The sequence below is a fragment of the Vibrio sp. WZ-1 genome, assembly GCF_052037695.1.
GTDB lineage: Bacteria > Pseudomonadota > Gammaproteobacteria > Enterobacterales > Vibrionaceae > Vibrio.
On sequence record NZ_JBQEQR010000076.1, the window covers coordinates 230687 to 288357 of the forward strand.

Genomic DNA, 57671 nt, shown 5'->3' on the forward strand with positions numbered 1-57671 from the left:
AAATGGCGCTCGAACTTTGGTATTTTTTAATGCCGTTTCAACATTACTGAGACTGGCTCTCGCATCAACTAGCGCGGCTTGTGCAGTGGCAAATGCAACCTCACCTTGTAAACCTCGGTTCTTCAAAGATTCTGCCGCTTTGAACTCTTTTTCTTTCACGCGCAACATGGCTCTAGCACGTTTTAGTTGAATATCAAGGTCGCGCTCGTCAATGTTGGCAATCACCTGCCCCTGTTTGACACGTTGTCCTTTTTGTACGTTCAAACTGACAATTTTCCCGGCCACCTCCGCCCCTAGACGAGCTTGGCGGTTGGGAGCAGTTCGACCGTAGAGTTCAATTGTTTTGCTAGTCGGTTGCGCTTTAAAAGAGTTAAACATCACCTTAGCAACAGGTGTGTTATCAGATTGGGAAGATTGAGAAGAGGCTGATTCGTCTTGTGCCCTGAGTTGCCCCATAGCAAGCCACGCAGCAAGCACGATGATAAGCGTTAAAGAAACTAGCCATGGACGTTCGACAAGGCGTCGTCCGAGAGAAACTCCAGACATATAAAGTCCTTTTTATTTTATTCACTCAACTGCCTTTTAAGCGAAGAGCGTGTTTACGTGACTTCCTGCTACGTAAAATTCAGGCAGCCAATTGGCTGCCTGTTGTCGTGTTAATTAAACACTGAATGATGCACCACAACCACAAGTTGTCGTTGCATTCGGGTTATTGACGAAGAAGCGCGCTCCTTCTAAACCTTCCGTGTAATCAACCACGCCACCGATTAAGTATTGCAGGCTCATTGGGTCTACAACCAGTGTTACGCCACTATTTTCGATTGTTGTGTCGCCTTCATTTACGCTTTCATCAAATGTAAAGCCGTATTGGAATCCACTACAGCCACCACCCGTAATGTATACGCGCAACTTCAGTGCTGGGTTTTCTTCTTCTGCAATCAACGCCTTAACGCGTGATGCTGCAGCATCAGAAAAAGACAATGGTACGTTTACTTCGCTCACGAAGACCTCTCTCACTCGTGTAATGCGTCAAGCCTGAAGCAAGACGTCAAATTTATGCTAATTAGAGCGATTATCCAATACCTGACCAACTCGTTCAAGTATTCACCGACGATTCTTTAGATCAGATGCTGATATGTAAGATTACACCGCAAGACTACACATAAATTACCCAAAACGTTTCTAACTTGAGATTAGCTAGGTACAATGCGCTCCACTTGGTCCGAGCAATCAAAAGAGGATAACCCCATGACCAAATCATCAGAGCTATATCAAAAGGCTCAGCAAACCATTCCTGGCGGTGTAAACTCACCAGTTCGTGCATTCAACGGCGTTGGCGGTTCTCCGCTATTTATCGAACGAGCAGACGGTGCACTGATTTTTGATGCCGATGGTAAAGCGTACATTGATTACGTTGGCTCTTGGGGTCCAATGATTCTAGGTCACAACCATGCTGTTATCCGTGAAGCTGTTATCGATGCTGCGCAACGTGGTCTAAGTTTCGGTGCGCCAACTGAGATGGAAATAGCAATGGCTGAGCTTGTGTCTGAGTTAGTGCCATCAATGGAACAAATCCGCATGGTAAGCTCTGGTACAGAAGCGACCATGAGTGCTATCCGTCTTGCTCGTGGCTTTACTGGTCGTGACAAGATCATGAAGTTCGAAGGCTGCTACCACGGTCACGCAGACAGCTTACTAGTGAAAGCTGGTTCTGGCGCACTGACTCTAGGTCAACCAAGCTCTCCTGGCGTTCCTGCTGACTTTGCTAAGCACACGCTAACTGCTACATTCAACGATCTAGATTCAGTACGTGAGTTGTTTGCGGCAAACAAAGGTGAGATCGCATGTATCATCGTTGAGCCAGTAGCAGGCAACATGAACTGTATCCCACCAGTAGACGGCTTCCACGAAGGTCTACGTGAAATCTGTGACCAAGAAGGTGCACTACTGATTTTTGATGAAGTAATGACTGGCTTCCGCGTAGCTTTAGGCGGCGCACAAGCACACTACAACATCAAACCAGACCTAACCACACTAGGTAAAGTGATCGGCGGCGGTATGCCAGTAGGTGCTTTCGGTGGTCGTAAAGAGGTCATGCAATACGTTGCACCAACAGGTCCTGTTTACCAAGCCGGTACACTCTCTGGTAACCCAGTAGCGATGGCAGCGGGTTTTGCATGTTTGAACCTTCTAAAAGAAGAAGGTAACGAGAAGCGTCTTGCTGCGAAAACAAAACAACTTGCTGAAGGTTTTAAAGCGCTAGCAGAAAAACACGGTATCCCAATGGTAGTAAACCAAGTGGGCGGCATGTTTGGTTTCTTCTTTACAGATCAAGAAACCGTAACTTGCTACGAAGACGTGACTAAGTGTGACGTTGAGCGCTTCAAACGTTTCTTCCACCTAATGCTAAAACACGGTGTGTACCTTGCACCATCAGCATTCGAAGCAAGCTTTACTTCTCTAGCTCATGGTTCAAAAGAAATCGACGCAACGCTAGAAGCAGCTGACCGCTGTTTTGCAATTCTGGCAGAAGAGGCTAAATAAGCCTTCTTTTACTGGAACACTCATAGCAAAAAAGGACCTTCTCGGTCCTTTTTTAGTATCTGTTTATGCTTGCCAATTAAAGATCACAAGGATGGCGAGTACCCCAAGAACAATCCCAAACCAAGGAATGCGTTTAGTCTTCTTGTCACTCTGGCATTTCTTATCACTGTTACAACAACCCATTTTTCCATCTCTTGATTGATAACCATCTGATTTGTGGTCATTATAACAAGGTCAATTGCTCCTTCCCAATTCAGCTATGTCATAAGCTTGAAAGAATCGTCGGTGCAAAGTAATAAATGTTTTGCGCTGTGGTATAAGGCGTAAACGTAAATCATCCGTAAATTGGATTAATCACATGCCAAATAATGTAAAAATCACGTCGAGTCATCGAGTGCTAGTTGTTGCGCTACTCGCCGCTGCTTTTGCCTGCTATTTATTGGTCGAGCCTTATATCAACTCGATCGTCATGGCGTTTATCATTTCATTGCTTATGTTCCCAATACATGAGTGGTTCGAACGAAAACTGCCAGACCACAAAAACTTGGTTTCACTGCTCTCTTGTGTGGTTCTCACCTTTATTATTGTGATTCCATTACTGTTTGTATTTGCTGCTATCGTGCAGCAAGGGTCGGTATTTTCGCAAAACACCTACAAGTGGGTAACCAATGGTGGTATCCAAGATATCTTCCAACACCCTTGGGTTGTCAAAGGGTTAGCACTGGTTAATGAGTACTTACCTTTTGACAAAATTGAACCACAAGCCATCGCAGAAAAGATTGGGCAATTCGCCACATCATTCGGTTCAAACCTTGTCGCTATCAGTGCAAAAATCCTAGGGGACGCAACCAACTTCCTGATGGACTTCTTCCTGATGCTGTTTGTGTTGTTCTTCCTACTGCGTGACCACGATAAAATCATTTCGGCAATGCGCCATATTCTGCCGCTTTCGCGCAGCCAAGAAGACAAGATTCTGACCGAGATTGAACAAGTATCGAAGTCAGCTGTAATGGGCTCATTCTTAACGGCAATTGCGCAAGGTTTTGCTGGCGGTATCGGTATGTGGCTCGCAGGATTCCCAGGATTGTTCTGGGGTACCATGATGGGTTTTGCTTCATTTATTCCAGTCGTCGGCACGGCATTAATTTGGATTCCAGCTGCTGCTTACTTGTTCCTAACTGGCGACACAACTTGGGCTATATTCCTAACGGTGTGGAGTGTGCTCGTGGTTGGCTCGATAGATAACCTACTACGCCCACTATTAATGCAAGGCAGTGCCGGCATGAACACCCTGATGATCTTCTTCTCCCTACTAGGTGGTTTGCATCTATTCGGTTTAATTGGTCTTATCTACGGTCCACTGATCTTTGCCGTAACCATGGTGCTGTTCAATATCTACGAAGAAGAATTCAAAGACTTCCTCAACCAGCAAGACAACAGCTAGTCGCAGCTTAATCACTTCAAGCTTGGGGCAGATTGTGCGAAAATCTGCCCCTAATTATTTCTGATGAACTAAATTTATGTCTGCTTATATCGCTCCTAGCCAAATCGCTCAGCGCCAACTCGAGTATTTCAATGGAAAACACGTTTTAGTCGCGGGTGAAGTTGAAGACTTGTTCCCTCTCGAGTTAGTCAGTCACTGTGAGTCTGTGGAAGTATTTACTTCTAACTACAGCTACTACCGTCAAATCCGTACATCGGACAAAGTGAAGAGTCACTTTGGTTCAGAGTTTGATGTTGAGACACAAGCAGACATGGTGCTTTTATACTGGCCTAAAGCTAAGGCAGAAGCAGAATACCTTTTGGCAATGTTGATGGCTAAGTTAGGTCTCAACACAGAAATCGTTGTAGTCGGTGAAAACCGCTCTGGCATCAAGAGCATCGAGAAGATGTTCAAAGACTATGGTCCCGTGAAAAAGTACGACACCGCTCGTCGCTGTTCATTCTACTGGGGTACTTGCCTTAACCAGCCAAAACCGTTCAATCAACTGGATTGGTTTAAAACCTATACAGTAACACTAGGTGAGCAATCACTTACCGTTAAGAGCCTTCCTGGCGTATTTAGCCATGGCGAGTTTGATTTAGGCAGCCGTTTACTGCTTGAGACTCTGCCTAAATTGTCTGGCAAAGTACTCGACTTCGGTTGCGGTGCAGGTGTGCTGGGCGCATTTATGGCTAAAGCCAACCCAGAGATCGCGATTGAGATGTGTGATATTAACGCTTATGCGATTACCTCTAGCCAAGCAACACTCGAAGCGAATGGGTTATCAGGTCGTGTTTTTGCCTCAGATATCTACTCAGACACGGCTCAAGACTACCGTTTTATTGTCAGCAATCCACCATTCCACAGTGGCTTAGACACCAACTACAACGCAGCAGAAACTCTGTTAGGTCAAGCACCAAAGTATATGACGGCCAACGGTAAAATGGTCATTGTGGCGAACAGTTTCTTGCAGTATCCGCCAATTATTGAGAAAGCATTCAATAATTGCGAGACGCTAAATAAGACCAACAAGTTCTCTATTTATTACGCGAAAAAATAACGTTCTTGATAACGCACAGTAGGATTACTGTGCGTTATTCGCACTTTAATAGCCTCTCCCACGAAAATTTGCGTTGTTCAGCACGGTTTACAACCAACTTTCTTGTCAAAGAAAAAAAACTCGTTAATTTTGTTAATTCTAACGAATTAACTTCTTATCCGTTTTTAACGAGAACCAAGGTAAGTCTTATCTTCAACAACTTACCGATTTATGAGTTGTAACCATCCCATGTTTAAGTTTTACAAAAAGCAGAAATTTAAGCGACTGCAGAATACTCTCATGACCGCATTTCTGGTCTTAAGTATTACGCCTCTAACGATTACTGCGATCTTCTTCCTACAATCTCACAGTAAAGATCTACAAGAGCAGAGTACATCTCATCTTCTTTCTGTTCGTGATACTAAGCAGCAACAGATCTTAGATTATTTTGCTGCTCAAGAAACCGAAGTCATGGGCTTTGTTCGTTCTGAGCTTGCGTACGCAAGTGGTGGACGCTTCTATGGTCTTGTGAATGCATTTAATCGCTTGGGTCAAGACGAAGAAGAGTCTCGTGAAAATGCACAGCAACGCTATATAAAAGGCAGCGGTGACCAGATAAAAACGTCAATTTTGCCGGAGTCTTCGAACTACGTCGGTAGCGAGCGTTACCGCCTGCTGCACAAACGCTATCACTGGGCATATCTTGAGCTGTTGAAACGCTCTGATTTCAACGACATTCTGCTGGTCGATATTGACGGCAATGTGACGTACTCCATCAACAAAGACGACAACTACGGCACTAACCTGCTGACAGGAAGATACAAAGACGCCGCTTTGGGTAGAACATTTAAACGCCTATCTGAGGATGTGAATGCTCGCCGTAAAGTGAATGAAGACTACACGCCAGTTGTGGTCTCTGACTTTGAAGTAGAAAGTGGGAAGCAGATTGCTTGGCTTGGTGCTCCAATTATCCAACAAGGCTACTTGCACAGCTATGCAATGTTCCGCTTACCAAGCAACGGAATAACCAAATTAATAGCAGAGATCAACCGTGACACACCTATCGAAACTCTTTTGGTTGGCTCCGATCATAAGCCAAGGACAATCAACACCAAAAGTAACGAAATTAGCAATAGCTTAATCGTGGTTGATAAGGCGCTACAAGGTGAAACGAGCGTGGAGACCTACACTAATGGTATAGGTGAAGATATCATGGCTGCGTTCGCACCAATTAGCAATCGGGGAATTACTTGGGCTCTCGTTGTTCAATTACCAGAAAAGCTAGCCTTTACTCGCGTACATCAGTTAGAAAAGCTATTCGTAATTGCCATGCTGATCGCCATTATTTTGGTGATTATCGCATCGCACTATTTATCTAACTTTATCACCTCCCCTCTACTTAAACTTACCTGGGCAGCAGAGAAAGTATCCGCCGGGGATCTTGATGAAACGACGTTTAATACTGAGCGAAAAGACGAAATTGGTCGCCTTGCAATCAGCTTCGAACGAATGCAGCGTTCTATTCGCGAAAAAATCCAGACGATTAAACAACAAAATGCGGAACTGGAAAGCAACATTAAACTCATTCAAAAGCAAAATGAGGATTTACAGCTCGCTGATAAGCTCAAAGATGAATTTCTAGCCACCACATCTCACGAGTTAAGAACACCATTACATGGGATGGTTGGCATTGCCGAAACATTAATTTCTGGAGCAAACGGAGTCATTCCTGCAAGCCAGAAATACCAGCTCGATATTATTATCAAGAGTGGCCAACGACTTGCTAGCCTAGTTGACGACTTACTTGACTACCATAAGATGCGCTACGGCAGTATGGATATTCAAAAGTCTGCCGTTAATTTACCAAGTGCAACGCAACTCGTTCTTGAGCTATCTAGCCACTTGCTAGGTAACAAAACAATTCGGATTATCAATCAAGTTCCTAGCGATCTTGTTCCAGTATCGGCCGACCCTCAGCGCTTAGAACAAGTTCTCTATAACCTTATTGGTAATGCGATTAAGTACACATCTGAAGGCAAGATTGTTATCTCAGCCGGTGTGATAGACGATCAGATTCGAGTTCAAGTAGTGGATACCGGACAAGGGATTCCAGCTGAGCAATTAGAGCACATCTTTGAACCTCTGATTCAAGCTGGTCAAGACTCCACCCGATACCGCCAGGGGGCTGGGCTTGGTCTATCAATCAGTCGTCAACTGATTGAACTTATGGGTGGCTCTCTTTATGTGAGTAGTCAACCGATGGTCGGTACCACATTTAGTTTCACACTACCGATGGCGAGTGAAGATGAAATCTCTCTGAGTCAAAACCTTTCAGTTCGTGGCCACTTCCAAGTTCCAGAAAATGGAGTGGAGGTTAACGAGGAACCATCATTACCGGAAAACCCGGACGGGCCACTACTGTATGTTGCTGATGATGAACCAGTAAACCTACGAGTGCTTGAAAGCTTCTTGCGACTTGAAGGCTATCGGGTAAGAACGGTAACGGACGGACCAGAAACCCTAGAGCTTGTCGAAAAAGAAAAACCGGAGCTTCTGCTACTTGATATCATGATGCCAGGCATGAGTGGATATCAAGTATGTAGCGAGTTACGCAAACACTACGATCATGCAGAGCTTCCGGTCATTATGCTCACAGCCCTTAGTCAAACTGAAGATCGTGTTCGAGGATTTGAAGCCGGCGCGAATGACTATTTATCCAAGCCATTTAATAAGCATGAGTTAGCAGCAAGGATTCAAGCACATTTAACCGCGAGTAAGGCAGAGCAACGTCGAATCGAGAATAAGCAGCTTGAAAATGAACTAAAGCAACGCGCTCAAGTAGAAGCTAGCTTGCTAGAAACTCAAGGGCGACTTTTAGAGCAGCTAGAGTCCGCTCCTGAAGCGATCATATGCTTACGGGAAGACCAACGTATTCGATTTGCCAACGAGGCTGCATGCAAGCTGTTTAAGCGCAGTCTAGAACAGTTGCGACGCTCTTCTGCAGACGAGCTTATCGCTCCGAAATATTTAACCGTTAAACAGCCTCATTACTGCGGAAAAATTGATATTTATGTTGAAGATGTTCGCCAAAATATTGAAGCGGATATCCTCAAGCTTCCTGAAGGTTCAGGCCTTGACGTCATGTACATCTTTAACGTTGGTGGGGGGGCAAGCGCGACTCGCATTTACAACCTTGAGACAGCAGTTGAAGTGTTGTCTAGCTACGCATTCGATGGCGATAAAGACCAACTGCAGAAGTTGAAAGAGCTTGGTGGTGAGTTTACACGCTTAGCAGATAAAGCTTTAGGCAATAAGAAAGATAAGCAGGATCTGATGCGAGAAATACTGGTTGATACCATGATTCACGCCCTAGATTACTGGGAGTCTGCTACTGGTGAGAGTAAATTTGCTTTTGCTGAACAAAGCGGTCTTTGGCGAGTGTACTTGGACAGAAGTACTCTCCAAACACGAACCTTAGATAAATACCTACGTATTGAGACGCTACCGAAGACACCGCGTTGGCGAACCGTATTAAGCTCTATAGAGTTTATTCTTGAACATTGTAAAGAACAAAGCCCTGATCGCAGCCATATTGAGGCACAGCGCGATAAACTGCAGAGGTTACTTACTAGCTAGCCAATTTGTTAAATAGCCCCACCAGCCCGGTGGGGCTTTTTTTTACTCTATAAACGTGGCCACTCTATTTGCTCACTTATCTCTACCCAAGTAACTTTGAGTTGCTTTCCTTAATTCAAATAGGTAACAAAGCTCCTACCCCTCAAGCCAGAAGCTACTCAGATATATAAACGCGATTTAAGTTCATCTTAGCTTGCCCAAGCAGATTGGAACTAAGTTAACAAAAGCGTCTTTTAAAGAGCTGACTAGACAGATATTTAGTGTGCAGGATTGCAGCTTGTGGTCACCTTCAAATCAAGTAAAACGCACCTCAAAATCACTTCATTTACCATATAAAAAAAGCCCCCTTACCTTCGTTATTTCCTGAGTAAATCAGCCCTATTTTTCTATTAACGAGCTTATTTCGCCAACAATTGATACAGATTGAGAAGTCAATCACAACAGAACGGCAGATTAAATTTCACCTAATTAATTAACGTTATTTTGCGTTGTGAGCCAGATCGCCAATGTAATAAAAAGACAAAACAGCCTGCATAAACAACACACTCAGAGTTAGTAGACACTAACAAGGTAAAGTTACCAGCATATAAACTGCGAGGCATATCAATGTTCAAAAAACACCCTCAACGAGCAAAATTAAATCAGAAATGACGTTTATAACGGAGATTTAATGCGTTTTAACGTTTTTGACGGGAATCGAGTTTGATTATTTAGTAGATAAGGTGTTTTCTTAGTCCTGCCTAAGGCCTACAGGCCACTCTAGAACTCAGTTGTAATGACAGAGGTAGGCCTTAGAGAGTGTTTATCAATTGATGACATTCAATTCCATTAGTGAAATGAAAGCAAATAGTAAGGAACAGCTATGCTTGCCAATATTAAAAAAACAGCACTAGCAACAGCAATTATTGCCACTGCTACTACAGGTTTCGCATCAGTAGCAACAGCAGCTGAACGTAGTGAGCTGACTATCCACCCTAAAGAGTTTACAACTTTTGTTCGTAACTTTAACCCGTTCTTGGGTGCAACTAACCTGCACACAACAACAGACTTCATCTACGAGCCATTGGTAGTTTTCAACGAAATGCATGGTAACACTCCTGTATTCCGCCTAGCTGAAAACTTCAAAATGGCCGATGACCTAATGAGCGTAACTTTCGATATTCGTAAAGGCGTGAAGTGGTCTGACGGTAAAGCATTTACTGCTGATGATGTTGTTTACTCATTCAACCTAGTAAAAGAGAAACCAGAGCTAGACCAATCTGGTATCAACTCTTGGGTTACTGGTGTTGAAAAAGTTAACGACTACCAAGTGAAGTTCCGTCTAAGTGAAGCGAACTCAAACGTTCCTTACGAAATTGCAAAAGTACCTGTCGTACCGAAGCACGTTTGGAGCAAAGTGAAAGATCCATCAACATTCACTAACGAAAACCCTGTAGGTTCTGGTCCATTTACAGAAATCGATACTTTCACTCCTCAGCTATACATCCAGTGTGAAAACCCGAATTACTGGGACGCAGCTAACCTAGATGTAGACTGTCTACGTGTTCCTCAAATTGCGAACAACGACCAGTTCCTAGGTAAGATTGTTAACGGCGAAATGGACTGGACGTCTTCATTCGTTCCTGATATCGACCGTACTTACGCTGCAGCAAGCCCTAGCCACCACTACTGGTACCCGCCTTCAGGCACTCAAGCGTTTGTTGTGAACTTCAAGAACCCAGACGCAGCTAAAAATGAAGCGCTAACAAACGTTGATTTCCGTCGTGCATTCTCTATGGCACTTGACCGTCAAACTATTATCGATATCGCATTCTACGGCGGCGGTACAGTGAATGACTTCGCATCTGGTCTAGGCTACGCATTCGAAGCATGGTCTGACGAAGCAACACACAACAAGTACAAAGGCTACAACACGTACAATGTTGAAGGTGCTAAGAAGCTTCTATCAAAAGCTGGCTTTAAAGACGTAAACAAAGACGGTTTCGTTGATACTCCATCAGGCAAATCTTTTGAACTTCTAATTCAATCTCCAAACGGTTGGACAGACTTCAACAACACAGTACAGCTAGCAGTTGAACAACTAGCTGAAGTAGGCATCAAAGCTCGTGCTCGTACACCAGATTTCTCTGTGTACAACCAAGCGATGCTAGAAGGTACTTACGACGTGGCGTACACCAACTACTTCCACGGCGCAGATCCACACTTGTACTGGGATAGCGGCTACAACTCTAAACTGCAATCTGGTGACGGTATGCCTCGCTTCGCGATGCACTTCTACAAGAACGAGAAACTAGATGGTCTACTTAACAGCTTCTACAAAACAGCTGATAAGCAGAAGCAGCTAGAGATTGCTCACGGTATTCAGCAAATCATCGCTCAAGACCAAGTAACTATCCCTGTGATGTCTGGTGCTTACATGTACCAATACAACACAACTCGCTTCACTGGTTGGTGGAACGAAGAAAATCCTAAGGGCCGTCCAAACATTTGGGCTGGTATCCCAGAGCGTCTACTTCACGTACTGGACCTAAAACCGGTTAAATAAGTAGAAGTTCATTCCTCGCGGCACACCTTCCGTGTGCCGCCTATAAAAAATCCCCTCGTGACCAAAGCAACATATGGCGCTCGTCGTCAGGGGATTTTTCGCTCTAAATTTCGCTAGGAGCGACCTGAAACCAGAAACAGGGAAAAAATCTGGGTGAGTAAGGTGTGAGTTATGGGTTATTTTTTAAGACGTTTGTCGTTCTATCTTGTCGCGCTCTTGGTTGCAGCGACGTTAAACTTCATTATTCCGCGAGCAATGCCTGGTGACCCAGTTACCATGATGTTCGCTAACGCTTCAGTACAGGTTACGCCAGAAAGAATCGCAGCAATGAAAGAGTTGCTAGGTTTCGTTGATGGTCCTATTTACATTCAATACCTGTCATACATCAAAAACATTCTAAGCTGGGAGCTAGGTACTTCTATTCAGTTTTACCCGCTTTCAGTTAACAGCCTACTAGGTAGTGCATTCGGCTGGTCACTATTTCTTGCTGGTACTGCAGTAGTACTTTCGTTCTCGATTGCTTCTGTACTAGGTATCTTCGCGGCATGGAAGCGTGGCAGCAAATATGATGCTTTCGTTACGCCAGGCACACTGATTGTTCAAGCGATTCCACAAATGGTTATCGCAATGCTAGCGCTATTTACATTCTCAATCGGTCTGAAATGGTTCCCATCAGGTTACGCTTACACTCCAGGTACTATTCCAGATTGGACTAGCTGGGAGTTCCTAAAAGACGTTGGTTACCACGCAATCCTGCCATTATTCTGTGCAACGATTGTTCAGATTGGTGGCTTCCTGGTAAACATGCGTAACAACATGATCAACCTTCTTGCTGAAGATTACATCACAATGGCAAAAGGTAAGGGTCTGAGCGAAAACCGCGTAGTATTCAATTACGCTGCACGTAACGCTCTTCTACCAAGTGTGACAGCACTTTCCATGTCACTAGGTATGGCGATTGGTGGTCAGCTAATTATCGAGATGATCTTCAACTACCCGGGTCTAGGTACCGTTCTTCTAAACGCAATTCACGCACGTGACTACCAAGTACTTCAAGGTCAGCTAATCATCATGACCATGTTCATGCTGTGCTTCAACTTAATGGCTGACATGCTGTACATGATTCTAGATCCTCGCCTACGTAAGGGAGGCAAATAATCATGAAAGATCTATTCAAACTAATTCTGGGCAACCCGTTCGCACGTATTGGCCTAGGTATCGTAACTGTGTTCCTGTTCGTGGCAATTGCCGCACCATTAATTACCAAGCATGCTCCTGACAAACGTACAGGTAATCCACATGAGTACCCGGGCTTTGTTGTGAAGCAGGCGCAGAATAACCCTGATGGTTGGGTCGCGAAAAACCTTGCTGATGACCGTCGCACACTGATCATGTCTAAGAAGGCTGATCATGTTATGGGTACAACCCGTATGGGTCGTGATGTTTGGTCTCAAGTGGCTTACGGTGCTCGAGTATCGCTAGGTGTTGGCTTTGGCGCTGGCATTATTGTGTGTTTCTTAGCAACGGTAATCGGTATCTCAGCTGGCTACTTTGGTGGTCGTGTCGATGACATTTTGAGTGCAGCAATGAACATCATGCTGGTAATTCCTCAGTACCCACTATTGTTCGTACTTGCTGCTTTCATTGGGGAGGCAGGCCCGCTCACCATTGCCTTGATCATCGCTGGTACCTCCTGGGCTTGGGGCGCCCGTGTCGTTCGCTCTCAGACGATGGCACTGCGCGAGAAAGAGTTTGTGAAAGCCGCTGAAGTACTGGGTGAATCGTCGTTCCGTATTATCTTCGTTGAGATTTTGCCAAACCTTATCCCTATCGTGGGCGCAAGCTTCATCGGTTCGGTAATGCTAGCAATCAACACAGAAGCGGTAATCTCGTTCCTAGGTCTAGGCGACGCAAATACCATCAGCTGGGGCATCATGCTGTACAACGTACAGACTTCGTCTGCAATGCTTATCGGCGCATGGTGGGAAGTACTAGCTCCTTGTATTGCACTGACTCTACTGGTTACAGGTCTTGCTCTACTGAACTTCGCAGTAGATGAAATTGCTAACCCTCAGCTTCGTTCTCACAAAGGTATGAAGCGTTGGAAGAAATTGGCATCACAAGACAAGAAAGAACGTGAGCCAGAATTGGCACCACAAAATGCACTATGGAGCGGAGATAAATAATCATGACTGCACCACTAATTTCTATCCGTAACCTATGCGTAGACTACATTACAGACGCGGGCGATGTCCGCGCCTGTAACAACGTCAGCTTTGATATTGCACCAGGCGAAGTATTCGGCCTAGCCGGTGAATCAGGCTGTGGTAAATCAACCGTTGCATTCTCGCTAATGCGCCTTCATAAGCCGCCAGCGTTTATCACAGGTGGTGAGGTTATCTTCAACGGTGAAGATATCCTCAAATACAGCGATGACCGCATGCAAGCCTTCCGCTGGAGCGAGATGTCGATGGTATTTCAAAGCGCAATGAACGCTTTGAATCCAGTTCTTACTATGGAAGAGCAGTTCTGTGACGTAATCATGCGTCATACCAATATGACTCGTGCTCAAGCGAAAGTTCGCGCTGAAGGTTTATTGGAAATCGTAGATATCCACCCTAGCCGTCTAAACGATTACCCGCACCAGTTCTCTGGTGGTATGCGTCAGCGTCTGGTTATTGCTATTGCTTTGGCTCTGAATCCAAAAATGATCATCATGGATGAACCAACGACGGCACTAGACGTAGTGGTTCAGCGTGAGATTCTGCAGAAGATCTATGCACTTAAAGAAGAGTTTGGCTTCTCCATTTTGTTCATCACCCATGACTTGTCATTGATGGTCGAGTTCTCTGACCGCATCGGCATCATGTACTCGGGTGAACTGATTGAAGTCGCGCCTTCTAAGCAAATTCTGGAAAGTCCTTACCACCCTTACACTAAAGGTTTGGGTAGCTCTTTCCCTCCATTAACTGGTCCTAAAACCAAATTGACTGGTATTCCAGGCAACCCTTTGAACTTACTAGAAGTTCCTCAAGGCTGCCGCTTCCAAGCTCGTTGCGAACGCGTCCACGAAGCTTGTACTCGAGTACCAACTCAGCTGCGTCAAATTGAACCTGGTCGTTTCTCAAACTGCCACTTATACGGCGACCCGATTGCTCAAGCCAAGGTTTAATAACAAAAAATAACGCTAGCTAAGAACAAAATTACACTGGAGAGAATTATGAGCAAACAACTCGGCGAACTGCTGATTGAAGGTAAAAATGTCGTTAAGGACTTCCCTTTAAACAGTAACTCAATCAAGCAGTCTAAGATGCGTGCTATCAACGACGTATCATTCAAAATGTACAAAAGCCGCGGTTTGTCAGTAGTAGGTGAATCTGGTTCAGGTAAATCTACTACCGCAAAAATGATTGCGAAAATGTACGCACCTACGGATGGCATCATCGAGTACAAAGGTCGCGATATTCAAGATATCACGTCTAAGCACGACTTAATGACCTACCGTGAAGGCGTACAAATGGTATGGCAAGACCCGTTTGGCTCGCTAAACCCAACACACAACATCTTCCACCATATTGCTCGCCCACTGCTGATCCACAAAAAGATCGCACCGGGCAACAAGAAAGAGTTGGAAGAGCGCGTGTATGATTTGTTGGAACAAGTTGGTCTGATCCCACCAAAAGAGACGGCACAAAAGTTCCCTCATCAGCTATCTGGTGGTCAGCGTCAACGTGTTAACTTGGCACGTAACATCGCAGTGGGTGCAGAAGTGGTTCTAGCAGATGAACCTACCTCAATGCTAGACGTATCGATTCGTGCAGGTGTACTTAACCTGATGGAAGAAATGAAGTTTGAGAAGCAAATGTCTCTGCTTTACATCACTCACGATATCGCAACAGCACGTTACATCGCAGAAGATCTCGCAGTTATGTATGTAGGCCACATGGTTGAATGGGGCGATACCGAGGAAATCATCCACGATCCTCAACACCCATATACACAATTGTTGGTTTCTGCAGTGCCAGATCCATCGAAGTCAATTCACGAAAAGTTGAAAGGCAACAAAGGTGAGATCCCTCTTTGGACACCAGAGTCTGTAGGTTGTCCATTTGCAGGACGCTGTGTTCATGCAACAGAAAAATGCCGTGAGCGACTGCCTGGTGTGACGCAACTGTCCGATAACCACTTTGTTCGTTGTTACTTATTCGAAGATTAATCATAACGAGGGTCAGGTATCAACCTGACCCCTTTTTCCATTTTATTTTATTGTTTCCCGGAGAAATCGAATGCTGCTACTGACTAACCACATTGGTTACGAGCGCCTGGGCCCTAAGAAAGCGATCATCCAGACGAGCCGACCACGTCTGTCTTCTTACACAGCTTTACTCGTATGCGCAGATAGCCACCAGACGGTCGCAACTCTGACAGTAGAGAAGCAAGGCAAAGTAGCAAACTGGCATCAAGGTCATTTCTACCTTATCGACTTTTCCTCATTTAATACTCCAGGTCACTATTACCTTCGTTTCGATCATTTACGCTCGTCTCACTTTGAGATCGGTGAACATATTCTTCTCGATTGCACGCTGTCTGATGTGATCCACTACTTTAAATCTCAACGTTGTGGTGGCATTTTCGATCAACAAGATCGTCAAGCACCACTGCTTAATTCAAATGAAACCGCTGATGTTCACGGCGGTTGGTATGATGCATCGGGTGACGTCAGCAAATATCTGAGCCATTTGTCATACGCGAACTATCTGAACCCACAACAAACACCAATGGTGGTGTGGAATATATTGAAAGGTTTGTCTCTGCTTGAAGGCAACGACAAACTGGCTAAATTCACTGCTACTCGCCTTCTCGAAGAAGCACTATTCGGCGCTGATTTCCTTGTTCGTATGCAAAACGAAAAAGGCTTCTTCTACATGACGGTGTTCGACAAGTGGAGTAAAGACACAGCGCAACGCGAGATCTGTGCCTACGAGACCCAGCTCGGTCATAAATTTGATGATTACCAAGCGGGCTACCGACAAGGTGCTGGTGTCTGTATTGCTGCACTAGCGGCAGCAGCACGTTTAGATGTTCACGGTGAATTCGACCAACAAAAATACCGTAATGCTGCAGAAAACGGTTACTGGCACCTAAAAGAACACAACACCCAATACTTGAATGATGGTGAAGAAAATATCATCGATGAATACTGCGCGCTGCTTGCTGCTGTGGAGCTATTCAAGACGACGAAAGAAACGCGATACTTAGAAGAAAGCCGCTTGTGGGCGAACCGTCTTTTAGCTCGTCAAATGAGTGATGAGCACATTCAACACTTCTGGTCAGCCAATCAAGATGGTAGCCGCCCTTATTTCCATGCGGCAGAAGCCGGGCTTCCTGTTATCGCGCTATGTGAGTACTTAGCGATCGAAGACGACTCTGAACGCGCATCTGCGGTAAAACAAACCATTACTCAAGCTTGTGAGTTTGAAGTTTCTATCACCAACAAAGTGAAGAACCCATTTGGCTACCCTCGCCAATACGTAAAAGGCGTAGATGAAGCAAAACGTGACGCATTCTTTGTGGCACACAACAATGAGTCGGGTTACTGGTGGCAAGGTGAAAATGCACGCTTAGGCTCACTGGCAACCATGGCTTTTATAGCGCAACCTTTTATCGATTCTGCAGTACTAAAGCAGCAACTTTCGAAGCTTGCACAAGACTCTATTAACTGGATTGTTGGCTTAAACCCTTACGACATGTGCATGTTGGACGGTCATGGTCGTAACAACCCAGATTACCTTCCTCAATATGGTTTCTTCAACGCAAAAGGTGGCGTGTGCAACGGCATCACAGGCGGTTTCGAAGATGAGGAAGACATTGCATTTAATCCACCAGCACAGAAAGACGACATGCTTCAAAACTGGCGCTGGGGAGAACAATGGATCCCTCATGGTGCTTGGTACCTACTCGCCGTAATGAGTCAGGCTCAGCACATCTCGACTTTAGCGAACTTTCAAGAATTCAAGGAACAATAAGCATGGGGATGTATTTTGTAGGTATTGATGGCGGCGGCACTTCATGTCGCGCCCGTATCAAAGACGCGCAAGGCAACTTTATCGGCGAAGCAAAAAGCGGCAGCGCAAACATCATGCTAGGCGCAGAAATCGCAATGGCATCAGTTCTTGAATCTATTGTTTCAGCAGCCCAGCAAGGCGGATTAACCCAACAAGACTTTTCTTCAATGCACGTGGGGTTAGCGCTTGCAGGTGCAGAACACAAGACCTCTTGGCAAGCATTCATGGCGTTGGAGCACCCATTTGCCAGCATGACGCTTAACACTGACGCATATGGTGCTTGTATCGGAGCACACAATGGTGAAGATGGCGCGATCATGATTGCAGGAACGGGCTCTTGCGGCATTTTCCTTAAAGGTCTTGAGCAACACGTTGTTGGTGGCCGTGAGTTCCCAATCTCCGACCAAGGTGGCGGCGCGGTAATGGGGCTACGACTAGTTCAGCAAGTCTTACTGGCAGAAGATGGCATTCGTGAAAAGACACCATTAGCGGCGCACGTCATGGCTCACTTTGAGAATGAAATCGACAACGTGGTGGCTTGGTCTAAACAGGCGTTACCACGCGATTATGGTCAGTTTTCTCCTGCTATTTTCCAACATGCAGAACAAGGCGATGCACTGGCAATTGAAATGCTCAAGCAAACCGCAGCGGATATTGAGATGTTCTTAGTTGCTTTGAATAAGCGCGGCGCAACTCGTATTTGTTTAATGGGCAGCATCGCAGAACGAATTCTAAAATGGCTATCACCTCCTGTACAACAGTGGGTGGTTGAACCTCAGTTTGATGCGATTGAAGGGGCGATTATGTTTGCTGGAAAGCCAGAACATAACCTTTACTCGGTGAGTGTTGAGCAGGAGTGAACATGGAATATCGTGTTGATCTAGTAGTCCTTTCTGAGCAAAAACAAAACTGCCGTTTCGGACTCACCTTTCATAACTTGAGCGATCAGGATCTAAACAGTTGGAGCCTGACCTTCGCTTTTGATCGCTACATACTTCCGGATAGCGTTTCAAATGGTCAACTCACTCAGGTCGGTAGCTTCTGTACGCTTAAACCTGAAGGCGAAGTACTTGCGGCAAACCACCACTACTACTGCGAATTCAGCATTGGGTCCAACCCATTTCGTTACTACTCGGATGGTTTTAATGAAGCAATGATCGACTTTGTAGTAGATGGTCAACCTCAACGTGCGCAAGTCGATGTCACCCCTATTGTTTTGGCTTCACCTTATCGTGAACGCAGTGACATTCCGGCAAGCTTAACCCATGCACAGCCGCTACTGCCGAAACCAAATCATATTGAAGTCAGTGAAGGCTACTTTACGCTGAATGAGCAATCCGGCGTTGCGACATATACTGATTTGGCTCAGCCAGCTCAAAAGTGGTTCATTGATGAACTTCAGCGCATTCATCAGTTCTCTGTAAAAGAATCGAATAGTGGCAATGTAATATTTAAAGGAAACCCAACTTTAGATGAAGGCGTATACAAACTGAAAATATCGGAGGAATCTATTAAGATCGAATCCGGATCCACTTCTGGTTTTATACATGCGACAGCGACATTGTTACAGCTAGTTAAGACAGGAAGAGAAACATCCACTCTCGATTTTGTCTGCGTCACAGTCAAAGACAGTCCTCGCTTTCGCTACCGCGGCATGATGTTGGACTGCGCTCGCCACTTCCATTCAGTAGAGGAAGTGAAGCGTCTTATTAACTTATTAGCACACTATAAATTTAATACTTTTCACTGGCACCTTACCGATGACGAAGGTTGGCGACTTGAGATTAAATCCTTACCTGAGCTAACCAGTATCGGCGCGTGGCGGGGGGTAAATGAAGCGGTTGAACCTCAATATACTCACTTATCTGAGCGTTATGGTGGCTTCTACACCCAAGAAGAAATCAAAGATGTAATTGAGTTTGCGGCGCAACGTAGCATCACTATTATCCCTGAAATAGATGTACCCGGACATTGCCGCGCAGCGATCAAGTCTCTACCTCACTTATTAGTTGAAGCAGAAGACACGACAGAATACCGCAGTATCCAGCACTACAACGACAACGTCATTAACCCTGCTCTACCGGGCAGCTACGAGTTTATAGACAAAGTACTGGAAGAAGTAGCTGCGCTTTTCCCTGCTCCTTATGTACATATCGGTGCAGACGAAGTCCCTAACGGCGTGTGGTCAAAGAGCCCAGCATGCCAAGCTCTAATGGAGCAATTGGGTTACACCGATTACAAAGAGCTGCAAGGTCACTTCCTACGCCACGCAGAAGACAAGCTGCGCAAGCTGGGCAAACGTATGGTGGGCTGGGAAGAAGCCCAGCACGGCAACAAGGTTAGCAAAGATACAGTGATCTACTCATGGCTAAGCGAAGAAGCAGCACTGAACTGCGCTCGCCAAGGTTTTGATGTGGTATTGCAACCAGCACAAACCACTTACCTAGATATGACCCAAGACTATGCCCCAGAAGAGCCGGGCGTAGATTGGGCAAACCCATTGCCATTAGAAAAAGCATACAACTATGAGCCGTTGGCAGAAGTGCCTGCTGACGACCCTATCAGAAAACGCATTTGGGGCATTCAAACTGCCCTATGGTGCGAAATCATTAACAACCAATCACGTATGGACTACATGATTTTCCCTCGCCTGACTGCCATGGCAGAAGCATGTTGGACTGAAAAACAACACCGTGATTGGACAGACTATTTATCACGATTGAAAGGACATCTCCCTCTGCTCGATTTGCAGGGCGTAAATTACCGCAAACCGTGGAAGTAATAACAAGCCAGATGCAACAGCATCACGCTTAAAGAGTTTTTAAATTTTTGGCTGCAGGCGCAGCTTAGTAAAAAGGAAATACACAAATGAAATACGGCTATTTCGATAACGAGAATCGCGAATACGTCATCACTCGCCCTGACGTACCAGCACCATGGACAAACTACCTAGGTACTGAGAAATTCTGTACAGTTATCTCGCACAACGCGGGTGGCTACTCGTTCTACAACTCTCCAGAATACAACCGTGTTACTAAATTCCGTCCAAATGCGACATTCGATCGCCCAGGACACTACGTTTACCTACGTGATGATGAGACGGGCGATTACTGGTCAATCTCTTGGCAACCAGTTGCAAAAAGCCTAGATGAAGCAAACTACGAAGTTCGTCATGGCTTGTCATACTCTAAGTTCAAATGTGAATACAGCGGTATTACGGCAACGAAAACACTGTTCGTACCAAAAGGCGAAGATGCTGAAATCTGGGATGTTGTAATTAAAAACACTTCAGATAAACCACGTACGATCAGCGCATTCTCATTTGTTGAGTTCTCATTCAGCCACATTCAATCTGATAACCAGAACCATCAGATGTCTCTGTATTCTGCGGGGACGTCATACAACGAAGGCGTGATTGAATACGACCTGTACTACAACACGAACGATTTCGAAGGCTTCTACTACCTAGCGTCAACGTTTGACCCAGATTCATACGACGGTCAGCGTGACAGTTTCCTTGGTCTATACCGCGATGAAGCAAACCCACTAGCCGTAGAACAAGGTAAGTGTTTTAACACCGCGCAAACGTGTTACAACCACTGTGGTTCTCTACACAAGCAATTCACTATTCAACCAGGTGAGGAAGTGCGTTTTGCTTACATTCTAGGTATCGGTAAAGGCAACGGCGATCGCCTTCGTGCTAAATACCAAGATCTTGCTGAAGTAGACAATGCATTTGCGGGTATCAAAGCACACTGGGATGAGCGTTGTAACAAGTTCCAAGTGAAATCACCAAACGAAGGACTAGACACCATGATCAACGCTTGGACGCTATACCAAGCAGAAACCTGTGTGGTTTGGTCTCGTTTTGCGTCATTCATCGAAGTGGGTGGTCGTACTGGTCTTGGTTACCGCGATACAGCGCAAGATGCGATTTCAGTCCCTCATGCTAACCCAGCAATGACCCGCAAGCGTCTTGTTGACCTACTGCGTGGCCAAGTGAAAGCAGGTTACGGTCTGCACCTATTCGATCCAGATTGGTTCGATCCAGAAAAAGCAGACGTTAAACCATCTAAATCTCCAACCGTTGTTCCAACTCCTTCTGATGAAGATAAGATCCACGGTATCGAAGACACGTGTTCTGATGACCATCTATGGCTAGTTCCAACCATCTGTAAGTACGTGATGGAAACGGGTGAGCATAGCTTCTTCGACGAAGTGATCCCATACGCAGATGGCGGAGATGCAAGTGTGTATGACCACATGAAAGCCGCACTAGACTTCTCTGCGGAATACGTAGGTCAAACCGGTATCTGTAAAGGTCTGCGCGCAGACTGGAACGACTGTCTAAACCTAGGTGGTGGCGAATCTTCAATGGTGTCGTTCCTTCACTTCTGGGCACTGCAAGAATTCATCGATCTAGCGAAGTACCTAGGCAAAGACGCTGACGTAGAGAAATACACTGAGATGGCAGCAAACGTTCGCGAAGCGTGTGAAACACACCTTTGGGACGACGAAGGTGGTTGGTATATCCGTGGTCTGACTAAGAACGGCGACAAGATCGGTACTGCGCAGCAAAAAGAAGGTCGTGTACACCTCGAGTCAAACACGCTAGCAGTACTTTCTGGAGCGGTATCTCAAGAGCGCGGTGAAAAAGCGATGGACGCTGTAGACGAGAACCTATTCTCTGAATACGGCCTACACCTAAACTCACCATCATTCGCAACGCCAAACGATGACATCGGCTTCGTAACTCGCGTTTACCAAGGCGTAAAAGAGAACGGCGCTATCTTCTCGCATCCAAACCCATGGGCTTGGGTAGCAGAAGCGAAGCTGGGTCGTGGTGATCGTGCAATGAAGTTCTACGATGCACTAAACCCATACAACCAAAACGACATCATCGAAAAACGTATTGCAGAACCTTACTCATACGTGCAGTTCATCATGGGTCGTGACCACCAAGATCACGGTCGTGCAAACCACCCATGGCTAACAGGTACATCAGGTTGGGCTTACTTCGCGGTAACTAACTTTATCCTAGGTGTACGTACTGGCTTCGACGGTCTAACTATCGATCCATGTATCCCAACCAACTGGCCTGGTTTCGATGTGACTCGTCAATGGCTAGGTGCAACGTACAACATCAAAGTAGTCAACCCAGACTCAGTAAGTAAAGGCGTTAAATCGATTACCGTGAACGGTGAAGCTGTAACAGGCGTATCAGTGCCAGTTCAAGCGGAAGGCTCTGTAAACGAAGTTATCGTTACTCTAGGTTAATCATCTTTTAGGGGAGTCCTTCTCCCCTTTTGATTTATCCGATGCACTGAGCTTAATAAGTGCATCGGTTCGCTAGCAAAGTTTTAAGACGCGGAGGGACTCCGCTCTTATCGAGGATCGAATCATGATCAAATTTGGTACAGGTGGCTGGCGTGCATTTATTGGTGAGGAGTTCACTAAAGATAATGTACGCTTGGTTGCTCAGGCAGTCGCAAACATCACTAACAATGAGTCCGTTGCTGATCGCGGCTTTGTCATTGGCTATGACCGTCGTTTTCTTTCTGATAAAGCAGGCCGCTGGTTTACAGAAGTATTAGCAGCAAATGGCATTGTGGTTAGCTTTATCGATAAGTTTGTTCCAACACCTATCGTGATGTTCAAAGCGAAGGAAATGGGCTGCGCTTACTCAGCATGTATCACAGCTTCACACAACCCAGCTGATTACAACGGCATTAAAGTCTTCATCGAAGGTGGCCGTGATGCAGATGAAATCATCACACAAAAGATCGAATCTCAAATCACAACACTTACAGCACAAGATGTAAAAAGTATCGACTTTGAACAAGCCGTACAAGACAAACTGATTGAAATTATTAACCCGATGAACGAGTTCGTTGATTCAATCATCGACTTTATCGACATTGAAGCCATCAAAAAAGCCAACCTTCGCGTTTTAGTCGATCCTATGTTTGGTGTTGCGAAAAACGCACTGCAAACCGTATTGATTAACGGCCGCTGTGAAGTTGACGTCATCAACGATGGTAAGAACCCTGACTTTGGTGGCTTGATGCCATCACCAAGCGCAGCAACGCTGTACCGCTTGATGCACCTAGTGGAACAAGAAGGCTATGACATTGGTATAGGTACCGATGGTGACGCTGACCGTCTTGGTATTATCGACGAGAAAGGTAACTTTATTCACCCGAATGAAGTACTACTGCTGCTTTACTACTACTTGCTTGAATACAAGGGCTGGAAAGGCTCTGTGGTACGAAACATCGCAACTACTCACCTGCTAGATAAAGTCGCGGAAGATCACGGCGAAAAATGCTTTGAAGTTCCAGTAGGCTTTAAACATATCAGTTCTCAAATGGAAGCGGATGACTCACTTATCGGTGGCGAAAGCTCTGGTGGCTTAACCATTCGTGGCCACATCAAAGGTAAAGATGGGGTATTTGCATCAAGTTTGCTGGTAGAGATGATTTCTGTAACTGGCAAAAAGCTTTCTGAACTATTGGATGAAATCTACGGCAAGTACGGCTACGCATACATGGCAGAAGGTGATTGCAAATTTAAACCGGCGCAAAAAGAAGTGCTATTCAACAAGATATATGTTGAGAAGCAATTGCCTGAATTTGAATATGATATCGAAAAAGTCAGCTACGAAGATGGTGCGAAAGTCTACTTCAAGAACGGCGGTTGGATCATTGCTCGCTTCTCAGGTACTGAGCCACTGCTACGAATTTTTGCAGAGATGCAAGACAAAGACACTGCAGAACGTGTTCTTCAACAGTTTAAGGACTTTTTGTCCTTATAACTAAACTGTGTACTCGCTTCGTGTGCACTACCTATAGGTGAAGAACACTTGCCCGGCGACATACCCGCCGGGCCTTTTTCTTTTTGACGATACTACTTAGACGAAAGCCAACACGCCTTGAGTTTCTACTTTCACCGTAACGCTATCCCCAACATTCAATGCTTCCGCTGAGGTTGCCAACAGCCTGTCACCATTGACATCAATCACGTAGCGGCAGTGGTCACCCATAAAGTGCTGCTCAAGTACTTTGACCGCACTCTCTTCATCAGCAGCAATTTGCACATGTTGAGGGCGAAGCAGTAATGCACATTCTGCATCAACTTGGATTTCCTGTTGCGCATTTGCTTCCACCACACCAAGGTGAGTTTCAAATTCAACATCAGAAATGCGTTTCGCTGCAAGGTAACTACCACCACCCAAGAAATCCGCAACAAACTTACTTGAAGGCTGGTAATAAAGCTCAGATGCGGTGCCGTACTGCTCGATCACACCGTGGTTCATTACTGCCATTTTATCAGCAAACGCAAACGCCTCTTCACGACTGTGAGTCACAAAAATCGCGGTAACGCCCTGCTCTTTAAAGATCTTACGAATTTCACGGATCAGTTCGTGACGAACTTGAGTATCGATGTTAGAAAATGGTTCATCTAACAACAGAAGATCCGGTTTGTAAGCCAGTGAGCGAGCAATTGCCACACGCTGCTGCTGACCACCAGAAAGCTGATGCGGATAACGGTCCCCGTAGCCTTTAAGATGAACTAAGCCCAACATTTCTTCTACTTTAAGAAGTTTTTGCTGCGCGGTTTCATTCTTCAAGCCAAAGGAAATGTTCTCCGCTACCGTCAAATGCGGGAACAAGGCATAATCCTGGAAGATCATACCGATGTTACGCTGTTCCGGCGGTAACCAGTTTTCACCGTCATCAATAGTGAGGCAGTTCAGGCTCATTTGGCCTGAAGTTAATGGTAGTAAGCCAGCAATCGCCTTAAGTAACGTGGTTTTACCACAACCACTCGCACCAAGCAGACACACAATTTGCCCTTGCTCCACTTCGAGAGAAAGTGATTCGAGTACTGTTTGAGCGTCATACTGACAAGTTAAATTTTTAATAGATAGTGCGCAGCTCATCAGTGATTTTGCTCCAGTGAACGGTTAACAACAACAAGCGGGATCAACCCAACAAGGACCAATAATACCGCTGGCATCGCGGCAAGCTCTAAATGCTCGTCCGAGGCGAAGTTGTATACATATGTCGCCAACGTTTCGAAGTTAAACGGACGCAATAGCAATGCGGCATTGAGCTCTTTCATCGACTCAATAAACACCAGTAGACCCGCAATCAATGCACCACGCTTGACCAGCGGGAAATGCACTCGCCAAAGCATCGCATTTGGCGTGCAGCCCATGGTACGAGAAGCCATATCCAGTGATGGCGAGATCTTGTTTAAGTTACTTTCCACACTACCAATCGCTACCGCAGAAAAGCGCACCACCATAGCGAAAATCAGAGCAAACATAGAACCAGAGAAAATAAGGCCCGGTCTGCCCCATTCCATCGCTTTAGCAATATCGTTAACACGGTGATCCATAAACAGCACCGCTACCATCACTCCAATCGCGAGTACAGTACCCGGCACTGCGTAACCCAATGAAGACAAGCGCATAAAGGCTAAGCTTGAACGCCCGCCGTTCACTCGCTGGCTAAAGTTCACCGTTAAAGCGATCACGACACCAATAATCGCTGCTACCACTGACACAACCAAGCTGTTCCATGCATATTCACGAAACTCTGGAGTCCAACTTTGTTCAAAGTAGGTAATGGCGTAATCAATTAACTGCAGCAATGGGAAAATAAAGGCAATTGCCACTAGCCCCCAACACCAGATAAGAGCCCCCCATTTGTGCCAGCCTTTGAGTTCATAACGAAAATCTTCATGACTGTTAAACTGGCTTTGGAACAACTTTTGTTTACGACGGCTGTAACGTTCTGCGCTCAGTAACAACACCACAATCATCAACATCATTGCTGAGATTTTCGCTGCTGCATTCAGGTTTGAATAACCAAGCCAAGTATCGTAAACCGCTGTAGTTAGCGTGTTGACCGCAAAATAACTCACCGTACCAAAGTCGCCGATAGTTTCCATTGCGACCAAAGATAAACCAACGGCAATCGAAGGTCTCACAAGAGGCAAAGAGATACGTCTAAAACTCTCCCAAGGGGAACATTTCAATAGGCGTGCACTTTGTAATAGAGAGACGTTCTGCTCCATGAATGCTGCCCGGCAGAGCAGATAAACATATGGATAAAGAACTAGAGACAAAACAAAAGTTGCACCGCTTAAGGTGCGAATGTCAGGGAACCAGTATTCACCAGGTCCCCATCCGGTCATATCACGCAAAAAGATCTGAATTGGTCCGGCAAAATCAAACCAATCCGTAAAGATGTAACCAATGATGTAACCCGGCATTGCCAGCGGCAGAACCAGTGCCCACTGCAACCACTTCTCAGTTGGCAACTTACACATTGCCATAAACCACGCACTTGGGATCCCGAGAATCAAAGAAAGTATCATCACACCAGCAGTCAATACCACCGTGTTATAGATGTAGGTAGGCATAACCGTCGACATCAAGTGTGCAAACAGGTCATCCGTTTCGCCAATGGCGGTATAAAAGATCGCTAAGATCGGCAAAACCAGTAACAAGGTGATCGCCCCACTACTGGTTTTCCATACAGAATGTTTATTCTTCATTGCCTAAATACTGCAAGGCTTTATGAAATACAAATGCAGCTGCAAATACATCTCATATCCTTTAATCAAATGGGGGTATAGTTATACCCCCACATGGAATTAAAGGTCAAATTTCACTTCATCTAACAACTTAATCGCCGCTTCATAATGAGAAGCGATATCGTCTAGAGAAATCGTATCCGCTTTAAAGTCACCCCAAGATGCCACAAGCTCAGAACGCTTAACGCCTTCTTTCACCGGGTACTCGTAGTTTACTTCTGCGTACATTTGCTGAGCTTTGTCACCCGTTAGGAATTCCATTAGCTTCACAGCATTGTCTTTGTTTGGAGAGAACTTCGCCATCGCCATACCAGAGATGTTTACGTGAGTGCCCGTTGTCTCTTGGTTAGGGAAGTTGATGTAAACCGCGTCAGCCCAAGCTTTCTGCTCTTTATCGTTGACCATTTTACCTAGGTAGTAGCTGTTACCTAGAGAAACGTCACATAGACCTTCTTTGATTGCTTTCACTTGCGCACGGTCATTACCTTGAGGCTTACGTGCTAGGTTCGCTTTGACGCCCTCTAGCCATGCTTTTGCTTCAGCTTCACCGTGGTGCGCGATCATAGAAGATACTAGAGACACGTTGTAAGGGTGCTTACCGCTACGTGTACAAATTTTGCCTTTGAATTCTGGCTTAGCCAGATCAGCGTAGTTGAAATCGTTACCTAGCTTACCAACACGATCACGTGAAGAGTAAACGTTACGAGTACGTAGAGTCAGAGCAAACCACTCATTTTCTTTGTCTTGGTACTGCGCAGGTACGTTTTCTTCGATGATTTTGCTGTCTACCTTTTGAACCAGACCTTTATTAGTCAGTTCAGCTAGACGGCTGATGTCTGTAGTAAGGATTACGTCAGCAGGGCTGTATTCACCTTCTTGAGCCAACTTTTCTGCTAGGCCTTTTTTTGCAAACTTCACGTTTACTTTAATGCCAGTTTCTTTAGTGAACTCGTTGAACATAGGCTCAACTAGGAAAGGTTGACGGTAAGAGTAGACGTTCACTTCTTCAGCAGCCATTGCTGTTGGAGCCAGAGTAGCGCAAGTAATCGCTGAAAGAGTTAGCAGTTTTTTCATTGTTTAATCCTTTACCATGCTAATGATAACGTTTATCAGTTGCGTTATTATATGCATGTTCAATAAGAAAACAATGACGTGACACAAAAAAACCTGCTCATCAGAGCAGGTTTTTGATAATTTACTTTGTAACTAGTTATTTCAATATGACCACTATTTCACTGTGACAAACTCTGGGTAGGCGCCAACACCACAGTCATGCATATCCATACCTTCCAACTCTTCGTCTTCCGACACTCGGATACCAACCGTCGCTTTTAAAATTGCCCAAACCACGAGACTCGCTCCGAATACCCAAGCAAAGATAACTGCCGCGCCTAGAAGCTGTGCACCGAACGTCGCATCACCATTACTTAGCGGTACAACCATCAGGCCGAAGAAGCCACATACACCGTGAACCGAGATAGCACCAACTGGATCATCAATCTTAATCTTATCTAGACCAATGATGCTAAATACCACTAGCGCACCAGACACAGCACCGATAGCAACGGCATAAAGTGGTGATGGTGATAAAGGATCTGCTGTGATGGCAACAAGACCAGCTAACGCACCGTTAAGAATCATAGTTAGATCTGCTTTACCCCAAGTTGTTTTACACACGAGTAGCGCTGCAATTGCACCAGCTGCCGCTGTTGCGTTGGTGTTTAGGAAGATTTGTCCTACTGCAGTAGCATTCTCAAAGTCAGAGACCATCAACTGAGAACCACCGTTGAATCCGAACCAACCGAACCAAAGGATGAATGTACCTAGCGTTGCTAATGGCATGTTTGAACCCGGAATTGGGTAGATTTCACCGTTTTTACCGTATTTACCCTTACGAGCACCAAGTAATAGCACACCAGCTAGTGCAGCTGAAGCCCCCGCCATATGTACGATACCTGAACCAGCAAAGTCACTGAAGCCTGCTTCTGATAAGAAACCACCGCCCCAAGTCCAGTAGCCTTCCATTGGATAAATAAATGCTGTTAATACTGCCGAGAAAATAAGGAAAGACCAAAGCTTCATTCGCTCTGCAACTGCACCCGAGACCACAGACATGGCTGTTGCTACAAAAACCACTTGGAAAAAGAAGTCCGACTCTAAAGAGTGGTCTGCGCCTTCACCTTGTGTACCAATAAGTGCACCGAATGATGGTAACCAACCACCCTCGCCGTTATCAACATACATAATGTTGTAGCCGACCAATAGAAAAGTCGTACAAGCAATCGCATAGAGACAAATGTTTTTAGTAAGAATTTCTGTTGTGTTTTTAGAGCGAACTAAACCCGCTTCCAGCATGGCAAAACCTGCTGCCATCCACATTACTAACGCACCAGAAATGAGGAAGAAAAAGGTGTCGAGTGCGTAACGTAATTCCGTTACCGTTGTTGTTAATTCCATGATAGTTCTCCAATCCCTTGAATTCTTTAAAGTGCTTCTGCATCCATCTCACCAGTACGGATACGTACAGCGTGGTTTAGGTCGTAAACAAAAATCTTACCGTCACCAATCTTTCCGGTTTGAGCCGCTTTAGTAATGGCTTCGACCACTCGCTCTACATTGTCTGCATGAGTTGCGATTTCTAGTTTTACTTTTGGCAGAAAGTCGACTTGATACTCAGCGCCACGGTATAGCTCCGTGTGTCCTTTCTGACGACCAAAACCTTTCACCTCTGATACTGTCATCCCTTCAATACCGACATCAGCCAATGCTTCGCGCACATCGTCTAATTTAAAAGGCTTTATAATGGCATTAATGATTTTCATTGAATCTTCTCCGCAGCTTTCATCCTGAAACACTTCTAATAATCCAAGCGGCGTGCCAACTTTTTATCCCTTTGATTTATATAGACTTAGTAAAACCAACAAACTTATAAACAAAAAAGGGCGCACCAACTCGGTGCGCCCTTTTCACAAATATAAGGCAATCCCACTTCGACTACCCAAAACTGTGCGTTAAATGTTCAAAAAGTCCTTCCATTGCTCTATCAGGGTACAAAAGTCCTCAATACCACAGCTGGCTGTACTCTCTGCATCGTAGAAGTCAAACTCGCTTTCCATTTCCACTTCATACTCATGGCCCAGTGCGTTTTCTTGCACTAGCACCTCATCACCGTGGATCATTAAACTGATCTCTGCTCCGGTTAATCTATGCTCTTGAGATGGCGAAGAAAATGCCTGATCAATTAAGGCTTCAACTTGCGCGATTTTCGCTGGGTTTTTACCAATTTCTTCTTGCAACCAACGACCTACAATCTCATGCCCCATGCTGCATTTGACATAGTATTCGCCCATCAATGTGTTGCGGATGAATTCAAATTCCATCGTGATCGCCTTCTCGTATCAATTTGGTGCGGAGTATACAGGGAGATGTAGGATGGGAGAAGCGGGAGACGGGAGACGGGAGACGGGAGACGATTTCATTTTGCCTATTTAGGAACAAATACTGTTAACACCTTTTGAGTCTATGCATGTATCTCGAATATTCCAGCATGTACCTCCCGATTCCTAGAGCGAAGCGTTCCCAACTCTCGAAGCGGAGTGTTCTGTAAAAGAAAGCGCCCACCAATTGGTGGGCGCTTATTCAAGTATCAGCAAAACTCACTAAGATTATGCAGGCTCTTGAAAGATCACTTCATCCGCTTTCTTGGTGTACTGTTCCATCTTATGGAAGTTCAAGTAACGGTACGTATCTGCTGCTGTAGCATCAATCTGATCCATGTAAGACAGGTACTCTTCCTTGGTTGGAATCTTACCTAGAATTGCACCAACGGCAGCTAGCTCAGCAGAAGATAGATAAACGTTCGCACCTGTACCTAGACGGTTCGGGAAGTTACGCGTTGAAGTCGACATTACTGTTGCTTTATCAGCAACACGCGCTTGGTTACCCATACATAGAGAACACCCTGGCGTTTCAATGCGAACACCCGCACGACCGTAAATACCGTAATAACCTTCTTCAGTTAGCTGGTCACGGTCCATCTTCGTTGGTGGTGCTACCCATAGGCGAGTGTCGAGCTGACCATTAAACTTATCGAGCAGTTTACCTGCTGCACGGAAGTGACCGATGTTAGTCATACATGAACCAATAAATACTTCGTCAATCTGCGTACCTTGAACATCAGACAGAAGGCGAGCATCATCTGGGTCATTTGGCGCACAAAGAATCGGTTCATTGATTTCTGCTAGATCGATTTCAATAACATGTGCGTATTCTGCATCTGAATCCGCTTCCATCAACTCAGGGTTTGCTAACCACTCTTCCATGGCAGTAACACGACGTTCAATCGTACGACGGTCACCGTAACCTTCAGAAATCATCCATTTAAGCATAGTGATGTTCGAGTTTAGGTACTCTTCGATGGACTCTTGAGAAAGCTTCACAGTACAGCCAGCCGCTGAACGCTCTGCCGATGCATCTGAAAGTTCAAATGCTTGTTCTACAGATAGGTGCTCAACACCTTCGATTTCTAGGACACGGCCTGAGAATTCGTTGATCTTACCTGCTTTCTCAACCGTCAGTAGACCTTGCTTGATACCGTATAGAGGAATTGCATGAACAAGATCACGCAAGGTAATACCTGGCTGCATTTCACCTTTAAAGCGCACCAAGATTGATTCAGGCATATCAAGAGGCATAACACCTGTTGCCGCTGCAAACGCGACTAGACCAGAACCTGCTGGGAATGAAATCCCTAGAGGGAAACGAGTATGCGAATCACCACCCGTACCAACTGTATCTGGCAGAAGCATACGGTTTAACCATGAGTGGATAACACCATCACCTGGACGTAGAGAGACACCGCCACGGTTCATGATGAAATCAGGTAGTGTGTGGTGCGTGTTCACATCAACTGGTTTTGGATACGCAGATGTGTGACAGAATGACTGCATCACAAGATCCGCAGAGAAGCCAAGACACGCAAGATCTTTTAGCTCATCACGCGTCATAGGGCCCGTTGTATCCTGAGAACCAACTGTGGTCATCTTCGGCTCACAGTATTGACCTGCACGTACACCTTCTACGCCACATGCTTTACCTACCATTTTCTGAGCTAACGTGTAGCCTTTATCAGAAGCTGAAGGATCAACTGGCTTAGCAAATAGATCGGTTTCTTCTAAACCAAGAGAAGTGCGAGCACGGCTTGTTAGACCACGACCGATGATCAGTGGAATACGACCACCAGCACGAACTTCATCAAGCAACACTTTGCTCAGTTCAAAGCGAGCGATCTCTTCGCCGTTTTTACGTACAACGCCTTCGTATGGGAAAATATCGATCACATCACCCATATTCATATTTTGCACGTCTAGCTCAATTGGTAGTGCACCAGAATCTTCCATCGTGTTGTAGAAGATAGGCGCAATCTTACCACCTAGACAGATACCACCCGTGCGCTTGTTTGGAACGAATGGGATATCCTCACCCATAAACCAAAGCACTGAGTTAGTTGCTGATTTACGTGAAGAACCAGTACCAACAACATCACCTACGTATGCTAGTGGAATGCCGTCTTTTTGCAGTTCTTCAATTTGGTTGATAGGACCAATGCTGCCTGGTTGATCTGGCACGATGCCATCACGTTCCATCTTAAGCATCGCTTTTGCGTGAACTGGGATATCAGGACGAGACCAAGCATCTGGCGCTGGAGACAAGTCATCGGTGTTGGTTTCACCGGTCACTTTAAATACTTTAACAGTAATTTTTTCTGCGACTTTCTCTTTTGACGTGAACCATTCCGCATCCGCCCAAGATTGAAGAACTTGCTGCGCATATGCATTGCCTGCTTTGGCTTTTTCTTCAACGTCGTAGAAAGCATCAAACATCAGTAGTGTATGAGAAAGAGCTTTAACAGCAATTGGCGCTAAAACGTCATCTTCTAGAAACTCCACAAGTGGAGCAATGTTGTAACCACCTTGCATTGTACCTAGCAACTCAGCCGCTTTCTCACGACTAACAAGTGGCGAGACCACTTCACCTTTTGCAACAGCAGTTAAGAAACCCGCTTTTACATAAGCAGCTTCATCTACACCTGGTGGAATACGGTTTTCTAGCAGGTCAAGAATAAATGCTTCTTCACCTTGTGGGGGATTTTTCAGAAGTTCAACAAGTCCAGCAACTTGTTCAGCGTCTAGCGGTTTAGGAACAACTCCTTCGGCAGCACGCTCTTCGACGTGTTTACGGTAGGCTTCAAGCACGACTTTTTCCTCTCATTGCGGTTCCTCCTTTTTAATTACTATTTTTCAAAGTAAAGGAGTGAACATCCTTGGAAACTTGGCTCTCCATTGCCCTTGTTTTCATTCAATTCTGATTGAGAAACAGCGCCGTAGAGGCCAAACTGTGGGCGAAAGGATAGCAAATTTAACCTTAAATTAAAATCTCATCATTTTGACCAACATAGCAACTTACGACTAAAGTCCTGTGAATTTTGGCTAAATATGCGGAGATTTTGCTGTCCTTTTCCCGGTTATTTAAATGAAGTTCCAACGATCAAGTACACAGCATCTAAGTTTTGTTCTGTACGACCGTATGCCAACATGATTGGTCCAACTGGCGAATCAACACCAAAGAAAATCGATGCGGCGTTATACAGTGGTGCTTCATTTAGTTTCAGATCGTTATCTGACCAAACACCACCATGTTCAAGCGAGGCCCCTAGATAAACGGGGGCTTCAAACAGCCCGAAGTCGTTATCCATCCATTTATAACGATATACCAGACTGGTATAAAATAAGTTTTGCCCAATTAAGCTATTACGAGGGATTCCTGACAGGTTTAAGAAACCACCTAGCTCTCTAGGGTCTAGAGGAACGGATGAGTTCTTACTCTCTACAAAGCTGTATTCTGCCTGCCCGACTAAAGTATGACGACTTTGAGTCACCGCCCCTTTAAAACGCGCCGTTATCTCGTACACGGTATCTTCAATATTACCTTCAGAATTTACACCACGAAAATCTTCTGGTGTTTTGTCATGAGAGACCAGGTAGTCCAAGTCAATCAACATTCCGCGAGTTGGAAAAGCAAAATCATCTAGAGTATCGAGTCGATAATTGGCGAATACACCTAAACGCTCATAATCTAATTTACCAAAAGATTGAAAAGTAGATGCTTCTATCGATCCTTTCGTGTAGCGTCCACCAACTCGAAACTCTTGCCATAAAGTCGGTTGCACGCCACCAGCCAACTCCGTAATTAATTCGGTATATGATACGGGCAGATAATCGTAGACCGAACTAATATCTGGATTTTCAAAATCATCGATAGGTAAGTTACGATTCTCGGTGTTGTAGTTGATCTTTCCAGATACGAATAGCTGTTGGCTTGAAAGCACAGGCGAATAGAGCTCGGCTTCGATCAACTTGTCCGTGCCCATATCAACATTGAATGTCAGCTCCGCGCCGTGCGAATTTAAGTTGGTGAAATTTGCTGATACACCAATGCCATACTGGCTGTCAGTATTAAAGTCGTCTTCTAAGAAGAATCGGAAGTTGAGGTAGTTTGGACCCCAAGACTTTTCATTTACCTCAAAGACAAGCAGGTTGACGCCTTCAATCTCTTCGAAGTGGTAAGTAATCAGTTCAAAACGATCCAAAGCGTATAGATTCTCTACCGCTTTTTCGATTTCAGCTGTTGTTAATTGTCGCCCAGTATCAAGTTCTAAGCGGTTGGTAAGTAGCACATCGCTGTAGTGAGTGTTATTCACTAGCACGATCTGATCAACAACACGCTCATCGCCATATTCAAGACCTTTTCGTACATTCTGCTTGTGCTCGATGTACTCTTGATACTCCGCATTCGACACACTCAAGCCTTTCAGTTTTGACTCAAGATTTTTTGTAATCTCGTAGCCCGCTTGAAACGCACCTGGCATTTTATTGAACTCAACCGTCTCCATTTGGCCTACATCAGGGCGAATGTAAACATCATCGCCGTGCAACGTTTCTGCTTGCTCTTGTGTGCTGCGACGGACTAAGTAGTTAGAAAGCTGATCTGCAACCGCAAATAGACCAGTAAAGTCTTCTTTGTTTTTATAATCGGTGCTGATATCTACCGCGATAACGACATCTGCCCCCATCGCGCGAGCGACATCCACCGGCATATTATTGACCACACCGCCATCCACCAGCATGTGACCATTAAGTTCATAAGGAGGAAGTGCACCAGGCACCGACATACTCGCCATCATGGCATCAACAAGGTAACCATTGCCGAGCACCACTTCTTCTAGCTCAACAATATCCGTAGCAACCGAACGATATGGGATAGCTAGATCATCAAAAGAATCAAATCGCCCAAGGTTGCCAGTAGTTTCACGCAAAATACGTAGCATATTTTGCCCTTGTACCACGCCAGTTGGTGAGCGAACTTCACCAAACCTTAATCCTAGGTCAGTAGTGATTTGATAACGGTCTTCATATTCCTTGTCGCGGACGCGACGCTGACTGCGGTCGACACGGTCTCGGTAACCGCTATTCCAATCAACGCTGTAGATGAAGCTCTCTATTTCGTCGGCGCTCATCCCCGTAGCGTACAAGCCACCGACATACGCCCCCATACTGGTACCGGTAACGATATCGACCGGTATATTCATCTCTTCGAGTGCTTTCAAGACTCCGATATGTGCAGCACCTTTTGCCCCACCACCAGCAAGGACGACAGCGATTTTAGGGCGAGAAGCGTCTTCTTCGAGATGTTTAGCAAAGGAAGGCGTTGTAATCAAAAAGGAGCAGACCCATAGCGTGATACCACGCATCCAAGGGTTCGAGATCGACCTTTTGAACATTCATTTCTTCCTTTGCTGAATATTGAGCACCTATTTTTACTAAGAATTGAACAACTGCACAAGTCAGCAATCGTGTTTTTGGTGGTCCTACCAATCAAATAACTTGTTCAACCAGTTCGATTTTTTTTCACACTGTTGCTTAATTTGTCCGGTTTTGTCCCACACTGGTAACTTGTATTCACTGCGGCAATTCATTTCTAGTGCGCCGTTCGACGTTTTCTGGAAACCTAACGTAGTCACCTCTTTTGGCCATGGCAGCTCTAGTCGCTCTGGAATACGCTGTTTCAAATATTCCGCATACACACGCAATGCACCACTAGAACCCGTTAGTTTAGTGGATTTATTGTCATCACGGCCAAGCCAGACAGTTGTCACTTCCCGACCATCCACACCGACAAACCAACTGTCACGACTGTCGTTACTAGTACCGGTTTTACCTGCAAGTGCAGCCCATGCGAATTGGCTTTGTAGGAATCGTCCCGTACCTTGTGCAACACCTTGCTTCATCGCAAAAGTTGTCAACCAAGCTGCTTGCTGATCAACCGCCTGAGACGAGCGAGGCAGTGACTGATAAATCACGTTGCCATCCATGTCGATAACTGAGCGAAGGGCACTTAGTTTGGCTCGCTTACCTGAGTTAGTAACCGTTTGGTACATCTGTGCCACTTCAAATGGTGTTAATGAGAAGGAGCCTAAAAACATAGATGGAACAGGGCGAATCTCGTTCTTATCTACACCAAGACGCTCCAATGTGTCTGAAACCTCTGGAATGCCAAGCTGCATGCCCAAACGAACAGTTGGTACATTGAGCGATTTTGCTAAAGCCAAATACAACGGCACATCCCCACGGAATTTACGGTCGAAATTGCGAGGCGCCCAAACCGTACCTTTGCTACCTTTTAAGCTCAACGGCGTGTCGTGTAACGTGGTCGCTAAATTGTATTTCTCTGGTTGTTCTAATGCGGTCAGGTAGATCGCAGGTTTAACCAAAGAGCCAATCGGACGACTCGCATTCAAGGCGCGGTTAAAGCCTTCATAACCAACGCGTTTACCACCGACCATGGCACGGATTTCACCACTATGGCGATCTACCGCAACAGCAGCGGCTTCTAGATCTTTACCTGCACGTTTCGCAAGTTCTGGAACTTTTTTCGCGATCGCTTGCTCTAGCTTACTTTGCGAAACTGGATCCAAAGAGGTAAATAAACGCAGTCCCGTTTCAGCCTTAAAGTTATCGCCAACCTTCTGTTTCAACTCGATATTCAACTGCTGGAAATAAGCAGGCTGACGACTCGCGATACGAGGTTTGCTCTGTGTATCGAGCGGGCGATTTACCGCTTGTTCGTACTGCTCTGCTGTCAACATGTCTTGTTGCATCAACAGACGCAATACCAAGTCACGACGCGTTTTAGTGCGCTCAGGGTAGCGAATTGGGTTGTAGTAAGACGGTCCTTTCACCATACCTACCAACATAGCGAGTTGGTCAATACGGAGCTCTTGAATCGGTTGACCGAAGTAGTAACGCGATGCCAAAGCAAAACCATGAATAGCATCCCCACCGCTCTGACCTAAGTAAACTTCATTCAGGTACGCTTCTAAAATACGGTCTTTGCTGTAACGGTAATCCAGAATCAGTGCAATGTAAGCTTCACGAACTTTACGCCATAAGGTTTTATCGCGAGTCAGGAATAGGTTTTTCGCCAACTGCTGAGTCAGAGTACTACCGCCCTGAACGGTACGACCCGCTTTAATGTTAGCGACAAGGGCACGGCCAATCGCCAGTGGCGAAACGCCATCATGCTGATAGAAATCGCGGTCTTCGGTTGCTAACAGTGCATCGACAAGCACTTCTGGGAATTGATCTCGGCGTAAAAACAGACGTTGCTCGTTTTGATCTTTCTCTAACATGCCCAGCATTTTAGGTTCAATGCGTAAGTAACCAAGGTCACCTTTTGACTCTAAGGATTGAATGCGCTTTAGACCACTGTCTGAAAAGTGCAGCATGACATGGCGATCGGGCTCTGGGCCATCAGCAAATTCAAATGGACGGCGGATCAATTCAATACGCGTCGAAGAAGAGGAATATTCACCAGGATAGCGCGGTTGACTCACCTTGCGGTAATTCAACACATCCAACTCGTTACGCATCTCTTTGATGGTAATGTTTTCACCCGGACTCAAATTCAGAATACGCGCATACACGACCGTTGGCAGATCAAACAACTGCCCATCGAAACGATCTTTCACTACGCTATCTAAGTAGATCCCGACAAAAAGCAACACTGCGGCAAGTGCAATACCCGCTTTCCAACAGAATGACCAAATCATTTTCAGCCAAGAGCGTTTTCCATTACTCGGCTTCTTCGGTGGTGATTTTCTCGGTCGCTTTGCACCGTTTTTCTTAGCGGTAGTCGTTTTGCTTGACGTTGTTTTCTTGGCTGGGGCTCTTTTTGCTCCAGGCTTTTTAGTATCAGTCATTGTTCATTTGTCTTTTTGTTTTCGTTGTCGCTACATGGGTTGCTGGATTGTCCGGCCATACATGCTTTGGATAACGACCTTTCATCTCTTTTTGCACTTCTTTATAGCTACCTGCCCAAAAGGCAGCTAAATCTGTTGTCACCTGAAGAGGGCGTTGTGCGGGAGACAACAACTCTAATACCAATCGCTTACGACCTTGCGCTACCGTTGGCGAAGCGCTTTCACCAAACACCTCTTGCATGCGAACCGATAGCACAGGTTCATGACCAAACTGATAACGAATTCGTTTTTTCGAACCGGTTGGCAGGCGGTAATCTTCTGGTAACCATTCATCAATGTTTTGATTTAAAGGCCAGCCTAGTCGAGCATTTAATGCCTCTACTAAGTTCACCTTCGCCAAATCTTTTGCTGATGACACCGTATTCATATACGGCTCTAGCCACTCTTCCAAGCTATCCAACAAGTGAGTTTCATCGAAACTTGGCCAAGCCTGCTCAGGCAACCATTCCACTGCACAACGAATACGCTCCAGTAAATTCTCCGCTGCAGGTGACCAGTTTAGACTGTGTAGCCCTTGGCGGCGGACATACGTGAGTAAAGCTTGTGTCATTTTTTCTTTACCCGGACTCGGCAACGCTTCTCGTTTAATCACCAATTGACCAAGTTTGACTTGACGCTCTGCGATCAAACGGCCTTTCTTGTCATCCCAATCAACCATTTCTACCGCGGCAAAAAGTGAAGGAAAAGTTGCTTGCAACGCGTTGATATCTAAATCACAAGCTAGATTAATTTGGCTCGAATTAGAATGCGAACGCATCAAATCAACAGCTACGAGATACTCACTGCCACCGAGCGTATCTTCGGCTCGACATTCAGCTCCGTGACCATTGGCTAAGGTAAAGCGCCCATATTGATTCACGCGTTGCTGCGCGATTCGGTCTGGAAAAGCCAGGCTTAACACCAATGAAAGCACTCGCTCATCGACATTCGATAAGCGGAATACGGTATCCAATTTATGAGCTAAGGTTTGAACACGCTTACTCAGTATTGTTTTCTTAGAATGCGTACCACTCACCCAACGATGAAGACTGTGAGAAATGTTAGTCACATTACGCTCTGGCTCTTCAATAAGGGCGACCGCTGCCAGCGCTGTATTTAGCATTTTTTCACTATGCCGCTGGGCTTGGATAAGCATGGCCGCAGAACGAGGTTCAACACCTAGAACGTGGGCAATCTTACCTTCATGAGTCAGTTGACCTTGCTCGGTAAGCAATCCTAGAGAAATCAGCAACTGTTTAGCTTGGGCAAGCGATGCCGAAGAAGGTATGTTTAGCCATTTAAGGTCAGAGATATCCCCCGCTCCCCAAAATGCCAGTTCCATTACTAAACTTGCTAAATCAGAATGCAGGATTTCCGGTTGCTGTACTTGTGGTTGCTGTTTGAATTGACTTTCAGAATACAAACGAACACAAATACCCTCTTCGATACGACCTGCTCGGCCAGCTCGTTGAATCGCCGAGGATTGCGCCACTCGGACTTGCTCTAATCGCGTCAGTCCATTTCTCAAATCAAAGCGCGCCACACGCTCTAATCCCGAATCCACCACCAAGCGAATTCCCTCAATAGTCAATGAGGTTTCGGCAATATTGGTCGCGAGTACTACCTTGCGCTTACCTGAAGCCGCTGGAGAGATGGCTTTTTGCTGCTCAGAAAAGCTGAGTTGACCATACAGAGGGCACACTTCTACATTATCAGGCAGATGCGATAAACGCTCTTCTACCTGTTTGATGGCCGCAATACCGGGAAGGAAAGCAAGTAAAGAGCCTGATTCTTTATGTATCAAGCCCTCTATCGTTTTTGCCATGGATGTAGGCAGATAATCGTTCGCCCCAAGCGGTAAATAACGCGTTTCCACCTCAAAACTGCGCCCTTCCGATTCAATGTAAGCCGCTTCTGGTAGCAAAGATTGCAATGCGTCTTGATCGAGCGTTGCAGACATTACGACCAGTTTTAAGTCGTCTCGTAGTGCCTCTTGAACTTCTAAACTAAATGCCAACGCGGTATCTGCGTGAATACTACGCTCATGAAATTCATCAAAAATCAGCAAATCGATACCATCTAGTTCAGGATCGTTTTGAATCATGCGAGTCATGATCCCTTCGGTCACAATCTCAAGCTGAGTGCTTTCACTTACTTTTGCCTCACCACGAACACGATAACCCACGCGCTCACCGACTTGCTCTCCCAACTGCTGCGCTAGATAGCAGGCTATATTACGTGCAGCAAGACGTCGCGGCTCTAGCATCACGATTTTACCTGTCGTGATTTTGCTTTTTAATAGTTGCAGAGGAAAGTAAGTGGATTTGCCTGCACCTGGAGCGGCTTTAAGGATCACTTGATGTTGATTTTTAACCGCCGCAAGTAATTGTGGCATCACGGCTTCAATCGGCAATTGTGACAAAGGAAATACCCTATGATGTAATGTTGGCAACATTGTACATAAAAACCCTCATGGCTAAATAAGCAAATGCACTTCGAACCCATTTTAGAATCAGCAATTCTACTCAAACGCTACAAACGCTTCCTCGCCGATATCCAATTAGATAATGGTGAAGTTCGTACTATTCATTGCGCTAACACTGGTGCAATGACGGGCTGCGCAACGCCGGGTAATAAAGTTTGGTATTCCACTTCTGACAACCCTAAGCGTAAATACCCAAACAGTTGGGAGCTTAGTGAGACCGCACAAGGGCACAGAATCTGTATCAATACTGCTCGCGCTAACCAATTAGCAGTAGAAGCGATTGAAAATAATGTCATTTCAGAACTGCTTGGGTATGACCAACTTCAAACTGAAGTGAAATACGGTAATGAAAATAGTCGAATTGATATCTTGCTCAGCGCAAGTGACAAACCAAAGTGCTATATAGAGGTGAAGAGCGTCACCCTGCTTGATGAGACAAGCTCACCAGGACAAGGATATTTCCCAGATGCCGTGACCACTCGAGGACAAAAACACCTAAGAGAGCTCACAGAAATGGCACAAACTGGAAGTAGAGCCATACTTTTATTCACTGTTTTACATTCAGGTATTGAAAAAGTATCTGCGGCACACCATATAGACGCGAAATATTCAACGTTACTAAAACAAGCACAAGAAGCGGGCGTAGAAGTTCTCTGCTACAAAGCTGAACTGAGTAATACTGAAATCAAACTGATCTCTGCTATTGAGTTTATCAATTAAGAGAAAAAATGATGTCACCTTCACAATGACGATAAGTTTGCGATTCAGTAATTGCCTGCACCGCCTCTTTTTGCTATAGATACCCGCCTTAAATTGACTGCAAAGCAGTTGACTAGGTGTAAGTAGGAGATGCTGTATGCCAGAATCAAAGAAGAAAACGATAGGCATCCTAGCCATTGCCGGTGTGGAGCCATATCAGGAAAAGCCTGGTGAAGAATACATGTCACCAGAGCAGGTTGAACACTTTACAAAGATCTTAACAGCTTGGCGTAATCAGCTCAGGGAAGAAGTCGATCGCACTGTACACCATATGCAGGACGAAGCAGCAAACTTCCCAGATCCAGTTGACCGAGCTTCTCAAGAGGAAGAGTTCAGCTTAGAACTGCGTAACCGTGACCGTGAGCGTCGCCTGATCAAGAAGATCGAAAAAACACTAGATAAAATCACTGAAGAAGATTTCGGCTTCTGTGAATCTTGCGGTGTTGAAATTGGTGTTCGTCGCCTTGAAGCGCGTCCAACCGCAGACCTTTGTATTGACTGTAAAACACTTGCAGAAATCAAAGAGAAACAAATGCAGGGTTAATCAACCAAGCATTATGATTATTGAAAGGGAGCTCAGGCTCCCTTTTTGTTTTGGCTTAGCTTTATTAGAATAATTTCGAGATACACGCATGACACGCTATGTAGGTCGATTCGCACCATCCCCTTCTGGGCCATTACACTTTGGGTCTCTAGTCGCAGCTCTAGGTAGCTACTTTCAAGCAAAGGCTAATCATGGTGACTGGCTCGTTCGTATTGAAGATCTTGATCCACCGAGAGAAATGCCAGGCGCTTCTGAAGCAATCCTGAAAGCGCTACAAGCTTATGGCCTACATTGGGATGGCGATGTTGTTTACCAAAGCGAACGCCACCACTTATATCAAGCACAAATTGATGCTTGGCTGGAGAACGGTGACGCCTATTACTGTCAGTGCTCGCGTAAGCAAATTAAAGAGCACGGTGGTTATTATCCCGGCACTTGCCGTGACAGGGGCTTGAAAGAAGGCGCAATTCGCCTAAAAATGACCAAGCCAGTCGCTCGTTTTCTCGACCAGAGGCATGGTCAGATGACCATTCCAGAACCATTGGTAAATGAAGATTTCATTATTAAACGCCGAGATGGATTATTTGCTTATAATCTTGCGGTAGTATTAGATGATATCGACCAAGGCGTGACCGAGGTCGTCCGTGGTGCCGATTTAATAGAACCCACAGGTCGTCAAATCAGCTTGTATCAAATCCTTGGTCAACCAGAAGTAAGCTACTTGCATTTACCTTTGGCGATGGACAGCAATGGCAACAAGCTGTCGAAGCAAAATCATGCGACAGCCATTGATATCAACAATCCGAGACCAGCTCTGCTGCATGCCATGACATTTTTGGGCTTCGATATCCCATCGGAAATTAAAGCCACCAACATAGATGAAATACTGTGTTGGGGATGCGAAAATTGGCACTTAGAACAGCTTCCAGCAGAGATCGAGATCACACCGTGATTCTCAAATGGCACTGTGTAGGCTATCATTAGCCGCAAAATTGGCCCTAGAGGCGTAAAAAACTAACCAAAGCAAAATTGGATTAAACCCAGTTATTGCCAGATGCACATGAATACAAACGACTATACAACAAGCGAATCTGCCATGATCCCAGAACTCGCTCTCAATGTAATTACTCGTGAAGAGCACAACATTTCGCGTAAGCAGATCAGTGATAATGCACTGAAGGTGCTCTACCGACTAAACGGTGCTGGTTTCGATGCTTTTCTTGTGGGTGGCGGGGTTCGAGACTTACTGCTTGGACAAAAACCAAAAGACTTCGATATCGCAACTAACGCGACACCAGAACAGATCAAGCAGCTATTTAGAAACTGCCGTTTGATTGGTCGACGATTCCGTCTGGCTCACATCATGTTTGGCCGAGACATCATCGAAGTTGCGACCTTCCGCGGTCACCACCAAGAGCAAAAGAACAAGAACGTCTCCCAACAGTCTAAAGAAGGCATGCTACTTCGTGACAATGTTTACGGCACTATTGATGAAGATGCAGAGCGCCGTGACTTCACGATTAACTCGATGTACTACAACATCGCAGATTACTCAATTCACGATTATGCGCGTGGTATTGAAGATCTAGAAGACCGTCTTGTTCGCCTGATTGGTGACCCAGAAACCCGTTACCGTGAAGACCCAGTGCGTATGCTACGCGCGGTTCGCTTTGCGGTGAAACTCGACTTCGATATCGAAGAAGATACTGCAGCACCGATTGAAGAGATGGCACCACTACTACGTGATATTCCATCTGCTCGCCTTTTCGAAGAATCATTGAAGATGCTGCAATCCGGCCATGGTCTAGAAACCTACCATCTGCTGCGCGAGTACAATCTATTCCAGCAACTATTCCCAGTCATTGCTGAGCACTTTACCGAAGACTACGAGTCTCATACCGAGCAAATGCTTGATTTAGTGCTCGACTCAACCGATATGCGTATCGAAGAAGGTAAACGTATTAACCCTGCGTTTATGTTTGCTGCAATGTTGTGGTATCCACTGTGTGCGATGGCAGACAAATTAATGGAACAGCGCAATCTGTGCCATTACGATGCGATTATGGAAGCGAGTAATATCATTCTTGACGACCAAGTTCGTACCATCGCAATTCCACGCCGTCATACCGCAACCATTCGTGAAATTTGGCAGCTGCAGTTACGTCTTCCACGACGCAACGGTAAGCGCGCATTCCGTCTAATGGAGCTCAATAAATTTAGAGCTGGATTTGATTTTCTTGAAATGCGCGGTGAAATTGAGGGCGGCGATACTCAGAAGCTTGCCAAGTGGTGGGAAACTTTCCAAAATGCAGGCCGTGAAATGCGCCAAGCGATGGCAGCCGATCTGGATGGTCAAACACCAAAAACTGGCCAACGCCGCCGTAAAACCTATCGCAAGAAAAAGAGCAAGCCAAAGTCATGATCACAGCGTACATTGCGGTAGGCAGTAACTTGGCTGATCCTGTCAGCCAAGCGAAACAAGCAATTGAGGCTTTAAAAACGCTACCAAACTGTGAGTTTGTGCAAGCCTCTTCGCTTTACAGCAGCACTCCGATGGGACCACAGAACCAACCGGATTACATCAATGCGGTGGTGGCGATAAAAACCAATTTGACGCCTCTTGAACTGCTCGATTGCACTCAAGCAATTGAGCAAGAGCAAGGGCGTGTCCGTAAAGATGAGCGTTGGGGGCCAAGAACCTTGGATCTCGACATGATTCTGTACGGCAATGAGGTGATTGATTCCGAAAGACTGACAGTTCCACATTATGGAATGAGAGAGCGCGAGTTCGTACTCTACCCTCTTGCGGAAATTGCACCAAGTTTACAACTCCCAGACGGGACCGAGGTGTCGTCACTACTTAAGCAAGTAGATCGAAACGGCCTCAGCATTTGGCAGTCATAGCCAACTCCTAGTGAGGAAAAAACAATGAAAAAAATGACCATTAACGACCTGATTAAGTGGAAGCAAGAAGGTCGTAAATTTGCTACTTCAACTGCATACGATGCAAGCTTTGCCCAACTTTTTGAAAGCCAAGAAATGCCGGTTTTATTGGTAGGTGACTCTCTAGGCATGGTTCTGCAAGGTAAATCAGATACATTACCTGTGACCGTTGAAGATATCGCTTATCACACACGCTGTGTGCGCGCTGGTAGCCCTAATTGTCTATTGATGGCTGATATGCCATTCATGAGCTATGCAACGCCTGAGCAAGCGTGTGAGAACGCAGCAACGCTAATGCGTGCTGGTGCAAACATGGTAAAAATTGAAGGCGGTGATTGGTTAGTTGATACCGTTAAGATGCTAACTGAACGTGCAGTTCCAGTTTGTGCTCACCTTGGTCTAACACCTCAATCTGTAAACATCTTTGGTGGTTACAAGGTACAAGGTCGCGATCAAGAAAAAGCGGATCGTATGGTTAAAGACGCTCTGGCATTGCAAGAAGCCGGTGCTCAAATTGTTTTACTAGAGTGTGTTCCTGCTGACTTGGCAGCGCGCATTACACAAGTACTTGATGTGCCAGTGATTGGCATCGGTGCTGGTAATGTGACAGACGGTCAAATTCTTGTAATGCACGATATGTTTGGAATTTCGGCGAATTACATGCCAAAATTCTCGAAAAACTTCCTTGCTGAAGCAGGTGATATGCGCAAAGCTGTGGCTCAATACATGGCTGATGTTGAAAGCGGTGCGTTCCCAGACGAAGCTCATACCATTGCCTAGAGGATAAATGCATGCAAACTTTTGCGGAAATTTCAGCAGTTCGTGAACAGATCAAAGCCTTTAAACGAGAAGGCCGTAAAGTGGCGTTTGTCCCAACGATGGGCAATCTACATGAAGGTCATTTAACACTTGTTCGTAAAGCGCGCGAATACGCTGATGTCGTTGTCGTAAGCATCTTTGTAAACCCGATGCAGTTTGACCGTGCAGACGATTTAAACAACTACCCTCGCACTTTAGAAGAAGACCTAAGCAAACTAGGTGGCGAAGGCGTAGAAGTGGTGTTTACACCAACACCAGAAATCATCTACCCTGAAGGCTTAGACAAACAAACGTTCGTTGACGTTCCAGGCCTATCAAGCATCCTTGAAGGTGCCTCACGTCCAGGTCACTTCCGCGGTGTAACCACCATCGTGAACAAACTTTTCAACATTGTTCAGCCTGATGTTGCTTGCTTCGGTGAGAAAGACTTCCAACAACTTGCTGTGATTCGCAAGATGGTTGAAGACCTAGCGATGGACATCGAAATTATTGGCGTCCCAACGGTACGTGAGATGGATGGCCTTGCCATGAGTTCGCGTAACGGTCTACTGACCATCGATGAACGTCAACGCGCACCAGTATTGGCTCGCACGATGCGTTGGATCAGCAGTGCTATGCGTGGCGGTCGTGATGATTACGCTTCAGTGATTGAAGATGCGAACGACCAATTGCGCGCAGCTGGCCTACAGCCAGATGAAATCTTCATTCGTGATGCTCGTACACTTCAAGCCATCACTACAGAGACTGCACAAGCGGTGATCCTGATGTCTGCATTCTTAGGTAAAACACGCCTAATCGATAACCAAACGGTTGATATGGTTGTAGAAACTAAAGAAGAAGAGTCAAGTGAAGATAGCTCAGCAAATGCAGAGTAAACCAATCGCTTGAAAAAGGTCGGCTATATGCCGACCTTTTTTACATATGGTGATTTGACTTTATGAGTAAACACTCTGCAGCCCTTCAGGCCGAGTCTTAAATCGCTTGTGTAACCACATCCATGCAGGAATATCTCGTTTTATCATCCCCTCGATTTCTTGATTCAAGATACTCGCCGCTTTAACCGGATTGCGTCTTTCAAATTGCTCACTCAGATCTTCACCAATGTAAAGCGTATATTGGTTGTCGCTCATGACCGTCACTCCGGACATCACTGCACACTTGGTTGCATCAATCAATACACTCGAGCCAGCCGTGCTTGCTGCCTGTTCGACGGCAAAGAAAGGCGCAAAGACAGAATTATTCACCCCGTAATCATGATCAGGCAGGTACCACAGTCGCTGACCACTTTTCAAAACCTTGAGCATCGACTTCACGTCTTTTCGGTCTATCATTTGATGCCCAAAGCGCGTTCGACCGCGATGCTGAATAAACTCATAAGCTGGGTTTGAGTTCGGGCGATACACACCGTATCCTTTTGCAAATTGGCTAAAAATACGGGCCGTCATCTCTAAGTTAAGATGGTGGCTACATATCACCAGCACACCACGCCCATCTCTTTCTTGTTCTAGAATGTGTTCTTTACCAACCACCGCCACCAAACGTTTTACCCGCCATTCAGGCCAAAACCAAGCCATCCCCGTTTCAATCAGTGCCATACCGGTGTATTTAAAGTTTACCTTAACCAACTCCTCACACTGTTGATCGTTATATTCAGGAAAACAAAGCTTAAGATTACGCTTAGCAATTTTTCGGCGACGCTTCATTGGCAACATAGCAAGGGAGCCTATACCTGTTCCCACAGCACGCAATAACGAATACGGAAGAACGTTGACGATCAATGCTAACAACCCAAATGCAAACCACACGGACCAGTATTTGGGATACAGCAATTTAAAGGAAAAAGAGGGCGACGGGACGATATTCATGGCATCACTCGTTTACAACAAATGCATTTACAGTAAATGAGTAAAAACTAGCATGTTAAGAGAGGAAAAATTGTATGAGAATGTATAGATATGCATAGAAAAAGAGCAGCTCTGATGGCTGCTCTTTCAATAATTTTTGTATTAGCTTCTTAAACCAATACCTTTGGTGATTAGGTAATGAGCGACCGCATAAAGCGCAACCACAAACACCGTTAGTACGCTAAACGAAGTGACAATACCCACGTCAGACACACCAAGGAAGCCATAACGGAATGCATTCACCATGTAGACGATAGGGTTCAGTTTAGACACCCCTTGCCAAAACTCAGGCAACAGGTTGATTGAGTAAAACACCCCACCAAGATAAGTGAGTGGCGTTAATACAAAGGTAGGAATGATAGAGATGTCATCAAACGTTCTCGCATACACCGCATTAATCAAGCCACCGAGTGAGAACACTACAGAAGTCATAAATACTGTCGCAATTATGATGCCCCAATGGTCGACTTGCAGATCTACAAAGAACAGCGACACGAACGTCACGATGGTCCCCACTAACAAACCACGAACCACACCACCCATAACAAAACCAAGAATAATGATGTAGTTCGGCACTGGCGCCACTAGTAACTCTTCAATGTTACGCTGGAACTTAGAACTAAAGAACGACGACGCCACGTTGGAGTACGAGTTGGTGATCACCGACATCATTATCAAACCCGGCACGATGTATTCCATGTAGCTGAACCCGTTCATTTCCCCAATACGGGAACCAATCAAGCTACCAAAAATGATGAAGTACAGCGTCATCGTAATTGCTGGTGGCACTAAGGTCTGTACCCAAATACGAGTGAAGCGATTGATTTCTTTTGTCAGCAGACTACAAAAAGCCGTCCAATATAACTTGTACATTATTGGTTACCTCCACGCACGATGCTGACAAACAGCTCTTCCAAACGATTCGCCTTGTTACGCATAGAAAGTACTTTCACACCATGCTCAGAGAGTTGACTAAACACTGAGTTCAACCCTTGGCTCTTATCCAGTTCAATCTCTAGCGAACCATTGATCATCGCTTGACTATTCACACCCGTTAACTCAGGCATCTCACCATCAAACTCGACATCGAGAATGAAAGTTTCAACACGAAGTTTTCCGAGTAGCGCTTTCATCGTTGTGTTCTCAATCAGCTGACCTTTATTGATGATACCGATGTTGCGACATAGTATTTCTGCTTCTTCAAGATAGTGTGTGGTTAGGATAATAGTAATGCCCTGCTCTTGGTTAATCTCTTTTAAGAAATCCCACATTGAGCGACGTAGCTCGATATCCACACCGGCCGTCGGTTCATCAAGAATCAGTAGTTGAGGCTCATGCATCAAGGCTCGCGCAATCATCAAACGACGCTTCATACCACCCGATAGGTTACGCGCACGCTCTTTGCGCTTTTCCCATAAATCGAGCTTGGTCAGATACTTCTCAGCACGTTCTTTCGCCAGCGTTTTAGATACACCGTAGTAACCCGCTTGCTGAATCACAATCTGCTCAACCGTTTCAAATTGGTTGAAATTGAACTCTTGCGGTACCAAACCTAGGTTTTGCTTCGCTAGTTCAAGGTGCGTATCAATGTCGTAACCAAAAACCTTAGCCGTACCGGAAGTTTTGTTTACTAATGAAGAGATAATGCCAATAGTGGTTGATTTGCCAGCACCATTCGGCCCTAGAAGCGCGTAAAAGTCACCTTTTTCTACTTTTAGACTGATACCCTTCAACGCTTCAAATCCGCCCGCATAAGTCTTGCGAAGCTGTTCAATTTCTAATGCGTACATTGCGTAATAGTTGCCATCTGTTGATGAATCGTGAATGCCAATACCGTAGTAGCTCATTGATAGCTAATCAAAAATCAAAAACGGTATTGCACTGAAGTTGAATTAGTTTATCGTTGAATAACGATGAATACAAATAAACCTTTCCATAAAACTAGAAATAACTAACCTCAGCTCGGGATAAGAAAGTCACCAATGTTAAAACATTCATATAGTTAGCCTATCAATTTAGGCAGTGCTGCTAATTAAGACGCCAAACAAGGCAAAATCACAAGTCAATAGCTGGTCTATTGCGTTGATTTTAACGAAGTTAGGCGCTTAAGTAGCTGTACTGAATGGCTTAAATTATCCCGAACTGAGGTTAACTATCAATGTCCCATCTCAGACCAACAAAAAAGCGCCACCAATTATCTCCGGTAGCGCTTTTAAATAAGTCACTTAGATTACATAGTTAGCATTTTATGCTCATCTGTTTCTACATGCTTTATCGCCGCATTCAGTGCTTCGTATCGGAACTTGTAGGTGTTCTCATCAGGCACTAAATCAATCACATGGAACTTCTCTAACTGTTCACGAGTGCGTTGGTTCGGACACAGCAAGTAAACTTCACACTCCGCATCCAAAGCATCTTTGATCGCATTCTCAAGCGCTAAGCCTACCGTGACATCAATCATCGGCACATCAGTCAGATCGAGGATCATCACTTCATAATCGGAGATACTAGAGTGTTGGCGAGAAATGGCTTTCGATACACTGAAGATCATTGGCCCCGAAAGATAGAAGAACAACACTTTACCATTCGCTCGATCCAACAGGCCTCGCTCACTGTCTGTTAGCGGCACATCATCTTCATCCGCATCACTGATTGCCTTCACTTGGCGTGCTTGCTCTCGACTCAAGCGCTCAATGATAATGATATTAGAAATGAATACCCCCAATCCTACAGCGACGATCAAATCAACAAACACCGTCAATAGCATTACGCCATACATGACCGCCATCCCCGGGAAGCTCACCTTATGAGCACGTTGGATAAAACTCCAATCAAGAATATTGAAACCGACATACACCGCAATGCCGGCCAGCACCGCCATTGGGATTGGCTCCGTCAGGCCACTGGCAACCAGTACCACCAACGCCAGAATCAGTGCGCGAATGACTCCGGATAATGGTGAACGAGCACCGACTTGGATGTTGGTTACGGTCCCCATTGTCGCGCCTGCACCTGGCAGTGCACCAAACAGGCCAGAGATCATGTTTGCCAAACCTTGCCCGCGCAGCTCCTTGTCCGAATCGTGCTCTTTACGCGTCAAAGAGTCACCAATCACTGCGGTTAATAAGGTATCAATACAACCTAGTGTACCCAATACCAATGCATCAATAACCATCTCAGTGAACATAGCTGGATCGATATGTGGCACAACCAAAGATGGTAAGCCCGCTGGAATTTCACCGATTCGGCGAATGTCTTCTACGTCAAATACGATGACAGATAGCAAGGTTACCGCGACAAGCGCCACCAGCTGCGCCGGAACGTATTTACGGTACTGTTTAGGGAAGAAGAATAAGATACCTAACGTTAGCAAACCTAAAAACAGCTCACTAAACTTAAGGTTTGAAATAGTCTCTGGCAATGCTGAAAGCGTCCCAATAACCCCACCAGAAGGAGCTGCATGACCAAGTAAAGGAGATAACTGTAAGATAATCAGAATCACACCAATACCGGACATAAAGCCTGATATTACGCTATAGGGCATTAGCGTGACGTACTTACCCAGCTTTAATGTACCAAGCACAACTTGGAATGCCCCAGCCATCATCACCACGGTAAAGGTCATTGCCATACCTGTTTCTGGGTACTTCGCCATCATACTGGTCAACACAGCTGTCATGATTACTGTCATCGGACCGGTTGGCTCAGAAATTAGGGTATTCGAGCCACCAAACAGCGAAGCGAAAAGCCCCACCATTATTGCCCCCCAAAGCCCCGCTTCCGCACCGGCACCTGATGCCACACCAAAAGCTAATGCAAGAGGAAGTGAAATGATGGCCGTCGTAACGCCCCCAAACAGATCCCCTTTCAAGTTGATATCCTTAAAGCGACTACCGAACATTGAATTTGCTCCCTGCATAAAAAAGATAAAATTCCATCAATTTATCAAATAATTCGATGTAGAAAAAAACCAAAAAAGACCACTTTATTAGCAAGCCTATTTGTTTAATGAATGATGCCTGCATATTTTATGATTTTATCAGCGAGAACTCGTCAGATGAGTCATCTTTGATGAATATTTAACGGGATCGAAATTGTAACATTGTGTATAGTTACAGCGCTGATCGCTTTGTAAGCACACTCGAGCGATGAGCTTTTTGAATTATTAGGGAAGTAGATTGCCAGATGCCGGAAATTAAACAATTATTCGAAAATAACTCGAAATGGTCGGAAGAAATTAAATCTGATCGTCCAGAATATTTTGCAAAGCTAGCCGAAGGTCAGAAGCCTGATTTTCTTTGGATTGGATGTTCCGATAGCCGTGTACCTGCAGAGCGATTAACCGGACTTTTTTCTGGCGAGCTTTTTGTTCACCGAAATGTCGCTAATCAAGTGATCCATACCGACCTAAACTGTCTTTCGGTTGTGCAATACGCGGTCGACGTATTAAAAGTGAAGCATATTATTGTCTGCGGGCACTATGGTTGTGGTGGTGTAAATGCTGCTATCGATAACCCTCAACTTGGGCTTATTAATAACTGGCTTCTTCATATCCGAGATCTCTACTTTAAACACCGTACTTATCTTGACCAAATGCCAGTCGAAGACCGTGCTGATAAACTTGGTGAAATAAATGTAGCTGAACAAGTCTACAACCTAGGTAACTCGACCATTATGCAAAATGCTTGGGAACGTGGTCAGGATGTAGAAATTCATGGCGTTGTTTATGGGATTGAAGATGGTCGCCTTGAATATTTAGGCATCCGCTCAAACTCAAAAGAGACCGTTGAGGCGTCGTATCAGAAAGCACTAGCAACTATCCTCAACTCGGATAATAAACTGCTTTGTCGCTAATCACTGCCTAGATTGAAAAAACGCCCGTTAATCTCTTAACGGGCGTTTTTTTATATTCTCAACCAAGAGTTGTGGTGATTACTCTTGAGGTACTACTTTACCAATGAACGGTAGGTGACGATATTTCTGAGCGTAGTCGATACCCACACCAACAACAAACTCATCAGGAATCGCAAAACCGACGTAATCAACAGGCACATCAACTTCACGACGTGATGGCTTGTCTAACAGCGTACAGATAGCAATCGATTTTGGCTCACGTAGAGAAAGAATCTCACGGATCTTGTTCAGCGTATTACCCGTATCAATAATATCTTCGACGATCAGAACATCTTTACCTTTGATATCGTCATCTAGATCTTTAAGGATACGCACATCACGAGAGCTTTCCATCGTATTACCGTAGCTCGAGGCAGTCATAAAGTCGACCTGATGAGTCAGATCAATGGCACGTGCTAGATCCGCCATAAAGACAAATGAACCACGAAGCAAACCAACCAAAACCAGGTCTTCACTACCTTGGTAACGTTTTGTAATTTGCTTGCCTAATTCGCGAATACGCTCCTGAACTTCTTGCTCAGAAATCATAACTTCTACTGTATGTTTCATACTGTGCTCAATATTCTTGTGAGTTGAGGTTGGTCGTACGCAAACGATCACCTTTTTACGCAGCGTAGTGTAACACCACGAGTTGAGTGATAAAAGCGCTCTGCACCCCAAAGGGATTTTTAGATCTACATCTAAGTTCTGATAAGCAGTTGATGAAAAATGCTCCAGTAATGACATTCCTATCGATAAATTATTGATTGCATATTGACCTTAATCATATGCACCATTACACTCATCAAGCTTTAAGCAATTATTAGAATAATCAAATATAAGCGTATTAAACGCTAAATAATCAACTCAAATGGCAAGGAAATTTATTATGGACTCAATTGCAAAGAGGCCTCGTACTAGGCTTTCACCTCTAAAACGTAAACAACAGCTGATGGAAATCGCTCTTGAAGTGTTTGCTCGTCGAGGTATTGGCCGTGGCGGCCACGCAGACATTGCTGAAATCGCACAAGTTTCTGTGGCGACAGTATTTAACTACTTCCCTACTCGTGAAGATTTGGTTGATGAAGTTTTGAATCATGTTGTACGTCAGTTTTCTAACTTCCTTTCAGATAATATCGACTTAGACATTCATGCACGTGAGAATATCGCCAACATCACTAACGCAATGATAGAGCTAGTAAGCCAAGATTGTCATTGGTTAAAAGTATGGTTTGAGTGGAGTGCATCAACACGTGATGAAGTATGGCCACTATTTGTAACGACAAACCGCACTAACCAACTACTGGTGCAAAACATGTTCATCAAAGCGATCGAACGTGGTGAAGTTTGTTCTGAGCATGAGCCAGAGCACTTGGCAAACTTGTTCCACGGCATTTGTTATTCGTTATTTGTACAAGCAAATCGTTCTAAGAGTGAATCTGAACTAGCTAGCTTAGTTAATTCTTACTTAGATATGCTTTGCATCTACAACCGCGACCATTAAGCTGAAACGCGAATTTGATTAAATCAAAGGCTGATACTTAGGTATTGGCCTTTTTTGTTTTTGATAAGCGATAAGCGATAAGCGATAAGCGATAAGCGATAAGCGATAAGCGATAAGCGATAAGCGATAAGCGATAAGCGATAAGCGATAAGCGATAAGCGATAAGCGATAAGCGATAAGCGATAAGCGATAAGCGATAATAATTTGTCTTTCTTGAAACAAGTCAACTCCTTTAGAGCCGACCCTCTTTCATTAGCCTTCCCACAACCAGCTCTCGATTCCTAAAGCGGAACACTCCCGAACCTCCAAACGTAGCGTTCTTTTCTTCCAATAAAAAAACCGCTGACGAATCAGCGGTTTCTAAAAACATTAGCGAGTAGCTAAGAAAAAGTTACTTTTTCTTTTTAACTGCTTTTTTGTTTGGAAGGTCAGTGATTGAACCTTCAAATACTTCAGCAGCTAGACCCACTGACTCGTGTAGAGTTGGGTGAGCGTGGATAGTTAGTGCGATATCTTCTGCATCACAACCCATCTCGATAGCTAGACCGATTTCACCAAGTAGTTCACCACCGTTAGTACCAACGATAGCACCACCGATTACGCGGTGAGTTTCTTTATCGAAGATTAGCTTAGTCATACCGTCTGCACAGTCAGATGCGATTGCACGACCTGATGCTGCCCAAGGGAATGTTGCCACTTCGTAGTTGATGCCTTCTGCTTTCGCTTCTTTCTCAGTCTTACCAACCCATGCTACTTCTGGCTCAGTGTAAGCGATTGATGGGATTACTTTAGGATCGAAGTAGTGCTTCTTACCAGAGATAACTTCAGCCGCTACGTGGCCTTCATGCACACCTTTGTGAGCAAGCATTGGTTGACCAACAACGTCACCGATCGCGTGGATGTGAGGAACGTTAGTACGCATTTGCTTATCAACGTTGATAAAACCACGCTCGTCAACTTCGATACCTGCTTTTTCAGCGTCGATTAGTGCACCGTTTGGAACACGACCGATAGCAACAAGAACGGCATCGTAACGCTCAGCTTCCGCTGGTGCTTTCTTGCCTTCCATTGAAACGTAGATACCGTCTTCTTTCGCTTCAACTGCTGTTACTTTAGTTTCAAGCATTAGCTTAAACTTGTTCTTAATGCGCTTAGTAAAGACTTTAACGATGTCTTTATCCGCAGCAGGGATAACTTGGTCAAACATCTCTACTACGTCTACTTTAGAACCTAGAGAGTGGTAAACCGTACCCATTTCTAGACCGATGATACCACCACCCATAATAAGCAGTTTTTCTGGTACTTCTTTCAGCTCTAGAGCATCCGTTGAATCCCAAATACGTGGGTCTTCATGCGGGATGAATGGCAGTTTGATTGGGCGAGAACCTGCAGCAATGATAGCGTTGTCGAAGTTAACAGTTGTTGACTCGCCTTCGCCTTCTACAAGGATAGAGTTAGGGCTTGTGAACTTACCGTAGCCGTTTACTACAGTAACGTTACGCATCTTAGCCATACCGCTAAGACCACCAGTCAGTTGGTTTACAACTTTCTCTTTCCAAATACGGATTTTGCTGATGTCTGTTTGTGGTTCGCCAAACACAACACCGTGCTCAGCCATCGCTTTCGCTTCTTCGATAACTTTTGAAACGTGAAGAAGTGCTTTAGATGGAATACAACCAACGTTTAGACATACACCGCCAAGAGTGCTGTAACGTTCAACTAGTACTGTTTCTAGACCTAAGTCCGCACAACGGAATGCAGCTGAGTAACCAGCAGGACCAGAACCAAGTACAACAACTTGGGCTTTAATTTCTTTGCTCATTGTGACCTCTTGTAGTCATTATCCCTAACAGGCTGAGTAGATGTTCTTAAATTATTAGGCTTTCAAACGATCAATATTTTACAGAGATGTTAACAGTGTGAAAGCAGCTTTAAGTTAGCCTGTGAGCTAGACAACAATTCATCTTTCAGATTCTGAACGATGGGAGAAATTGTCGTCTAAAAATAGTCTTTTATATAAAGAAGTAAGGTGACCCGAAAGCCACCTTAACTATTACTTTCTAAATTACAGTACTAGGCGACGAATGTCTGATAATGCACCGTTTAGGAAAGTAATGAAGCGTGCACCTTCTGCACCATCAATCACACGGTGGTCGTATGATAGAGACAGTGGAAGTTGTAGGCGTGGTTCGAACTCTTTACCGTTCCACACTGGCTTCATTTCAGATTTAGAAACACCTAGGATACCAACTTCTGGCGCGTTTACGATTGGCGTAAATGCCGTACCGCCGATGCCACCAAGGCTAGAGATTGTGAAACAACCACCTTGCATGTCAGCTGCCGTTAGCTTACCAGCACGTGCTTTCTTAGACACAGCCATTAGCTCTTCAGATAGCTCGTAGATGCCTTTCTTGTTCACGTCTTTAAATACAGGAACAACCAGACCGTTTGGCGTATCTACTGCGATACCTACGTTCACGTACTTCTTAAGAATGATGCTTTCGCCATCTTCAGATAGAGAAGAGTTAAACGCTGGGAACGCTTCTAGTGCTTTCGCTACCGCTTTCATGATGAACACAAGTGGCGTGATCTTCATACCAGTGTCTTTCTTCGCTTCGATTGCGTTCTGTTCTTTACGGAATGCTTCTAGCTCAGTGATGTCAGCGTTATCCCACTGTGTAACGTGAGGGATCATTACCCAGTTACGGTGCAGGTTAGCACCAGAAATTTTCTTAATCTTAGAAAGTTTCTGAACTTCAGTTTCACCGAACTTGCTGAAATCAACTTTTGGCCAAGGTAGTAGACCAAGCGCGCTACCGTCACCGCCTTTGCCAGATGCTGCAGCACCAGACTCAAGACGCTTAAGTGCATCTTTAACGTAAGCTTGAACGTCTTCTTTCAGGATACGGCTCTTACGACCAGTACCTTTAACCTTAGATAGGTTAACGCCAAATTCACGAGCTAGACGACGAACAACTGGAGATGCGTGTGCGTAGTCACCGTTTTCTTGGAAATCGTTCGCTGCAGGTGCCGCTTCAGCTTTTGCTGCTGGAGCAGGAGCCGCCGCAGGCGCTGGAGCTGCTGCCGAAGGAGCCGCTGATGCAACTGGAGCTACAGGAACTGAACCAGCTACTTCGCCTTCCATTGTAGAGAAAATCATGATTAGAGAGCCAGTCGTTACTTTGTCGCCTTCAGCAATCTTGATCTCTTTAACTGTACCTGCGAATGGTGCTGGTACTTCCATAGAAGCTTTGTCGCCTTCTACAGTAATTAGAGATTGCTCTTCTTCTACTGTATCGCCAACTTTAACCATGATCTCAGTAACTTCTACTTCGTCACCGCCGATGTCTGGTACGTTTACTTCTTTGTCAGCTGCTGCCGCTGGAGCCGCCGCAGGTGCTGCCGCCGCAGGAACCGGAGCTGCTGCAGGTGCTGAACCAGCTACTTCGAATACCATTACTAGAGAACCAGTAGAAACTGAATCACCAGAAGCGATCTTGATTTCTTTAACGATACCAGCGAATGGTGCAGGAACTTCCATTGAAG

Annotated in this window: 43 protein-coding genes (2 of these 43 running past the window's edge); 23 read left to right on the plus strand and 20 right to left on the minus strand. The window is 45.2% G+C overall.

The features are described 5' to 3' along the window. Positions 1-546, minus strand: the beginning of a protein-coding gene (locus tag ACTS60_RS13625) for an efflux RND transporter periplasmic adaptor subunit (RefSeq protein WP_440888671.1). The gene continues 570 nt to the left of window position 1, outside the view; 546 of the gene's 1116 nt are visible here — the first part of the coding sequence; the start codon lies at positions 544-546; its stop codon lies off the left edge, out of view. 114 nt (positions 547-660) lie between these two features. Then, on the minus strand, positions 661-1002 hold the full coding sequence (gene erpA, locus ACTS60_RS13630; protein WP_005449174.1) for an iron-sulfur cluster insertion protein ErpA: 342 nt from the start codon (positions 1000-1002) through the stop codon (positions 661-663). Between the two features lie 246 nt (positions 1003-1248). On the opposite strand from erpA, the gene hemL reads away from it, so the two are divergent. From hemL to ACTS60_RS13700, 14 genes are all read left to right on the plus strand, one after another. Further along, positions 1249-2544: a glutamate-1-semialdehyde 2,1-aminomutase gene (hemL, locus tag ACTS60_RS13635; protein WP_440888672.1), complete on the plus strand. Its 1296-nt coding sequence runs from the start codon at positions 1249-1251 to the stop codon at positions 2542-2544. Positions 2545-2902: 358 nt separating this feature from the next. Then, positions 2903-3988 carry an AI-2E family transporter gene (locus ACTS60_RS13640; protein ID WP_440888673.1) on the plus strand — a complete coding sequence of 362 codons (1086 nt, stop codon included), beginning with the start codon at positions 2903-2905 and terminating at the stop codon, positions 3986-3988. 76 nt (positions 3989-4064) lie between these two features. Further along, the gene (gene rsmC / locus ACTS60_RS13645) at positions 4065-5087 is read left to right on the plus strand and encodes a 16S rRNA (guanine(1207)-N(2))-methyltransferase RsmC (protein ID WP_440888674.1); all 1023 of its coding nucleotides are present in this window, start codon (positions 4065-4067) and stop codon (positions 5085-5087) included. 228 nt (positions 5088-5315) lie between these two features. Further along, positions 5316-8702, plus strand: coding sequence for a response regulator (locus tag ACTS60_RS13650; protein ID WP_440888675.1), 3387 nt, complete (start codon positions 5316-5318; stop codon positions 8700-8702). A gap of 862 nt (positions 8703-9564) precedes the next feature. Further along, positions 9565-11247, plus strand: coding sequence for an ABC transporter substrate-binding protein (locus ACTS60_RS13655; protein ID WP_440888676.1), 1683 nt, complete (start codon positions 9565-9567; stop codon positions 11245-11247). A gap of 171 nt (positions 11248-11418) precedes the next feature. Then, positions 11419-12405 (plus strand): ABC transporter permease, encoded by a 987-nt coding sequence (locus ACTS60_RS13660; RefSeq protein WP_038884262.1) that lies wholly within the window; start codon positions 11419-11421, stop codon positions 12403-12405. A 2-nt stretch (positions 12406-12407) separates the two neighbouring features. Continuing rightward, the gene (locus tag ACTS60_RS13665) at positions 12408-13433 is read left to right on the plus strand and encodes an ABC transporter permease (protein ID WP_038884263.1); all 1026 of its coding nucleotides are present in this window, start codon (positions 12408-12410) and stop codon (positions 13431-13433) included. A 2-nt stretch (positions 13434-13435) separates the two neighbouring features. Beyond that, positions 13436-14419 carry an ABC transporter ATP-binding protein gene (locus ACTS60_RS13670; protein WP_010450116.1) on the plus strand — a complete coding sequence of 328 codons (984 nt, stop codon included), beginning with the start codon at positions 13436-13438 and terminating at the stop codon, positions 14417-14419. A 48-nt stretch (positions 14420-14467) separates the two neighbouring features. Then, positions 14468-15463 (plus strand): ABC transporter ATP-binding protein, encoded by a 996-nt coding sequence (locus tag ACTS60_RS13675; protein WP_010450118.1) that lies wholly within the window; start codon positions 14468-14470, stop codon positions 15461-15463. 70 nt (positions 15464-15533) lie between these two features. Next, positions 15534-17273 (plus strand): glycoside hydrolase family 9 protein, encoded by a 1740-nt coding sequence (locus ACTS60_RS13680; RefSeq protein ID WP_440888677.1) that lies wholly within the window; start codon positions 15534-15536, stop codon positions 17271-17273. A gap of 2 nt (positions 17274-17275) precedes the next feature. Beyond that, positions 17276-18172 carry a BadF/BadG/BcrA/BcrD ATPase family protein gene (locus tag ACTS60_RS13685; RefSeq protein WP_440888678.1) on the plus strand — a complete coding sequence of 299 codons (897 nt, stop codon included), beginning with the start codon at positions 17276-17278 and terminating at the stop codon, positions 18170-18172. A 2-nt stretch (positions 18173-18174) separates the two neighbouring features. Continuing rightward, positions 18175-20094: a beta-N-acetylhexosaminidase gene (locus ACTS60_RS13690; protein ID WP_440888679.1), complete on the plus strand. Its 1920-nt coding sequence runs from the start codon at positions 18175-18177 to the stop codon at positions 20092-20094. Positions 20095-20180: 86 nt separating this feature from the next. Continuing rightward, entirely contained in the window at positions 20181-22589 is a 2409-nt protein-coding gene (locus ACTS60_RS13695; protein WP_440888680.1) for a GH36-type glycosyl hydrolase domain-containing protein, read from the plus strand. 124 nt (positions 22590-22713) lie between these two features. After that, the gene (locus ACTS60_RS13700; protein ID WP_440888681.1) at positions 22714-24126 is read left to right on the plus strand and encodes a phosphoglucomutase/phosphomannomutase family protein; all 1413 of its coding nucleotides are present in this window, start codon (positions 22714-22716) and stop codon (positions 24124-24126) included. Between the two features lie 96 nt (positions 24127-24222). Here the strand turns inward: ACTS60_RS13700 and ACTS60_RS13705 are convergent, their stop codons facing one another. The 10 genes from ACTS60_RS13705 to hrpB form a co-directional block, all read right to left on the minus strand. Further along, positions 24223-25254: an ABC transporter ATP-binding protein gene (locus tag ACTS60_RS13705; RefSeq protein WP_440888682.1), complete on the minus strand. Its 1032-nt coding sequence runs from the start codon at positions 25252-25254 to the stop codon at positions 24223-24225. Further along, positions 25254-26879 carry an ABC transporter permease gene (locus tag ACTS60_RS13710; protein ID WP_440888683.1) on the minus strand — a complete coding sequence of 542 codons (1626 nt, stop codon included), beginning with the start codon at positions 26877-26879 and terminating at the stop codon, positions 25254-25256. The genes ACTS60_RS13705 and ACTS60_RS13710 overlap by 1 nt, the downstream gene beginning before the upstream one ends. Before the next feature lie 99 nt (positions 26880-26978). After that, positions 26979-27992, minus strand: a complete 1014-nt coding sequence (locus tag ACTS60_RS13715) for a Fe(3+) ABC transporter substrate-binding protein (protein WP_440888684.1) — start codon at positions 27990-27992, stop codon at positions 26979-26981. Positions 27993-28145: 153 nt separating this feature from the next. Then, on the minus strand, positions 28146-29375 hold the full coding sequence (locus tag ACTS60_RS13720; protein ID WP_440888685.1) for an ammonium transporter: 1230 nt from the start codon (positions 29373-29375) through the stop codon (positions 28146-28148). A gap of 26 nt (positions 29376-29401) precedes the next feature. Continuing rightward, positions 29402-29740 (minus strand): P-II family nitrogen regulator, encoded by a 339-nt coding sequence (locus tag ACTS60_RS13725; protein WP_440888686.1) that lies wholly within the window; start codon positions 29738-29740, stop codon positions 29402-29404. A 189-nt stretch (positions 29741-29929) separates the two neighbouring features. Next, positions 29930-30298 (minus strand): YacL family protein, encoded by a 369-nt coding sequence (locus ACTS60_RS13730; RefSeq protein WP_440888687.1) that lies wholly within the window; start codon positions 30296-30298, stop codon positions 29930-29932. A 285-nt stretch (positions 30299-30583) separates the two neighbouring features. Further along, a complete protein-coding gene (gene acnB / locus ACTS60_RS13735) occupies positions 30584-33172 on the minus strand; it encodes a bifunctional aconitate hydratase 2/2-methylisocitrate dehydratase (protein ID WP_440888688.1) in 2589 nt (862 codons plus the stop codon). Between the two features lie 269 nt (positions 33173-33441). Further along, a complete protein-coding gene (locus tag ACTS60_RS13740) occupies positions 33442-35757 on the minus strand; it encodes a patatin-like phospholipase family protein (RefSeq protein ID WP_440888689.1) in 2316 nt (771 codons plus the stop codon). 87 nt (positions 35758-35844) lie between these two features. Continuing rightward, complete coding sequence (mrcB, locus tag ACTS60_RS13745; protein WP_440888690.1) at positions 35845-38235, minus strand: penicillin-binding protein 1B; 2391 nt, start codon at positions 38233-38235, stop codon at positions 35845-35847. Beyond that, entirely contained in the window at positions 38228-40696 is a 2469-nt protein-coding gene (gene hrpB / locus ACTS60_RS13750) for an ATP-dependent helicase HrpB (RefSeq protein WP_440888691.1), read from the minus strand. The genes mrcB and hrpB overlap by 8 nt, the downstream gene beginning before the upstream one ends. A 66-nt stretch (positions 40697-40762) precedes the next feature. On the opposite strand from hrpB, the gene sfsA reads away from it, so the two are divergent. From sfsA to panC, 7 genes are all read left to right on the plus strand, one after another. Further along, on the plus strand, positions 40763-41479 hold the full coding sequence (gene sfsA, locus ACTS60_RS13755; RefSeq protein ID WP_440888692.1) for a DNA/RNA nuclease SfsA: 717 nt from the start codon (positions 40763-40765) through the stop codon (positions 41477-41479). A gap of 136 nt (positions 41480-41615) precedes the next feature. Continuing rightward, a complete protein-coding gene (gene dksA / locus ACTS60_RS13760) occupies positions 41616-42062 on the plus strand; it encodes an RNA polymerase-binding protein DksA (RefSeq protein WP_010450149.1) in 447 nt (148 codons plus the stop codon). Between the two features lie 88 nt (positions 42063-42150). Continuing rightward, positions 42151-43014 (plus strand): tRNA glutamyl-Q(34) synthetase GluQRS, encoded by an 864-nt coding sequence (gene gluQRS / locus ACTS60_RS13765; RefSeq protein ID WP_440888693.1) that lies wholly within the window; start codon positions 42151-42153, stop codon positions 43012-43014. Between the two features lie 102 nt (positions 43015-43116). Then, the gene (gene pcnB / locus ACTS60_RS13770; RefSeq protein WP_440888694.1) at positions 43117-44484 is read left to right on the plus strand and encodes a polynucleotide adenylyltransferase PcnB; all 1368 of its coding nucleotides are present in this window, start codon (positions 43117-43119) and stop codon (positions 44482-44484) included. Beyond that, complete coding sequence (gene folK / locus ACTS60_RS13775; protein WP_010450154.1) at positions 44481-44966, plus strand: 2-amino-4-hydroxy-6-hydroxymethyldihydropteridine diphosphokinase; 486 nt, start codon at positions 44481-44483, stop codon at positions 44964-44966. Before pcnB ends, folK begins: the two co-directional genes overlap by 4 nt. 24 nt (positions 44967-44990) lie before the next feature. After that, positions 44991-45785, plus strand: a complete 795-nt coding sequence (panB, locus tag ACTS60_RS13780) for a 3-methyl-2-oxobutanoate hydroxymethyltransferase (RefSeq protein ID WP_440888695.1) — start codon at positions 44991-44993, stop codon at positions 45783-45785. Between the two features lie 11 nt (positions 45786-45796). Further along, positions 45797-46699 (plus strand): pantoate--beta-alanine ligase, encoded by a 903-nt coding sequence (gene panC, locus ACTS60_RS13785; RefSeq protein ID WP_440888696.1) that lies wholly within the window; start codon positions 45797-45799, stop codon positions 46697-46699. A gap of 60 nt (positions 46700-46759) precedes the next feature. On the opposite strand, the gene ACTS60_RS13790 is transcribed toward panC, so the two are convergent. From ACTS60_RS13790 to ACTS60_RS13805, 4 genes are all read right to left on the minus strand, one after another. Then, entirely contained in the window at positions 46760-47689 is a 930-nt protein-coding gene (locus ACTS60_RS13790) for a Kdo(2)-lipid IV(A) acyltransferase (RefSeq protein WP_440888697.1), read from the minus strand. Between the two features lie 141 nt (positions 47690-47830). Further along, a complete protein-coding gene (locus tag ACTS60_RS13795; protein ID WP_440888698.1) occupies positions 47831-48601 on the minus strand; it encodes an ABC transporter permease in 771 nt (256 codons plus the stop codon). Then, positions 48601-49518: an ABC transporter ATP-binding protein gene (locus ACTS60_RS13800; RefSeq protein WP_440888769.1), complete on the minus strand. Its 918-nt coding sequence runs from the start codon at positions 49516-49518 to the stop codon at positions 48601-48603. The genes ACTS60_RS13795 and ACTS60_RS13800 overlap by 1 nt, the downstream gene beginning before the upstream one ends. Positions 49519-49958: 440 nt before the next feature. Then, the gene (locus tag ACTS60_RS13805) at positions 49959-51629 is read right to left on the minus strand and encodes a SulP family inorganic anion transporter (protein ID WP_440888699.1); all 1671 of its coding nucleotides are present in this window, start codon (positions 51627-51629) and stop codon (positions 49959-49961) included. Between the two features lie 284 nt (positions 51630-51913). Here ACTS60_RS13805 and can point away from each other — a divergent pair, with 284 nt between their 5' ends. After that, positions 51914-52582, plus strand: coding sequence for a carbonate dehydratase (gene can, locus ACTS60_RS13810; RefSeq protein ID WP_440888700.1), 669 nt, complete (start codon positions 51914-51916; stop codon positions 52580-52582). Between the two features lie 78 nt (positions 52583-52660). On the opposite strand, the gene hpt is transcribed toward can, so the two are convergent. Continuing rightward, complete coding sequence (gene hpt / locus ACTS60_RS13815) at positions 52661-53191, minus strand: hypoxanthine phosphoribosyltransferase (RefSeq protein WP_440888701.1); 531 nt, start codon at positions 53189-53191, stop codon at positions 52661-52663. Positions 53192-53510: 319 nt separating this feature from the next. On the opposite strand from hpt, the gene ACTS60_RS13820 reads away from it, so the two are divergent. Continuing rightward, positions 53511-54125, plus strand: coding sequence for a LuxR/HapR/OpaR family quorum-sensing transcriptional regulator (locus ACTS60_RS13820; protein WP_010450170.1), 615 nt, complete (start codon positions 53511-53513; stop codon positions 54123-54125). 18 nt (positions 54126-54143) lie between these two features. On the opposite strand, the gene ACTS60_RS13825 is transcribed toward ACTS60_RS13820, so the two are convergent. The 3 genes from ACTS60_RS13825 to aceF all read right to left on the minus strand — a co-directional run. After that, a complete protein-coding gene (locus tag ACTS60_RS13825) occupies positions 54144-54347 on the minus strand; it encodes a hypothetical protein (RefSeq protein ID WP_440888702.1) in 204 nt (67 codons plus the stop codon). 169 nt (positions 54348-54516) lie between these two features. Beyond that, entirely contained in the window at positions 54517-55947 is a 1431-nt protein-coding gene (gene lpdA / locus ACTS60_RS13830; protein ID WP_440888703.1) for a dihydrolipoyl dehydrogenase, read from the minus strand. Between the two features lie 243 nt (positions 55948-56190). Further along, a protein-coding gene (gene aceF / locus ACTS60_RS13835; RefSeq protein WP_440888704.1) for a pyruvate dehydrogenase complex dihydrolipoyllysine-residue acetyltransferase crosses the window boundary here: on the minus strand, positions 56191-57671 show its 3' portion. It continues 433 nt past the right edge of the window; 1481 of the gene's 1914 nt are visible here — the last part of the coding sequence; its start codon lies beyond the right edge, outside the window; it ends in the stop codon at positions 56191-56193.

Bases quoted from the DNA above. Each gene is read 5' to 3' on its own strand.
- ACTS60_RS13700 (WP_440888681.1), top strand. From the start codon at position 22,714: ATGATCAAATTTGGTACAGGTGGCTGGCGTGCATTTATTGGTGAGGAG.
- ACTS60_RS13660 (WP_038884262.1), top strand. From the start codon at position 11,419: ATGGGTTATTTTTTAAGACGTTTGTCGTTCTATCTTGTCGCGCTCTTG.
- hemL (WP_440888672.1), top strand. From the start codon at position 1,249: ATGACCAAATCATCAGAGCTATATCAAAAGGCTCAGCAAACCATTCCT.
- ACTS60_RS13705 (WP_440888682.1), bottom strand. From the start codon at position 25,254: ATGAGCTGCGCACTATCTATTAAAAATTTAACTTGTCAGTATGACGCT.
- ACTS60_RS13725 (WP_440888686.1), bottom strand. From the start codon at position 29,740: ATGAAAATCATTAATGCCATTATAAAGCCTTTTAAATTAGACGATGTG.
- ACTS60_RS13665 (WP_038884263.1), top strand. From the start codon at position 12,408: ATGAAAGATCTATTCAAACTAATTCTGGGCAACCCGTTCGCACGTATT.
- dksA (WP_010450149.1), top strand. From the start codon at position 41,616: ATGCCAGAATCAAAGAAGAAAACGATAGGCATCCTAGCCATTGCCGGT.
- ACTS60_RS13690 (WP_440888679.1), top strand. From the start codon at position 18,175: ATGGAATATCGTGTTGATCTAGTAGTCCTTTCTGAGCAAAAACAAAAC.
- panC (WP_440888696.1), top strand. From the start codon at position 45,797: ATGCAAACTTTTGCGGAAATTTCAGCAGTTCGTGAACAGATCAAAGCC.
- ACTS60_RS13680 (WP_440888677.1), top strand. From the start codon at position 15,534: ATGCTGCTACTGACTAACCACATTGGTTACGAGCGCCTGGGCCCTAAG.
- ACTS60_RS13805 (WP_440888699.1), bottom strand. From the start codon at position 51,629: ATGTTCGGTAGTCGCTTTAAGGATATCAACTTGAAAGGGGATCTGTTT.
- can (WP_440888700.1), top strand. From the start codon at position 51,914: ATGCCGGAAATTAAACAATTATTCGAAAATAACTCGAAATGGTCGGAA.
- ACTS60_RS13715 (WP_440888684.1), bottom strand. From the start codon at position 27,992: ATGAAAAAACTGCTAACTCTTTCAGCGATTACTTGCGCTACTCTGGCT.
- panB (WP_440888695.1), top strand. From the start codon at position 44,991: ATGAAAAAAATGACCATTAACGACCTGATTAAGTGGAAGCAAGAAGGT.
- ACTS60_RS13800 (WP_440888769.1), bottom strand. From the start codon at position 49,518: ATGTACGCATTAGAAATTGAACAGCTTCGCAAGACTTATGCGGGCGGA.
- hpt (WP_440888701.1), bottom strand. From the start codon at position 53,191: ATGAAACATACAGTAGAAGTTATGATTTCTGAGCAAGAAGTTCAGGAG.
- ACTS60_RS13820 (WP_010450170.1), top strand. From the start codon at position 53,511: ATGGACTCAATTGCAAAGAGGCCTCGTACTAGGCTTTCACCTCTAAAA.
- gluQRS (WP_440888693.1), top strand. From the start codon at position 42,151: ATGACACGCTATGTAGGTCGATTCGCACCATCCCCTTCTGGGCCATTA.
- ACTS60_RS13730 (WP_440888687.1), bottom strand. From the start codon at position 30,298: ATGGAATTTGAATTCATCCGCAACACATTGATGGGCGAATACTATGTC.
- mrcB (WP_440888690.1), bottom strand. From the start codon at position 38,235: ATGACTGATACTAAAAAGCCTGGAGCAAAAAGAGCCCCAGCCAAGAAA.
- ACTS60_RS13740 (WP_440888689.1), bottom strand. From the start codon at position 35,757: ATGTTCAAAAGGTCGATCTCGAACCCTTGGATGCGTGGTATCACGCTA.
- ACTS60_RS13790 (WP_440888697.1), bottom strand. From the start codon at position 47,689: ATGAATATCGTCCCGTCGCCCTCTTTTTCCTTTAAATTGCTGTATCCC.
- ACTS60_RS13650 (WP_440888675.1), top strand. From the start codon at position 5,316: ATGTTTAAGTTTTACAAAAAGCAGAAATTTAAGCGACTGCAGAATACT.
- pcnB (WP_440888694.1), top strand. From the start codon at position 43,117: ATGCACATGAATACAAACGACTATACAACAAGCGAATCTGCCATGATC.
- ACTS60_RS13670 (WP_010450116.1), top strand. From the start codon at position 13,436: ATGACTGCACCACTAATTTCTATCCGTAACCTATGCGTAGACTACATT.
- folK (WP_010450154.1), top strand. From the start codon at position 44,481: ATGATCACAGCGTACATTGCGGTAGGCAGTAACTTGGCTGATCCTGTC.
- ACTS60_RS13655 (WP_440888676.1), top strand. From the start codon at position 9,565: ATGCTTGCCAATATTAAAAAAACAGCACTAGCAACAGCAATTATTGCC.
- lpdA (WP_440888703.1), bottom strand. From the start codon at position 55,947: ATGAGCAAAGAAATTAAAGCCCAAGTTGTTGTACTTGGTTCTGGTCCT.
- sfsA (WP_440888692.1), top strand. From the start codon at position 40,763: ATGCACTTCGAACCCATTTTAGAATCAGCAATTCTACTCAAACGCTAC.
- ACTS60_RS13720 (WP_440888685.1), bottom strand. From the start codon at position 29,375: ATGGAATTAACAACAACGGTAACGGAATTACGTTACGCACTCGACACC.
- ACTS60_RS13795 (WP_440888698.1), bottom strand. From the start codon at position 48,601: ATGTACAAGTTATATTGGACGGCTTTTTGTAGTCTGCTGACAAAAGAA.
- ACTS60_RS13685 (WP_440888678.1), top strand. From the start codon at position 17,276: ATGGGGATGTATTTTGTAGGTATTGATGGCGGCGGCACTTCATGTCGC.
- ACTS60_RS13675 (WP_010450118.1), top strand. From the start codon at position 14,468: ATGAGCAAACAACTCGGCGAACTGCTGATTGAAGGTAAAAATGTCGTT.
- ACTS60_RS13710 (WP_440888683.1), bottom strand. From the start codon at position 26,879: ATGAAGAATAAACATTCTGTATGGAAAACCAGTAGTGGGGCGATCACC.
- ACTS60_RS13640 (WP_440888673.1), top strand. From the start codon at position 2,903: ATGCCAAATAATGTAAAAATCACGTCGAGTCATCGAGTGCTAGTTGTT.
- ACTS60_RS13695 (WP_440888680.1), top strand. From the start codon at position 20,181: ATGAAATACGGCTATTTCGATAACGAGAATCGCGAATACGTCATCACT.
- rsmC (WP_440888674.1), top strand. From the start codon at position 4,065: ATGTCTGCTTATATCGCTCCTAGCCAAATCGCTCAGCGCCAACTCGAG.